General features: G+C 63.4%; 52 protein-coding genes (1 of these 52 running past the window's edge). 18 read left to right on the top strand and 34 right to left on the bottom strand.

Going from position 1 to position 57157, the window contains the following annotated elements:
- The 6 genes in view from METAC_RS23390 to METAC_RS0112060 are tightly spaced (at most 21 nt apart) and all read right to left on the bottom strand, a layout consistent with a single transcriptional unit that may run on beyond the window.
- Positions 1 to 758, bottom strand: partial view of a CheR family methyltransferase gene (locus METAC_RS23390; protein WP_036255501.1) — the 5' portion only. It extends 154 nt beyond the left edge of the window; the window shows 758 of its 912 coding nt (coding positions 1-758); its start codon is at positions 756 to 758; its stop codon lies off the left edge, out of view.
- The gene (locus METAC_RS0112040; protein ID WP_036255504.1) at positions 755 to 1222 is read right to left on the bottom strand and encodes a chemotaxis protein CheW; all 468 of its coding nucleotides are present in this window, start codon (positions 1220 to 1222) and stop codon (positions 755 to 757) included. Before METAC_RS0112040 ends, METAC_RS23390 begins: the two co-directional genes overlap by 4 nt.
- Before the next feature lie 4 nt (positions 1223 to 1226).
- Positions 1227 to 3419: a chemotaxis protein CheA gene (locus METAC_RS0112045; protein WP_026607227.1), complete on the bottom strand. Its 2193-nt coding sequence runs from the start codon at positions 3417 to 3419 to the stop codon at positions 1227 to 1229.
- A gap of 21 nt (positions 3420 to 3440) precedes the next feature.
- Positions 3441 to 3806 carry a response regulator gene (locus METAC_RS0112050; protein WP_026607228.1) on the bottom strand — a complete coding sequence of 122 codons (366 nt, stop codon included), beginning with the start codon at positions 3804 to 3806 and terminating at the stop codon, positions 3441 to 3443.
- A complete protein-coding gene (locus METAC_RS0112055) occupies positions 3803 to 4114 on the bottom strand; it encodes an STAS domain-containing protein (protein ID WP_026607229.1) in 312 nt (103 codons plus the stop codon). Before METAC_RS0112055 ends, METAC_RS0112050 begins: the two co-directional genes overlap by 4 nt.
- A complete protein-coding gene (locus METAC_RS0112060) occupies positions 4115 to 6052 on the bottom strand; it encodes a methyl-accepting chemotaxis protein (RefSeq protein ID WP_026607230.1) in 1938 nt (645 codons plus the stop codon). It lies immediately after the preceding gene.
- A gap of 502 nt (positions 6053 to 6554) precedes the next feature.
- Here METAC_RS0112060 and METAC_RS0112065 point away from each other — a divergent pair.
- Both METAC_RS0112065 and METAC_RS0112070 read left to right on the top strand, forming a co-directional pair.
- The gene (locus tag METAC_RS0112065; protein ID WP_026607231.1) at positions 6555 to 6974 is read left to right on the top strand and encodes a hypothetical protein; all 420 of its coding nucleotides are present in this window, start codon (positions 6555 to 6557) and stop codon (positions 6972 to 6974) included.
- A gap of 38 nt (positions 6975 to 7012) precedes the next feature.
- On the top strand, positions 7013 to 8251 hold the full coding sequence (locus METAC_RS0112070; protein WP_026607232.1) for an extracellular catalytic domain type 1 short-chain-length polyhydroxyalkanoate depolymerase: 1239 nt from the start codon (positions 7013 to 7015) through the stop codon (positions 8249 to 8251).
- 51 nt (positions 8252 to 8302) lie between these two features.
- On the opposite strand, the gene METAC_RS0112075 is transcribed toward METAC_RS0112070, so the two are convergent.
- The 4 genes from METAC_RS0112075 to guaB all read right to left on the bottom strand — a co-directional run bounded on the left by METAC_RS0112075 (position 8303) and on the right by guaB (position 14039).
- Positions 8303 to 10462: a malate synthase G gene (locus METAC_RS0112075; RefSeq protein ID WP_026607233.1), complete on the bottom strand. Its 2160-nt coding sequence runs from the start codon at positions 10460 to 10462 to the stop codon at positions 8303 to 8305.
- A gap of 321 nt (positions 10463 to 10783) precedes the next feature.
- Positions 10784 to 12076, bottom strand: coding sequence for an RsmB/NOP family class I SAM-dependent RNA methyltransferase (locus tag METAC_RS0112080; protein ID WP_026607234.1), 1293 nt, complete (start codon positions 12074 to 12076; stop codon positions 10784 to 10786).
- Positions 12073 to 12510, bottom strand: a complete 438-nt coding sequence (locus METAC_RS0112085) for an MAPEG family protein (RefSeq protein WP_026607235.1) — start codon at positions 12508 to 12510, stop codon at positions 12073 to 12075. The genes METAC_RS0112080 and METAC_RS0112085 overlap by 4 nt, the downstream gene beginning before the upstream one ends.
- A gap of 38 nt (positions 12511 to 12548) precedes the next feature.
- Positions 12549 to 14039: an IMP dehydrogenase gene (guaB, locus tag METAC_RS0112090; protein WP_026607236.1), complete on the bottom strand. Its 1491-nt coding sequence runs from the start codon at positions 14037 to 14039 to the stop codon at positions 12549 to 12551.
- Between the two features lie 289 nt (positions 14040 to 14328).
- On the opposite strand from guaB, the gene METAC_RS0112095 reads away from it, so the two are divergent.
- The 4 genes from METAC_RS0112095 to METAC_RS0112110 all read left to right on the top strand — a co-directional run bounded on the left by METAC_RS0112095 (position 14329) and on the right by METAC_RS0112110 (position 17775).
- Positions 14329 to 14880 (top strand): carboxymuconolactone decarboxylase family protein, encoded by a 552-nt coding sequence (locus tag METAC_RS0112095; RefSeq protein WP_026607237.1) that lies wholly within the window; start codon positions 14329 to 14331, stop codon positions 14878 to 14880.
- Positions 14881 to 14958: 78 nt separating this feature from the next.
- The gene (locus METAC_RS0112100; RefSeq protein ID WP_026607238.1) at positions 14959 to 15588 is read left to right on the top strand and encodes a pyridoxamine 5'-phosphate oxidase family protein; all 630 of its coding nucleotides are present in this window, start codon (positions 14959 to 14961) and stop codon (positions 15586 to 15588) included.
- Between the two features lie 115 nt (positions 15589 to 15703).
- Entirely contained in the window at positions 15704 to 16273 is a 570-nt protein-coding gene (locus METAC_RS0112105; protein WP_051335546.1) for a TetR/AcrR family transcriptional regulator, read from the top strand.
- An 89-nt stretch (positions 16274 to 16362) separates the two neighbouring features.
- The gene (locus METAC_RS0112110) at positions 16363 to 17775 is read left to right on the top strand and encodes an MFS transporter (protein WP_036255506.1); all 1413 of its coding nucleotides are present in this window, start codon (positions 16363 to 16365) and stop codon (positions 17773 to 17775) included.
- Between the two features lie 21 nt (positions 17776 to 17796).
- Here METAC_RS0112110 and METAC_RS0112115 read toward each other — a convergent pair whose 3' ends face one another.
- From METAC_RS0112115 to METAC_RS0112135, 5 genes are all read right to left on the bottom strand, one after another.
- Positions 17797 to 18504: an RlmE family RNA methyltransferase gene (locus tag METAC_RS0112115; RefSeq protein WP_026607241.1), complete on the bottom strand. Its 708-nt coding sequence runs from the start codon at positions 18502 to 18504 to the stop codon at positions 17797 to 17799.
- Between the two features lie 76 nt (positions 18505 to 18580).
- Positions 18581 to 19627 (bottom strand): YeiH family protein, encoded by a 1047-nt coding sequence (locus METAC_RS0112120; protein WP_198017276.1) that lies wholly within the window; start codon positions 19625 to 19627, stop codon positions 18581 to 18583.
- Between the two features lie 300 nt (positions 19628 to 19927).
- A complete protein-coding gene (locus tag METAC_RS0112125) occupies positions 19928 to 20620 on the bottom strand; it encodes a protein-L-isoaspartate O-methyltransferase family protein (RefSeq protein WP_245257473.1) in 693 nt (230 codons plus the stop codon).
- Between the two features lie 31 nt (positions 20621 to 20651).
- Positions 20652 to 21413, bottom strand: coding sequence for a 5'/3'-nucleotidase SurE (gene surE / locus METAC_RS0112130; RefSeq protein ID WP_026607244.1), 762 nt, complete (start codon positions 21411 to 21413; stop codon positions 20652 to 20654).
- Between the two features lie 170 nt (positions 21414 to 21583).
- Positions 21584 to 22378 carry a helix-turn-helix transcriptional regulator gene (locus METAC_RS0112135; protein WP_026607245.1) on the bottom strand — a complete coding sequence of 265 codons (795 nt, stop codon included), beginning with the start codon at positions 22376 to 22378 and terminating at the stop codon, positions 21584 to 21586.
- A 65-nt stretch (positions 22379 to 22443) separates the two neighbouring features.
- Between METAC_RS0112135 and METAC_RS23395 the strand changes: the two genes are divergently transcribed.
- Entirely contained in the window at positions 22444 to 22914 is a 471-nt protein-coding gene (locus tag METAC_RS23395) for a hypothetical protein (RefSeq protein WP_036255509.1), read from the top strand.
- Between the two features lie 53 nt (positions 22915 to 22967).
- Here the strand turns inward: METAC_RS23395 and METAC_RS0112145 are convergent, their stop codons facing one another.
- On the bottom strand, positions 22968 to 23867 hold the full coding sequence (locus METAC_RS0112145) for a cell envelope integrity EipB family protein (RefSeq protein ID WP_026607246.1): 900 nt from the start codon (positions 23865 to 23867) through the stop codon (positions 22968 to 22970).
- Positions 23868 to 24053: 186 nt separating this feature from the next.
- Here METAC_RS0112145 and METAC_RS0112150 point away from each other — a divergent pair, with 186 nt between their 5' ends.
- The 3 genes from METAC_RS0112150 (at position 24054) to METAC_RS0112160 (ending at position 26991) form a co-directional block, all read left to right on the top strand.
- Complete coding sequence (locus METAC_RS0112150) at positions 24054 to 24527, top strand: RidA family protein (protein ID WP_026607247.1); 474 nt, start codon at positions 24054 to 24056, stop codon at positions 24525 to 24527.
- Positions 24524 to 25267, top strand: a complete 744-nt coding sequence (locus METAC_RS0112155) for a glycerophosphodiester phosphodiesterase family protein (protein WP_026607248.1) — start codon at positions 24524 to 24526, stop codon at positions 25265 to 25267. Before METAC_RS0112150 ends, METAC_RS0112155 begins: the two co-directional genes overlap by 4 nt.
- 170 nt (positions 25268 to 25437) lie before the next feature.
- The gene (locus METAC_RS0112160; protein ID WP_245257474.1) at positions 25438 to 26991 is read left to right on the top strand and encodes a peptide ligase PGM1-related protein; all 1554 of its coding nucleotides are present in this window, start codon (positions 25438 to 25440) and stop codon (positions 26989 to 26991) included.
- 186 nt (positions 26992 to 27177) lie between these two features.
- Here the strand turns inward: METAC_RS0112160 and METAC_RS0112165 are convergent, their stop codons facing one another.
- The 10 genes from METAC_RS0112165 to METAC_RS23420 form a co-directional block, all read right to left on the bottom strand.
- Positions 27178 to 27984, bottom strand: a complete 807-nt coding sequence (locus METAC_RS0112165; RefSeq protein ID WP_026607250.1) for a DUF2189 domain-containing protein — start codon at positions 27982 to 27984, stop codon at positions 27178 to 27180.
- 331 nt (positions 27985 to 28315) lie between these two features.
- Positions 28316 to 29701, bottom strand: a complete 1386-nt coding sequence (locus METAC_RS23400) for an aldehyde dehydrogenase family protein (protein ID WP_036255511.1) — start codon at positions 29699 to 29701, stop codon at positions 28316 to 28318.
- 90 nt (positions 29702 to 29791) lie between these two features.
- Positions 29792 to 30694: a tRNA pseudouridine(55) synthase TruB gene (gene truB / locus METAC_RS0112175; RefSeq protein WP_026607251.1), complete on the bottom strand. Its 903-nt coding sequence runs from the start codon at positions 30692 to 30694 to the stop codon at positions 29792 to 29794.
- A complete protein-coding gene (rbfA, locus tag METAC_RS0112180) occupies positions 30691 to 31116 on the bottom strand; it encodes a 30S ribosome-binding factor RbfA (RefSeq protein WP_026607252.1) in 426 nt (141 codons plus the stop codon). The genes truB and rbfA overlap by 4 nt, the downstream gene beginning before the upstream one ends.
- A gap of 157 nt (positions 31117 to 31273) precedes the next feature.
- On the bottom strand, positions 31274 to 33913 hold the full coding sequence (gene infB, locus METAC_RS0112190) for a translation initiation factor IF-2 (protein WP_026607253.1): 2640 nt from the start codon (positions 33911 to 33913) through the stop codon (positions 31274 to 31276).
- A 176-nt stretch (positions 33914 to 34089) separates the two neighbouring features.
- Positions 34090 to 34761: an RNA-binding protein gene (locus METAC_RS23410; RefSeq protein ID WP_036255518.1), complete on the bottom strand. Its 672-nt coding sequence runs from the start codon at positions 34759 to 34761 to the stop codon at positions 34090 to 34092.
- Between the two features lie 9 nt (positions 34762 to 34770).
- Positions 34771 to 36384 carry a transcription termination factor NusA gene (gene nusA, locus METAC_RS0112205; RefSeq protein WP_026607255.1) on the bottom strand — a complete coding sequence of 538 codons (1614 nt, stop codon included), beginning with the start codon at positions 36382 to 36384 and terminating at the stop codon, positions 34771 to 34773.
- Between the two features lie 9 nt (positions 36385 to 36393).
- The gene (gene rimP / locus METAC_RS23415; protein ID WP_084143609.1) at positions 36394 to 37230 is read right to left on the bottom strand and encodes a ribosome maturation factor RimP; all 837 of its coding nucleotides are present in this window, start codon (positions 37228 to 37230) and stop codon (positions 36394 to 36396) included.
- 316 nt (positions 37231 to 37546) lie between these two features.
- Positions 37547 to 38503: an alpha-E domain-containing protein gene (locus tag METAC_RS0112215; protein ID WP_026607256.1), complete on the bottom strand. Its 957-nt coding sequence runs from the start codon at positions 38501 to 38503 to the stop codon at positions 37547 to 37549.
- A 136-nt stretch (positions 38504 to 38639) separates the two neighbouring features.
- The gene (locus tag METAC_RS23420) at positions 38640 to 40085 is read right to left on the bottom strand and encodes a circularly permuted type 2 ATP-grasp protein (RefSeq protein ID WP_051335836.1); all 1446 of its coding nucleotides are present in this window, start codon (positions 40083 to 40085) and stop codon (positions 38640 to 38642) included.
- A 291-nt stretch (positions 40086 to 40376) separates the two neighbouring features.
- Between METAC_RS23420 and METAC_RS0112230 the strand changes: the two genes are divergently transcribed.
- The 4 genes from METAC_RS0112230 to deoA all read left to right on the top strand — a co-directional run bounded on the left by METAC_RS0112230 (position 40377) and on the right by deoA (position 44201).
- A complete protein-coding gene (locus tag METAC_RS0112230) occupies positions 40377 to 40940 on the top strand; it encodes a fasciclin domain-containing protein (RefSeq protein ID WP_026607257.1) in 564 nt (187 codons plus the stop codon).
- 376 nt (positions 40941 to 41316) lie between these two features.
- The gene (locus tag METAC_RS0112240) at positions 41317 to 42393 is read left to right on the top strand and encodes a coiled-coil domain-containing protein (protein WP_026607259.1); all 1077 of its coding nucleotides are present in this window, start codon (positions 41317 to 41319) and stop codon (positions 42391 to 42393) included.
- Positions 42394 to 42412: 19 nt separating this feature from the next.
- The gene (cdd, locus tag METAC_RS0112245; protein ID WP_026607260.1) at positions 42413 to 42823 is read left to right on the top strand and encodes a cytidine deaminase; all 411 of its coding nucleotides are present in this window, start codon (positions 42413 to 42415) and stop codon (positions 42821 to 42823) included.
- A 43-nt stretch (positions 42824 to 42866) separates the two neighbouring features.
- A complete protein-coding gene (gene deoA, locus METAC_RS23425; RefSeq protein WP_036255524.1) occupies positions 42867 to 44201 on the top strand; it encodes a thymidine phosphorylase in 1335 nt (444 codons plus the stop codon).
- Positions 44202 to 44298: 97 nt separating this feature from the next.
- On the opposite strand, the gene METAC_RS0112255 is transcribed toward deoA, so the two are convergent.
- Together METAC_RS0112255 and METAC_RS0112260 are read right to left on the bottom strand one after the other, a co-directional pair.
- Positions 44299 to 44508: a cold-shock protein gene (locus METAC_RS0112255; RefSeq protein WP_026607261.1), complete on the bottom strand. Its 210-nt coding sequence runs from the start codon at positions 44506 to 44508 to the stop codon at positions 44299 to 44301.
- Positions 44509 to 44791: 283 nt separating this feature from the next.
- Complete coding sequence (locus METAC_RS0112260; protein ID WP_026607262.1) at positions 44792 to 45295, bottom strand: NADH-quinone oxidoreductase subunit B family protein; 504 nt, start codon at positions 45293 to 45295, stop codon at positions 44792 to 44794.
- 235 nt (positions 45296 to 45530) lie between these two features.
- Between METAC_RS0112260 and METAC_RS25215 the strand changes: the two genes are divergently transcribed.
- On the top strand, positions 45531 to 46175 hold the full coding sequence (locus tag METAC_RS25215) for an HAD-IA family hydrolase (protein ID WP_051335547.1): 645 nt from the start codon (positions 45531 to 45533) through the stop codon (positions 46173 to 46175).
- Here METAC_RS25215 and METAC_RS0112275 read toward each other — a convergent pair.
- Genes METAC_RS0112275 through hyfB form a run of 5 tightly spaced genes read right to left on the bottom strand, consistent with a single transcriptional unit; the run spans position 46170 to position 52765 of the window.
- Entirely contained in the window at positions 46170 to 47678 is a 1509-nt protein-coding gene (locus METAC_RS0112275) for a hydrogenase large subunit (RefSeq protein ID WP_026607263.1), read from the bottom strand. The genes METAC_RS25215 and METAC_RS0112275 overlap by 6 nt on opposite strands.
- 22 nt (positions 47679 to 47700) lie before the next feature.
- On the bottom strand, positions 47701 to 49149 hold the full coding sequence (locus METAC_RS0112280; RefSeq protein WP_026607264.1) for a hydrogenase 4 subunit F: 1449 nt from the start codon (positions 49147 to 49149) through the stop codon (positions 47701 to 47703).
- On the bottom strand, positions 49146 to 49808 hold the full coding sequence (locus tag METAC_RS0112285; RefSeq protein WP_026607265.1) for a hydrogenase-4 component E: 663 nt from the start codon (positions 49806 to 49808) through the stop codon (positions 49146 to 49148). Before METAC_RS0112285 ends, METAC_RS0112280 begins: the two co-directional genes overlap by 4 nt.
- Complete coding sequence (locus METAC_RS0112290; protein WP_026607266.1) at positions 49809 to 50765, bottom strand: respiratory chain complex I subunit 1 family protein; 957 nt, start codon at positions 50763 to 50765, stop codon at positions 49809 to 49811.
- The gene (gene hyfB / locus METAC_RS0112295) at positions 50756 to 52765 is read right to left on the bottom strand and encodes a hydrogenase 4 subunit B (protein WP_026607267.1); all 2010 of its coding nucleotides are present in this window, start codon (positions 52763 to 52765) and stop codon (positions 50756 to 50758) included. Before hyfB ends, METAC_RS0112290 begins: the two co-directional genes overlap by 10 nt.
- A gap of 559 nt (positions 52766 to 53324) precedes the next feature.
- Between hyfB and amoC the strand changes: the two genes are divergently transcribed.
- From amoC to METAC_RS0112315, 3 genes are all read left to right on the top strand, one after another.
- Positions 53325 to 54122 carry a bacterial ammonia monooxygenase, subunit AmoC gene (gene amoC / locus METAC_RS0112305; protein ID WP_026607268.1) on the top strand — a complete coding sequence of 266 codons (798 nt, stop codon included), beginning with the start codon at positions 53325 to 53327 and terminating at the stop codon, positions 54120 to 54122.
- Between the two features lie 386 nt (positions 54123 to 54508).
- On the top strand, positions 54509 to 55030 hold the full coding sequence (locus tag METAC_RS23435; RefSeq protein WP_156898204.1) for a hypothetical protein: 522 nt from the start codon (positions 54509 to 54511) through the stop codon (positions 55028 to 55030).
- A 111-nt stretch (positions 55031 to 55141) separates the two neighbouring features.
- Positions 55142 to 56005, top strand: a complete 864-nt coding sequence (locus METAC_RS0112315) for a LysR family transcriptional regulator (RefSeq protein WP_026607269.1) — start codon at positions 55142 to 55144, stop codon at positions 56003 to 56005.
- Between the two features lie 138 nt (positions 56006 to 56143).
- On the opposite strand, the gene METAC_RS0112320 is transcribed toward METAC_RS0112315, so the two are convergent.
- Entirely contained in the window at positions 56144 to 56869 is a 726-nt protein-coding gene (locus tag METAC_RS0112320) for a glutathione S-transferase N-terminal domain-containing protein (RefSeq protein ID WP_026607270.1), read from the bottom strand.
- Positions 56870 to 57157 lie beyond the last annotated feature (288 nt).

Genomic DNA, 57157 nt, shown 5'->3' on the forward strand with positions numbered 1-57157 from the left:
GTCGCCTCGTCGAAATAGATTACGACGTTGCGGCAGAAAATCGCTTGAAAGAGACCTTTCATCGGCCAAGGTCCGATCAGATTGAGCTCGCGAAACGCGACAAGCTCCCGCAACGCCTCGCCGACGCTATAGGATTTCGGCGCGCCTCTTCGATGGTCGCCGCGCAGCGACGTGAACCAGCGCGCCCGCAACGCCGCGGGAACCGCGTCGATGACGCTTTCGGAATAGACGCCGCGCTGCGCCTCCGCGAGAATGTTCGGATCGATGTCGGTCGCAAGCACCTTGACGTCGAGCCGGCCGGCGTCCGGCATCAGCGAGAGAATTGTGAGCGCAATCGAATAGGGCTCCTGGCCGCTGGAGCACGCGGCCGACCAGAGCCGCACGCGCTCGCCCGAACGGGCTGCGTCGAGCAGCGGCGGCAGGACCTGCTTCTCGAGAAGCTCGAAATGATGCGGCTCGCGAAAGAAGCGGGTCACGTTCGTCGTCAGGGCGGCGAGCATTTTTTGGCGCTCGTCGAGGCCCTCGTTTCCGGCGACGAGGGCGCAATAGTCGCGAAAGCTCGCAAGACCGAGCGCGCGCAGCCTTTTGGCCAGCCGCGAATAGACGAGGGCTGCCTTGGATTCCGGCAGATGAATGCCGGCGTCGGCGTGCAGCATCGACGCGATTTGCCGAAAATCGGCCCGGGAGAGCGTGAATTCGCCGGGGACGAGTCCGGGCGGGCCCTCCGCCGCTGCATCGAAACAAGGAGCGTTGTTCATGCCGCCTCTCGCTCGACGGCCGGCAGCAGGTGATCGAGCGCGATCAGGCTAATCATGCGCCGGTCGATCGCGAGGACGCCGCGAACAAAGGTCTTCACCATGTCCGAAGCGACGTCCGGCGCCGCCTGGATGAGATCGTCGGTCACTGTCAAAATATCGGAGACCGCGTCGACCAGGAGGCCGACGACTCGGGTCTCGATCTGGGCGACGATGATGACATGGCGCGCGGTCGGCTCCGCCGGCGCGAAGCCGAGCCGAGCTGCGAGATCGACGATCGGCAGCACCGCGCCGCGCAAATTCACGACGCCGCGCACGAAGCCAGGCGATTGCGGGAGGGCCGTCGCCGGAGTCCAACCGCGGATCTCGCGCACCGACATGATGTCGACGCAAAATTCCTGGGCTCCGATGCGGAAGGCGATGAGCTCGCGGGCGCTCGTCAAATCTGTCCTAGTGATCTCGGTCATGGTCTCAGCCTGCTGTTGCGAGAAGCTGTTCGAAGGAGGCGTCCGCGCGCGAGCTTGCGACGACGGCGTCGACGTCGAGGATCAAGGCCACGCGGCCGTCGCCGAGAATGGTCGCGGCCGCGATGCCCTGAACGTGGCGGTAATTGGCCTCGAGGCTCTTGATGACGACCTGGCGCTGGCCCAGGATCGCATCGACGAGGAGCGCGCTGCGAAAGCCGCCCTCGCATTCGACGAGAAGCGCCACGCAGCTCAGCGGATCGGCGTCGCCCTGCCGATAGGCGAGCTCGCGGCCGACGTCGATCAAGGGCGTGAAATGCTCGCGGATGGCGATCACCCGCGCGCCGCCGCCGAAACCATGCACGTCCGCGACTTTCGGCTGCAGCGTCTCGACGATGGCGGTCAGAGGCACGACGAGAGTCTGCTCCGCCACCGTCACGACCATCCCATCGAGCACGGCCAGGGTCAGCGGCAGGCTCATGGTGAAGGTGGAGCCGTGGCCCGGCCGAGACGTGATCGAAATGCGGCCGCCGAGCGCCTGAATCGAGCGCCGCACGACATCCATCCCGACGCCTCGCCCCGAAATGTCGGATATGGTCTGGGCGGTCGAAAATCCCGGTAGAAAGATCAGATTGTCGATCTCGTCGTCGGTCAGGGCTGCGTCGGCGGGGATCAGGCCCTTCCCAATAGCCAGCGCCTTGACCCGCGCGCGATTGATTCCCGCGCCGTCGTCCGACACCTCTATGACGATCCGACCGGACCGATGTGCGGCGGACAGGTGGACGAGGCCTTCCTCCGGCTTGCCGGCGGCCAAGCGCGCCTCCGGCGTCTCGAGCCCATGGTCGATTGCGTTGCGGATCATATGAGTCAAGGGATCGGCGAGACGCTCGATGACGGTCTTGTCGACTTCGGTTTTCTCGCCCTCAGTGACGAGTCGCACCAGCTTGCCGGTCATCGCTCCGACCTCGCGCACCAGGCGCGGCATGCGTTGAAAAACCGATTTCACCGGCTGCGCGCGGATCGCCATCACGCTATCCTGAATCTCCCGGGTCAGTTGCTCAAGCTCGTCGAGGCCCGAGGCCACGCCGGACGCCCGCGCGAGCCCCGCCTCCTGGACCCGTTGCGCCAGCATCGCCTGATTGATGACGAGTTCCCCGACCAGGTTGATCAGCCGGTCGACTCGATCCAGATCGACCCGAATCGTTGTCTGAGCGGCGGCGCCGGCCAAGGCCGGATCGGCCCGCTGCGCTCCCTGATCGCCGGCCGACTGCAGGCTCTTTTTTTCGCGCGCCTTGGCGAAATCGATAACCGCTGGCTCCGCCTCTGAGACCGGGATCGGAGTCGGCCCCAGCGCGGAAAGCTCGGCTTCGACGGCAGCCTGCATTTTCTCGATCAGGGCGGCGACGTCGGGCTCGCCCGGCGCCTCGCCGATCTGGCGCTCGATCTCGAGATCGCAATCCCATTCGACGAATTCAAAGATTTCACGGACGGCCGCTTCGTCCTGCTCGGTCTTGAGCTCGATGCTCCAAGAGAGATAGCCGCCTTCCGGATCGAGTTCCGACAAGAGCGGCAAGGCGGAGGAATCGCACGCGACGGTCATTTCGCCGAGCCCGGCAAGTTCGCGCAAAAGCACAGCCGCCTCATTCGCCTTGGCGTAGAGAACGGGCTTCGGCTTGAAGCGGATCAAAAACAGGCTTTGGCTCGGGACAGAGCCCGTGGCGAGATCGTCGTCGAAGATCGATTGGTCGAGGGGAACCGGCTGGAAATCGATGATTTCTCCATCGTCGCCGTCGGCTTCCTCATCGGCCTGCGCGGCGTCCGGATCAAGCGCGCGAAGCGCGTCGGCGAGCGCGTCGCAGCGGCCGGCGTCGACGCTGCCGTCGTCCCGTGCGGCGCGCACGAGATCCGCGAGCGCGTCAGCCGCGCGCAGCATCGTGCCGAGCACCTCATGCGACGGCGCGAGCCGGCCAGAGCGGACATGATCCAAAGCGGTCTCGAAGACATGCGCGAAATGGACAAGGTCGTCGAGGCTGAACGCGCCGGCGCCGCCCTTGATGGAATGGACGGCGCGAAAGACGGCATTCACCGTCTCGCCGTCATAGCCGCCGTCTTGAATGGCGAGCAGCCCCGCCTCAAGCTCCGCGAGCTGCTCCTCGCATTCCTGAAAGAAAGTCTGCTTGATCGCCGCCATAGGATCCATGGACGCTCATCCTTCAATGTTTCAGGCGGCGACGCGGCGAATGGCGGCGACGAGCTTCACGGGGTCGAAGGGCTTCACGATCCAGCCGGTCGCGCCAGCGCGTCGGGCCCGATCCTTTTTCTCGGCGTCGCTTTCCGTTGTGAGCACGAGGATCGGAATGGCACGATGGCGTTCGTCGCCGCGCACGCCTTCGATAAAGCCGAAGCCGTCCATCCGAGGCATGTTGATGTCGGTGACGATGACGTCGGGCGTCTCGCCCTGTAGCACCTCCAGGCCGTGCAGCCCGTCCTCGGCCTGCACCACACGATAGCCGGCGTCGGAGAGAGCCAGCATCAACATGTCGCGCATGGTGCGCGAGTCGTCGACTGTGAGCACTGTCTTGTTCATTGCGGCTGTTCCTGATCGATGAAATCCGCTCGCGCGATTCCAAGTCGCGCAAGGCCTTCGACGAAGTCGGGGGACGGGTTGACGAAGGCGAGCAGGACCTCGTCGGCTCTCCACGTCATGGCGGCGGAGAGAAGCACCTGCAGGCACTGGCCGCCGAGGCGCCGCACGCGAGAGGCGTCGACCGTCAGCTCCTCGCCCCTATGGCCGAGGAATTCGGCGGCGAGCGCCGCCGCCGCCTTCAAATCGAGAATTTCCGGAAGCTCGATCACGGGGGCGGCGCAGGCGCCGCTGGAGGTCGCGACGGACATTTAAAACTCCTCCCAGCTTTCCTCGGCCGGCGCCGCTTCCAGCTTGCGAAGAGCGCCGCCCCGCGCGGGCGCCTTGAGCGTCCTGTGAACCGGCTTGGCGGCCAGCGCGGGGCGCGGCTTGATGCGGATCGGCTCGACCGCGACCGCCGGCTCCTGGCCAACCTGGAAGCGCCCGAGCAGACGCGCGAGCTCCTCGCTCTCCTGGCTCAGGGAATGCGCAGCCGCCGTCGTCTCCTCCACCATCGCCGCGTTCTGCTGGGTCACCTGATCCATCTGGTTCACAGCCGAATTGACCTGGTGTAGAGCCGTCGCCTGCTCCTGCGCGCTCGCCGCAATGGTCGCGACGACGGAATTGATCTCGGCGACCTGAGCGACGATGCGGCCCAGGGCCTTGCCGGTCTCGCCGACGAGATCCACCCCCTGCCCCACCTGGGTCGTCGAGGCGGAGATCAGACTCTTGATCTCTTTCGCCGCCTCGGCGGAGCGCTGCGCCAGCGCGCGCACCTCCGAGGCCACCACGGCGAAGCCCCGCCCGGCGTCTCCCGCCCGCGCCGCCTCGACGCCGGCGTTCAATGCAAGGAGGTTGGTCTGGAAGGCGATCTCGTCGATGACGCCGATGATCTGGCCGATCTGCTGCGACGATTTCTCGATGCCGCCCATCGCCGCGATCGCCTGCCGCACGATCTCGCCGCTCTGATCGGCGTCCGATTTGGCGCTGGACACGAGTTCCTGCGCATGAAGGGCGCCTTCCGCCGTGTTCTTGACAGTCGCCGTGATCTCATCGAGCGTCGCCGCCGTCTCCTCGAGGCTCGCAGCCTGCTGCTCCGTGCGCCGCGACAGGTCGTCAGCGGCCGAAGAAATTTCGCCGCTCCCAGAATGGATGCCGTGGGTGTTGACGTGGATCGCCTGCATCGCGCGCTGCAGCTTCTCGACCGCACTGTTGAAATCGGTGCGCAACATTTCGGTCTTCGGCGCAAAGACGGTTTCGATCCGATAAACGAGATCGCCTTCGGCGAGCCGACGCAGCCCCGCGCCAATACCAGTGATCGCGATCTGGTCCTGCCGCGCCTCTTCGGCCTCACGGGCGGCGCGCTCCTCGTCCTCTTTTTGCCAAGCCTTGACGGCTTCGGCCTCCTCGGCCTGTTTTCTCGTCTTGGCGATCGCCGCGTCCTTGAAGGTCTGGACTGCGGCGGCCATGCGGCCGAGCTCGTCCTTGCGACCGACGAAGGGGACGACGACCGACGCGTCGCCGCCTGCCAGCGCGTTCATCGTCTCGGTCATTTTCGTCACTGGAAGAGCGATGGCGCGCGACATCCACCAGCTGACTAAGATCGCGAAGCCCACTGTCGTGAGGCCGCCGACGACCAAGGAGAGACGGGCGAGGCCCATGAACCAGTCCTGGTCCCTTTGCGTCGCTGCTGACCAAGCGTCGATTTGCGTCCGCGCGTTTTTCGCAGCCGACTGGACGGCGGCGAGGGATTCGGCGTTTCTCGCGGATTTAATGAGGTCGGCGCCCTGGTCCGACGTCGCGTTTTCGCGCGTCAAACGGATCACGGCGTCGGCATATTCCGTCCGCCAAGCGACGGCCGCCGCGTCGACCTTGTCGAGGAGGGCGAGGACTTCGGGATAACCGGCCGCGTCCCGTCGCGCCTTTGCGATCGAGGCGGCGAAGTCTTGGACCGCATCATTATATCCATCGACGTGATGCTGGTCGCGGGTGATCAGATAGCCCCGCGCGATCCGCCCCTGCTCCGAGACGGCGGTGATTGCGCGCGCGAGATCGTCGACGACCGCGTAGGATTTCTCGTTGAGAGCGGCGGCGGAATCGAGAGTCCTCATGACCGCGAAAAGCGTCGCGCTCATGACGGCGACGGCGACGAGAACGCAAGCGAAGCCGACCCCGAGCTTGCGAATGATGGAGAGATTTGAAAGCGACATGCTGCCTCGCGAAAACTAGTTGGCTCGACGCGTTGCGTGACGATTGCGGAACTGAAGCAGAGACCCTCGCTCCGGCTTCGGTCCGATCCTTGGAAGGATGCGGCGCCAGTCATTGGCCGCTCGCTCCCACACAGCCGTCCGACGCTCGAAGCAAAATAGAATCACACGATCTCGCATGAGAACGAGTTTATGCGCCGCAACACTGAATAAATTCTCAACGTCAAATATAATATACATACAATTTTATAGAATTTTTGCCTATAATTTGCATTAATACTAATATAACATATGTATATATTACATATTAACGATACTTATTGCGCATTTTAGATCGGCGCGGCACGCCGGAATCGGATCCGCCTGTCCGATATTTCCCCGTTGCCGAACACGCTGCTTCCGAAACTTGCGCGCGAAAATTGTCCCAATGTGAGCCGCATCCGCTTGCGTTTCGGGGTTAGGCCATCCATATACCATCCAAATAGATGGCTGATGGAGTCGATCGGTGACCGCGGATATTCATCGCTTACGCGAAGGCCCAGGCGAGAGCGAAAAGATCACGATCAATTTGGGCTATGTCGACTTGGGATCGATCGATTTGCTCGTGCGGGAGGGCTTTTACTCCAATCGCACCGACCTGATCCGAACCGCGATCCGCAATCAGCTTTCCGCTCACGCCGACGTCGTCAAGCAATCCATGGCGCGGCAGACTCTCGAAGTCGGGCTGCGGCGTTATCGGCGCGACCAATTGGAGGCGGCGCGCGACGCCGGAGAAAAACTGCGCATTCAAGTCGTCGGGCTCGCGACGATCGCGGACGACGTCACGCCCGAGCTCGCGCTCGCGACGATCGAATCCATCACCGTTCTCGGGGCCCTTCAGGCCAGCAAGGCGGTCAAAACCGCGCTCTCCGATCGAATTCGGTGACCGCCGAGGCCTATGCCTTTCCAATGCAAGGACAGATCATGAAGACCCTTTTGGGCGCCGCCATGCGCAAGGCCGCCGAGCTGACACGCCGCCAAAATGTCGTCGAGGCGACGCAGACGATCGCACGCGCCCTTTCGGCGGAAGACCTCGGCAATCAGCAGAAAGGGAGCCGCGAGGACAACGCTTGGCTCGGCGCGGCCGCCAAAGCCTTCTCCGGATCCGGGAAGCGCAGCCGCAGGGTCGATTCGGCGAGCCTTGTCCCGCCGCCCAGCACGGTCGCAATTCTCGATCCGGCCGCCTTTATGCGGGACTCGATCGCCGCGGTCTGGTACCCAGCGCCACAACCCGACCCCGCCTTGCTCGATGCGCCGTCGAGCCCACCGGATCAGCCGCGCAAAGCGCCGGCCGCGCCCGTCGGCGACGCATTTCTAACCCGCGCCTTCGCCGCGGATGCGGGGGAGAGAGATTACAAGCTCTATGTTCCAAGCAACGTCGACGGCAAGCTTCCCTTGCTCGTCATGCTGCACGGCTGCACGCAGGACCCCGATGATTTCGCGCGGGGCACGGGGATGAATGCGCTCGCGCAGGATCGTGGCTTTATCGTCGCCTATCCGAAGCAATCGAAGCGCGCGAATCAAACAGGCTGCTGGAACTGGTTCAACGCCGGCGACCAGATTCGCGACTCTGGCGAGCCGAGCATCATCGCTGGAATGACCCGCGCCATCATCGAGGAATTCGACATCGATCCCAGGCGGGTCTATGTCGCGGGCCTTTCCGCGGGAGGCGCGATGGCGGCGATCATGAGCGCCACCTATCCCGAGCTCTACGGCGGAGTCGGCATTCACTCCGGCTTGCCTTATGGCTCGGCGAGCGACGCATCATCCGCTTTCGCGGCCATGCGCGGCCTCGCTGGCAAAGCGACCCATCGCGCCGGCAAGGGACGCGTCAGGACCATCGTCTTTCACGGCGAATCCGACTCGACCGTGCATCCGTCCAACGCCGAAACGATCATTGCGACGGCGCGGGCCGGGCTCGAGGGCACGACGGAACAGACGCATAAGGGGCTCTCGGAGGGAGGCCGACCCTATGCCCGCACCGTCATCGCCGACGCGAGCGGTGCGCCACATGTAGAATATTGGGCGATCGAAGGTCTGGGGCACGCCTGGTCCGGGGGTAGGCCAGAAGGCTCCTACACGGACCCGAAAGGACCAGACGCCTCGCGCGAGATGTTGCGCTTTTTCCTGGACGGCCCAGACAAGCACAAGTCGAAGACTTGAGGCGGACGCCCGGCGCGCCAACGCTGGGCGATTTGAGCCCCGCTCGCCGCTCTAACCGATCGCCTTCGCCTCGCGCCTTTTGGCGTGAAGGATCCATTCGGTATAGCCATTCTTCTGATCGCGCCCGTTGAAGATCAATTCCGACGCCGCGCGGAAGGCCGCGCCGTCGAATCCCGGCGCCATAGGGCGATAATGCGGATCGCCGGCGTTCTGACGATCGACAACCGCCGCCATGCGCTCCAGAGTCGCCTGGACTTGCTCGCGCGTCACGACGCCATGATGCAGCCAATTGGCGATATGTTGGCTCGAGATGCGGAGAGTCGCGCGGTCCTCCATCAGCCCAACGTCATGGACGTCAGGCACTTTCGAGCACCCAATTCCCTGATCGACCCAGCGCACAACATAGCCGAGAATGCCTTGGCAATTATTGTCGAGCTCCTCCTGAACGTCGGCAGGCGCAAAATTTATCTTGGCGACCGGAATCGTCAACATGTCGGCGAGCCGCGCCGGCGGGCGCTTGCGCAGCTCTTTCTGCCGGCTTGCGACGTCGACCCTGTGATAATGCAGCGCATGGAGCGTCGCGGCGGTCGGCGAAGGCACCCAGGCAGTGTTCGCGCCCGCCATCGGATGAGCGATCTTCTGCTTCAGCATGTCGGCCATCAGGTCCGGCGCAGCCCACATGCCTTTGCCGATTTGCGCGCGGCCCGGCAGGCCGCAGGCGAGGCCAATGTCGACATTCGAATCCTCATAGGCCGCGATCCAGGCGGTTGATTTCATCTCGTTCTTGCGGATCATCGGGCCCGCTTCCATCGAGGTGTGAATCTCGTCGCCGGTCCGGTCGAGGAAGCCGGTGTTGATGAAAAACACGCGATCCGCCGCAGCCGCGATACAGGCCTTCAGGTTGAGGCTCGTGCGCCGCTCCTCGTCCATGATCCCCATTTTGAGCGTGTGCGACGGCAACTTCAAAATATCCTCGACGCGGCCGAAAAGCGCGTCAGCGAGCGCGACTTCCGCGGGCCCGTGCATTTTCGGCTTCACGATATAGACCGAACCGCTGCGGCTGTTGTGGGGGCCTTCCGCGCGCTTTAGATCGTGGAGCGCAATGAGCGCGGTGACGGCGGCGTCGACGATGGTCTCGGGGACCGGCCGCCCATCCGGGTCCAATACCGCATCCGTCTCGATGTGATGGCCGACATTTCGGACGAGCAGAAGGCTGCGCCCGTGCAAGGTCATCGGCGCGCCCTCGCGATCGACATAGGTGCGGTCTTCGGCGAGCCGACGCTCAACGAGCAGCCCCCTTTTTTCGAGCGACGCGGTCAAGTCGCCCTTCATCAGGCCGAGCCAATTTCGATAGACAGCGACCTTGTCGTCGGCATCCGCCGCCGCGACGCTGTCCTCGAGGTCGATGATCGTGCTGAGCGCCGCCTCGAGAACCACATCGGCGACGCCGGCCTTGCTCTCGGCGCCGACGAGGCTGCCGTGATCGATATGGAGCTCGATGTGCAAGCCATGATGGCGCAAGAGAACGACGAAGGAATCGGACGAGATTTTCTTGTGTCCGGCGTACCTGCCGGGGTGGCGCAGCCTCGTTTCGAGACCATTGTCGAGCACGGCGACAAGCTCGCCGCCTATGACCCTGTAATCGACCACCGCTTTGTGAGGGCCGCCCGCGAGCGGGACCACCTCGTCGAGAAAATTGCGAACCCACTCGATCACGCGCGCGCCGCGCACCTTGTTGTAGCCTTTGCCACGCGCGGCGCCGTCGGTTTCGGGTATCACATCCGTGCCGTAGAGCGCATCGTAAAGGCTGCCCCAACGCGCATTCGCGGCGTTGAGCGCGTAGCGCGAGTTAGACGCCGGCACAACGAGTTGCGGTCCCGAGACGCGGGCGACCTCCAGGACATTCTCGGTGCGAATCGCGAAATCGCCCGGCGCCCGCTCAAGATAGCCGATCTCATGCAGAAAGGCCTGGTAACCTGCTGCATCATGCGGCTCCCGCGCATGCGCGCGGTGATAATCGTCGATCTTTTGCTGTAGCTCGTCGCGAAAGCGCAATTGGGCGCGTATGCGGGGACCGAACTCCGAGATCAGCGCCGAGACGCCGGTCCAGAATCGATCGGCTTCGACGCCGGTCCCCGGCAGGACTTCGTCTCGAATGAAATCATGCAAGACCGCCGCAACGCTGATTTTATCGATTTGCACATATGCCATTTGCGTCTCGTTCACTCGAGGATCATCGGGGCGTCGCAGCGAGAATCGGCGCTGAAAGACCCGACGCCGTTCTTGCGCCGCGACCTCAGAGATCAGCGCGCCCTCCTCGATGCGCAGCGACTTTCGCCGTAACGAAATCGCAACGCCCACGGCCTCCCGAGCCTCCCTTCATCCGTCCGAGCTTCGCCCCGAAAGGGGCCTGGTCCGCGCGGCGAAGCCCGTGGCTATTTTTTGGCTTCATATAGCTCGCAAGCGCGAGAAGGCCAGGGTCGCCGCCGAGAGAAAAGACCCCCGATCTGCACAGATGCGCACCAATTGAAATCAGCGCCGCGCCAGCATGGCGACGAAGAAGCCGTCTGTTGCGCTCGCATAGGGCGTCAGGCGCAAGCCATATCCAAACCGCGACGCGAAGACGGCGAGTTCCGACAAATCGGCGGCCTCGGCCATTTCACGCGCCGGCACGCTCGTGAAATCGTCATGACCCGCGAGGAAAGCCGCGAGCCGGTCCTCGTTCTCCTCGCGCAGAATCGAACAGGTGACATAAAGCATCCGTCCGCGAGGCTTCACGAAACGCGCAGCATCCGCGAGGGCGCGATCCTGATCCCCGATCCTCTGCTCGAGCGCGCCGGGCCTCACCCGCCATTTGGCGTCGGGGTTGCGCCGCCACGTTCCCGTCCCGGTGCAAGGCGCATCGACGACGACGAGATCGCAGCGGCCCTCGAGATCGGCGAGGAGATCCGCCCCGGCGCGCTGCGGGCGCACCTGAACATTGCGCACCCCGGCGCGCTCGAGCCGCGCATGGATCGGCGCCAGCCTGCGTCCGTCGGCGTCGCTCGCATAGACTTGGCCTTTGTTCCCCATCGCCGCCGCAAGCGCCAGGGTCTTGCCGCCCGCGCCTGCGCACAGATCGAGCGCCTGCTCGCCGGGCTTGGCCGCGGCGAGAAGCGCCGCAAGCTGCGAGGCTTCGTCCTGGATTTCGACGAGGCCTTTGACATAGGCCGGCTCGGCGGCGAGCGCTGCGCCGCGTCCGTCCGCGGTCAAGGGCAAGCGCAGGCCGACGGGGGAGAAGGGCGTCGGCTCCGGCCGCAAGTGGGCGAGGCTCGCAAGCGCCTTCTCGTGCGTGGCCTTCAGCGTATTGACGCGCAGGTCGAGCGGGGCGCGGGCCGCGAGCGCGCGGGCCTCCTCGACCGCCGCCTCGCCGAAAACCGCGACGAAGGACGGCTCGAGCCATTCCGGAAAATCGCCCGCCACGTGGAGAGGAGCGCCCGCGAGATCCAGAGCGGCGAGCCGACCGGCCTCGGATTCGAGCAAGGGCGAAAGCGCATGCCCCTGGCCCGAGCAAAGTGCGCTGATCTCCTCGAGGCTCACGCCTCGGGCAAGACGCAAGGCGCCCAGCATGATCGCGCGGCTCGTCTCCTCGGCCATGACATAGGCCGAGGAGGCGCGCCGGCGCAGCGCGTCGAAGACGAGCGTGGCGATCGCCGCGCGATCTTTGGAGCCCGCGAACCGATGCCCAAGGCCCCAATCCTTCAGGGCGTCGCCGGCTGGCCGTCGCCGCGCCTCGATGTCGTCAAGAACCTCGACCGCCGCCGCGATCCGCGCGCCGGGCGTCATAGGCCTCCGAAGGAAGGCGCGAGAAGGATGCGGATCGCGAAGATCGCCCACATCAGGACCAGGATGACGACTCCCACGACGAAGATCTTGCCGCGCGTCGGGACGTGATTGGAGGTCGTATGGACATAGGCATGGGCAAGGCGGCTCGAGACGAAGAGCCACTCCATGACCACGAAGGCCAGATCCGCCTTTTTGGTCGCGAGCGCCAGGAGGACCAGGACGTAGTACAAGACTGGGATCTCGAACTGATTGGCGAAGGATTGGCTCACTTGCAGCGCACGCCCGGGCCAGGGCGTTTGCTTCAGCGCGATGTCGCGCCACGTCAATTCTCCGCGCAGGAGGACGTTGCGACGCTCTATCGCGGCCCATAAGACCAGCGAAAATGTGAGGCCGATCTGGACGAAGAGCGGCAGAAGAATGGATTGGATGGTCATGGCGCTTCTGACTGGAGGAATTGGCCTAAGGCGACGCGTCACGCCCCTGTGGGGTAGTTCGGGCTCTCCCGCGTGATCGCGACGTCATGCACATGGCTTTCGCGAAGGCTCGCGGCCGAGATGCGCACGAAAGTGGCGCGCGCCTGGAACTCCTCGATCGTCGGCGCCCCGACATAGCCCATGGCGGCGCGCAAGCCGCCGGCCAGTTGATGGACGATCGCACCGATCGGCCCGCGATAGGGAACCTGACCTTCGACGCCTTCCGGCACCAGCTTCAGATGATCCTTGATGTCTTGCTGGAAATAGCGGTCGGCGGAGCCGCGCGCCATCGCCCCGACCGAGCCCATGCCGCGATAGGCTTTGAACGAGCGGCCCTGATAGAGATAGACCTCGCCGGGACTTTCATCGGTGCCGGCGAATAGCGAGCCGATCATGGCGCAATCGGCGCCGCCGGCGATCGCCTTGGCGAGATCGCCGGAATATTTGATGCCGCCATCGGCGATGACCGGAATATTGGCGGCGCGCGCCGCCTCCGCGCAATCCATGATCGCGGTGAGTTGGGGCACGCCGACGCCGGCGACGATGCGCGTCGTGCAGATCGAGCCCGGGCCGATGCCGACCTTGATGGCGTCCGCGCCGGCGTCGATCAGCGCCTTGGTCCCGTCGGCCGTCGCGACATTGCCGGCCACGAGGGAGACCTTGTTCGACGCCCGCTTCAGCCGAGTGACCTGATCCAGCACCGATTGCGAATGGCCATGGGCCGTATCGACGACGAGGCAATCGACGCCGGCGTCGATCAGCATGAGTGCGCGCTCGAAACCGTGGTCGCCGACCGTCGAGGCCGCCGCGACCCTGAGCCGTCCCTCGGCGTCCTTGCAGGCGTCGGGATGCAGCGTCGCCTTCTCCATGTCCTTGACGGTGACGAGGCCGACGCAGCGGAACTCATCGTCCACGACGATGAGCTTCTCGAGCCGGTGCTGGTGCAGGAGTCGACGCGCCTCGTCCTGGCTCACCCCTTCGCGCACCGTGATGAGCGCTTTGGTCATCAGCTCCGAAACCGGCTGCAGCGGATTATCGGCGAATCGAACGTCGCGATTGGTCAGAATGCCGCAAAGCTTCGCCGGCTTGCCGCCGAGTCCTCGCTCGACGACCGGAATGCCCGAAATGCCATGCTGGCGCATGAGCGCCAAAGCATCGGCGAGAGTTTCATCCGGAAAAATGGTGATCGGATTGACCACCATGCCGCTCTCGAAGCGCTTGACCTTGCGGACCTCCTCGGCCTGCTCGGAAGGATCGAGATTGCGATGAATGACCCCGATGCCGCCGGCCTGAGCCATCGCGATGGCGAGCCGCGCCTCGGTCACCGTATCCATGGCGGAGGAAACGAGAGGGATGTTCAAGCTGATCGACGAGGTGAGCCTCGTCTTGAGCGCTACGGCGCCCGGCAGGACCTGAGAATGGCCGGGCTGAAGCAGCACATCGTCGAAAGTGAGCGCTTCCGCAAGCGCGGGCCGTTTAATGAGAGCCAAATGCAAACTCCGTGATGAACCTCGGGCGACGATGCCGCCAGAGCGCGTGCGGGAAACGATTCCAGCGGATTCGCTTCGACCGAGAGTTGCCGGGGGCTCTTAGCATGCCTGTGACAAAGCGCAAAGGAAGGACCTGCGCATGACGCCGCCACAGCGTCCGCGGACGAATAGGCTTGCCTTTGTACCGAATGTTCGGTATAAACAACGCGTCGTGAGGGAGGCGACCAAGCCATACTCGAAAGCCCTCTCTCGAACCCGACAGTCCTTTCGCAAACCAAGGAGATTGATCATGGCGCGCATTGCAATTCCCGATTCCGTCGACGCAGCCCCGATCGCGGCCAGGCCATTGCTCAACGCGGTGAAAAGCCAGCTCGGCCTCGTCCCCAATATGTTCCGGCTCATTGCGACGAGCCCCGAATCGCTCCAAGGCTATCTCGGCCTCAATGGCGCGCTCGCCAAGGGGAAGCTCGATGCGGCGACACGGGAAAGAATCGCGCTCGCCGTGGCCAATGTGAACGGATGCGCCTATTGCAATTCCGCCCACGGCTATCTCGCAGCCCATTTGGCGAAGCTCGACGCCGCCGAGATCGCGGCCAATCGTGACGGACGATCGAATGACCCGAAGGCCGACGCCGCGGTCCGCTTCGCCAGCAAGGTCACGACTGAGCGCGGCGCGGTCGCCGAGGCCGATCTTCAAGCCGTTCGCTCCGCCGGTTATTCCGACGCCGAGATCATTGAAATCGTCGTCCACGTCGCGCTCAACGGGCTGACCAATTACGTGAACAACGTTTTCGCGACCGACGTCGACTTTCCAATGGTTGAGGCGCGCCGGGCGGCCTGAGCTGCGCAAAAGCGCCAAATCCACAAATGGAAGCTCGGCGGCGTCCACAGCCGGGCTCGAAGCTGACGAGGACAGACCATGTCAACGCCGTCGAGCGACATAGCCTTCAGCCCGAGCGTGAAAGCGATCCAAGAACGCCGCGGGTCGCGCGCCGCCTATGCGAAACAGGAGGCGCGCGGCGGGTTCGAGGTCGCGATCACGCCCGATCTCGAGCGTTTTCTCGGCGAAATCGATACGGCCTATTTCGCCACGGCCAATGCGGCGGGGCAGCCCTATGCGCAGCATCGCGGCGGGCCCAAGGGTTTCATCAAGGCGCTCGATTCGCGCACGCTCGGCTTCGCCGATTTCGCTGGCAATCGCCAATATGTCACCCTCGGCAATCTCGCCGAGAATGATCGGGCCTTTCTGTTTCTGATGGATTACGAGAATCGGCGCAGAGTAAAAATCTGGGGCCGCGCGAGAACCGTCGAAGACGACGCCGACTTGATCGCGCGGTTGACGCCCAAAGGATATAAGGCCCGCGCCGAACAGGCGATCCTGCTGACGGTCGAGGCCTGGGACGCGAATTGCCCTCAGCACATTCCGCGCAAAATCGACGCCGAAACGGCCGCGGCGGCGATCCATCGGCTCGAAACGCTAATCGCCGCGCTCACAGTTGAAAACGCCGCCTTGCGCGATGCTCTTTTGGATCAGCAAAAGATCCGTTAAGCACGTTTGCGACGCTTGGGCGGGCGCATTGGCGGTCAGCTAGGCCCTTGTCGCGCGCTTCGCCTGTTCGCTTTGCCATGCCCCCGCGGCCAAGATTCGAGAATTTGATGGGCTGATGACCAAGGACATCCCGCCGTCGCCGAGCTCGCGCGACGAGATTATTCTTCGCTTATTCGAGCTTTTCCGCCGCGCCGGCTATGAAGGCGTCTCGATCGGCGAGATTTCGCGGGCGACGGGGCTTGGCAAATCGAGCCTCTATTATCATTTCCCAGGTGGCAAGGCGGACATGGCGGCGGCCGTTGTCGCCTTCGCCAAACAGTGGATGGACGCGCATGTGTTCGCGACTCTGCGCGGGCCGGGTCCGCTCAAGGATCGGGTGGCCGCCATGCTGACTGCGATCGGCGCGCTTTATGACGGCGGCGCGGCGCCCTGCCTCGTCGCCAGCATGATGCTCAGCCGCGGGACCAGTCCGAGCGAAGCTGATGTCGGCGCCCTCATCCGCGACTGGATCGACGCCGTCGCGACGGCGTTGCGGGAGAGCGGGATAAGCGCGAACGAGGCGGGCGAGCGCGCCGCTGCGGCGATCATCACGATCGAAGGCGCCTTGATCGTCGCGCGCGCGACGGAACGGCTCGATATTTTCCGTGACGCCATCGAGCGCGTGCGCAAGATCCTTATGGCCTGATGCGCGGCAGTCGGCGACGGCATCGGCGCGAAAGCACGCATGGGCGCCGGAACGCCCTGCTCCGCCGACGATCAAGGAGCCCCCGGGTCTTGCCTCGCTATCTCGTCACCGCGCTGATCGTCGCCTGCGCTCTGTTCATGGAAAATCTCGACGCCACGGTGATTTCGACTTCGCTGCCGGCCATCGCCCTCGATCTCCACGACGATCCGATCTCCTTGAAGCTCGCGATGACCTCCTATCTGGTCTCGCTCGCGGTCTTCATTCCGGCGAGTGGCTGGATCGCCGACCGATTTGGCGCCAGGAACATCTTCCGGCTGGCGATCGTCGTCTTCACCCTCGGATCGATCTTTTGCGGCTTCGCGCGCGATCTCTCGGAGCTGGTCGCCGCCCGTGTGCTTCAGGGCCTCGGCGGCGCGATGATGACGCCGGTGGGGCGGCTCCTCCTGCTGCGTTCGGTCGATCGCGCCGATCTCGTTCGCGCGCTCTCCTATCTGACCGTCCCCGCCCTCCTCGGCCCGCTCGCCGGGCCTCTGCTCGGCGGCTTCATCACGACCTATTTTCATTGGCGTTGGATTTTCTGGATCAATGTGCCGATCGGCGTCGTCGGCATCGTCCTGGCGTCGATTTATATCGAGGACGTCCGGGAGGAGGCCCCCTGGCCGCTCGACATCAAGGGCTTCGTCTATTCCGGCCTCGGCCTTTCCTTGTTGATTTTCGGCCTCGCCCTGGCGGGACGCGGTCTGACGCGGTTCGAAACGACGCTTCCGCTCATCGGCCTAGGCGCCTTGTCCCTGACCGCCTATTTCTTCCACGCGCGCCGCGCCGACTTTCCCCTGCTCGACCTCAGGCTTCTCGCCGTCCCGACCTTTCGCGCCGGCCTCACCGGCGGATCGCTCTTTCGCATCGGCGTCGGCTCGATCCCCTTTCTGCTGCCGCTCATGCTGCAAATGAGCTTTGGCATGACCCCGTTTCAATCCGGCTCAATCACCTTCATCGGCTCGGCCGGCGCGATGCTGATGAAGACGACCGCCGCCCCGATCCTGCGCTTGGTCGGCTTTCGCCGCACGCTTGTGGGCGCCGCGACCTTGAGCGCCCTCTTTCTCGGCGCCTATGGATTCTTCACCCCGGCGACGCCCCTTGTGATCATGATGAGCGCGCTCTTCATTTCCGGCTTCGTCAAATCGCTCGAGTTCACGAGCCTCAACGCCATCGCCTATGCCGAGATTACGCCGGCCGAAATGAGCAGGGCGGTCAGCTTCGCCTCGGTCGCGCAGCAATTGTCGCTGAGCCTTGGCATCGCCGCCGGCGCCGCAGCGCTGCAGACGGCGGCGCGGCTCAATGGCGACGCGGATGTCTTCGACGCCGAGAATTTTCGTTGGGCCTTTCTGGCGATGGGCCTGGTTTCCCTGAGCTCAGTTCCGACGTTCTTGAGCCTGCCGCGCGATGCCGGGTCCGAACTCGCGCCGCGCCGCGCCAAGGAGGCGTCTCAGCTCGAGCGGTAAAATTCGCTCGGCCGCAAAAGCTCAGCCTTTGCCGGCGCCGCGAAACCCGGTCGCGAGAACATAAAGCTCGGCCGAATCGGCGCGGCTCGCCTGCGGCTTGACGTGGCGGACCGTGGCGAATTCTCGCTTGAGCCTCGTGAGCAGCTCATTCTCCGTACCGCCTTGAATCACCTTGGCGAGGAAGGCGCCGCCTTCGGCCAGAACTTCGCAAGCGAAATCGGCGGCGAGCTCGACCAGCCCGATGATGCGCAACTGATCGGTCTTCTTATGCCCAGTCGCGTTGGCGGCCATATCGGACAAGACGACGTCGGCCTTGCCGTCGAGCCATTCGAGAAGGCGCGGCGGCGCGTCCTCGCTTAGGAAATCCATGACCTTGAACTCGACGCCTGGCACCGGCTCCATCTCGAGAAGGTCGATGCCGATGACCCTCCCCCGGCCCTGTTCCGCGCCGACCTTCTGCGCCGCCACCTGCGACCAGCCGCCCGGCGCGGCCCCGAGGTCCACGATCCTTTGACCGCCTTTAAGAAAACGATAGCGCTCGTCGATCTCAAGAAGCTTATAGGCCGCGCGGGAGCGAAACCCCTCGCGCTTGGCCCGCGCCACATAGGGATCGTTGAGTTGGCGCTCGAGCCAGAGGGTCGAGGAAAGCGAGCGCTTTCGCGCGGTCTTGACCCGCGTCTTGAGTGAGCGCCCGCCTTCGCGGCCGGAAGAATTGTTCGATCCCGTCAAGAAAATATCCAGGCTGAAGCGGCGATTGCCGCCTCACTATGGGCCAGGTGCGCCTTGCGCGCAAAGCACGCGTCCGTCAGTGGAAGATTTGAACGGCGGCCATGACGATGGCGCCGATCGCAAAGGTCTCGATCAGCATCACCGCGATCGGGCGCCAGCCGACGGCGATCAGCTCCTTGAAGGAGGTTTTCATGCCGAGCGCGGCGATCGCCGTGACGAGGGACCAGCGCGACAGATCATTGGCGGCGTCGGTGACCGGCTTGGGGAGGAGGCCGAGACTATTGACGGCGACGAGGGCAGCAAAGCCGAGAAGGAACAACGGGACCGGCGGCTTCGGTCCGGCTTGCGCTGCGCCGCGCTTCGAGATGACGAAGGCGATGATGAACACCACCGGCAGCAGCATCGCCACGCGCAGCAGCTTCACATAAGTCGCGATATCCCCTGTCTCCGGCGAAATCGTATAGCCGGCGCCGACCACCTGAGCCACATCATGGATGGTGCCTCCGAGGAAGATGCCGGCGCGCACATGATCAAGGCCGACTCCGGTGGCGATCAGCGGATAGAGGATCATGGCGAGGGTGGAGAGCGCGGTCACGGTGACGACGGTGAGAATTGTGTCGCGCTCCGTCTTGGCGTCCCGCGGCAACACCGAGGCGATGGCGAGCGCGGCCGATGCGCCGCAAATGCCGACGGAGCCGCCGGACAAAATGCCGAACGAGCGGCTCTGCCCCAGGGCCCGCGCGGCCAAATATCCGATGGCGATGGTCGCGGCCACGGCGACGACGACGGTCGCGATCGGCATGGCGCCGAGGCTCATAATTTGCGCGGCGGTGATGCGCGCGCCGAGCAAAGCGACGCCCAGCCGCAACACCGCCTTCGAGGAAAACTCGATGCCGCTGACGCAGCGCCCCTCCTCATGCAGGAATTGAAAGGCCATGCCAAAAAGAAGGGCGAAAAGCATGACCGGCGCGCCATAATGCTGCGAGAGCCAGGTCGAGGCCAGCGCCACGGTCGCCGCGACGAGAAAGCCGGGGTAGACGGCGCGCAACATCGCCAGGCGAGGCGCCGCACGCGCGGCTGCTGCCCGGGGCGGAGCGACGGCGGGGCTCGACAGCCCCTCCATTCCGCCGAGGGACTGGAAGATTGCCTGCACCGCCTCGGCGTCGGTTTCGAGATCGTTGGCCATCGGTCGCCTAATTCATGAGCTGGTTTGAATCAGCGCCTTGCGCACCGGGCGCAACGAACGTCGATCCGTCTAAGGCGTAGCCTTCGAGCTGCGCCCTTGGCGCTCCCTTTAGCAGAAGCAAGACGCCATTTGGAAAACCCTCCCCTCACATTTTTAGGAGCCGCCTCCACATCAAATGGCGTCTCGAAAAACGGGGCAAGCGTCGAAGCTGACGCCCTCAGGCTTCGAACAGTCCCCTTAGAGCGCCCTCGCCTCGCCGGGTAGGATCGCCTGAAGGCGACAAGGACAAATGACCGTCTCGTCGAGATCGCCGGCTTCGTTGCGCGTCATCCGCACGACCTGTCGACGGGCTTCCGCCGCCGGGTCGGGACGCGCCGTCACCAAGACGCCATCCGGAGCGAGCGCGGCGGCGAGGCTAGCCGGGATTTCGGCGAGCGCGCCCTGCACGATGATTCGATCGAAGGGTCCAGCGGCCGGACCTATCGTCAACCCGTCGCCCCATGTGACGCCGGCATTGTCGATCGCCAGCCGGGCCAGCCTAGCGCCGGCCTCGATCGCGAGACTTTGGAACCGTTCGACCGAGATCACTTCTCGCGCGAGCCTTGCGAGAAGCGCGGTCGCATATCCTGACCCCGTCCCGATCTCGAGCACCCGGCAGTTCGGGGACGGCGCGAGCGCCTCGATCATGCGGGCGGCGAGCCAGGGCTCCGGCAAGGTCTGGCCGCAACGGAGCGGCAGCGCGAGCTGGCGGCGGGCGAGGTCGGCATAGCGATGCGGCACGAAAATCTCGCGAGGGACCAACTCGAGCGCGCGCAGGACGCCGAGATCCTGGATCCCGCGCGCGCGCATCGTCAGGAGGAACGCGGCCTTGGCCTGCGCCGAGGCTAAAGCCTCGTCCTTTCGCGCGGGCTCTTGCCACATCGGCTCCATGGCGCCGTCCTCCCTCAGAATCCGCCTTCCTTCAGGACAAGGCCCGCGCATAGCGGGCGAGCGAAGCTTCATGGGTCAAATCGAGCCGCAGCGGCGTCACGGAGACCATTTTGCGCGCCAAGGCCTCGAGATCGGTTCCTTCGCCGGGAACAAGATGATCCTTGTCGAACCCGATCCAATAATAGGGATTGCCGCGCCCGTCGGCGCGCGCGTCGACCTTCACCAAATAGCCGCGGCGACCCTGAGCCGTCACCGCGACGCCCTGAACCTCATCAGGCGCGCAAGCCGGAAAATTGACGTTCATCACGATATTTTGCGGCACGCCCTCGGCTAGAATCTTGCCGATCAGGGCAGGCGCGAGCGCTTCGGCGCAATTCCAATGGACGCCTTCGCGGCCGGTCGCCGGACTATAGGCCTGCGACAGGGCGATGGACGGCACGCCAAGGACCGCACCCTCCATGGCACCGGCGATCGTGCCGGAATAGATGACGTCCTCAGCGACATTCTGCCCGCAATTCACACCAGACAAGACGAGATCCGGCTTTGCTCCATTGAGAATTCGGCGCGCGCCCATAATGACGCAATCCGTGGGCGTGCCTTTGACCGCGTAATGGCGCTCGGAAATCTTGCGCATGCGCAGGGGATCGTTGAGCGATAGGGAATGGGCGACGCCGGACTGATCGGTCTCTGGGGCGACGACCAGGACGTCGTCGGTCAGGGTCCGGGCGATCCGTTCGAGCACGGCCAGGCCCGGAGCATGGACTCCGTCGTCATTGGTGACCAAGATTCGCATTGGGCGGCTCCCGAGCGTCGATTCGTAGGCCGTCGGTTCGGCGGCCGCGCTCCTCCCGTGGAAATGCGCCAATATTCTCTACTCGCGCAATAACTTTTCGAACCTCCCCTACCCGCCGGTTATTGCAAACCCATGCGGCTTGGGAAAAAGGCCGGCGACGACTGCAGCGCTTAGCGAATCGCGCCGAGATGCGTCGCCTGTTTTCCTTGGGCTGACGGCGTCGAGCCGAACGTTTTGCGGAACTCGTGGGCGAGATGCGCCGAATCGAAAAACCCCGCCTCCAGCGCCGCCATCGTGACCGACTGGCCCCTCGCCAACGCGCGGCAAGCCGAGCGCAATCTGTTCCAGGCGCGATAGCGTCGGAAGGGCGCGCCGATTTGCGCCGTGAAGAGATGCTGGAAGCGCGATCCCGACAGGCCGACCCGCCCCGCGAGATCGGCGACCGGCGTGAGATCCTCGCAGTGCGCCTGAAGGAAATCGACGACGGCGCGCAAACGCGGATCGATCGGCGCGGCATCGGCGATTTTGTTTGAGAAGGCCAACAGATCATCGAGTTGGAGGCCGGCCGCGCGTTCGCCGTCTGGGCGCTCATAGAGAGAGCGCATCAGATCGACTTCGTCGGGCGCGCCGAACGCCACGCCGTCGGCCGCGTCCTTCTCTCTGAGGAAAGGAAAAAGACTTTCAGCGCCGCCGACATTCGGCTCCAAATAGAGGGCTGCGAAAGGCTCGCCAAAAAAGTCCAGTTCGTGCCAGAGCCCAGGCGGAATGACGGCAGCGCGGCAAAGCCGCCAGTCCCCGCCCCTCATCCGCAGACGAAACTTTCCATAAAGTCCGACAAGGTAAACGGGCGCGCCGCCATTGTGGCTCGCAAGATAGCCCCTTGCGCCGAGCCAAAGCGCGCGGCCTTCATCCATGTGGACGAGCGAGACGGGCGCAGAAGGCGCCGCCGCAGCACGTTCATACAAGCGCGCCCCCGCTTTTCCTGCTTTGGTCGCCGTCCACAGGTTCAACCCTCTTTGGACAAACCGACATGCGCAACCTGCTTCTGCTCGCCATCGCCATCCTATGCCTTGCGATCGCTCTCGTCCTCGCTTGGGTACTAGGCGTCACCTTGTTTTTTCCGAACGGAAAACTCGCGGGACTCATCGTCGAGCGCAAAGACCTTATCAGAGCGCATATCGACTACCTGATGATGGCGCAGTTCCTATTTATATTTTTTGGTCTTTTTAAACTATTTTCAATCGATCCGCCCTACTGGGTGGTGGGCGCGGCAAGCTACGGCGCGATCATGAATCCGTTGGGGTTCTTGAAGCGCGCCTTGACGCCAAAAATCGTAGCTGCGGCGCCGGTCGAGCCCTATTTTCCGGTGCAGGCCGGCGTGAGCTTCACCTTGGCGACAGTCGGGCTTCTGGCTGCCGCGGCGCTGATTTTCAGAGCAGCCTGGGCGGCCCGGGACGCATCCGCGAGTAAGAAATCGAAATCCGATTTCCAGGCTGGATGAAAATCGGACCAGCGCCTTGCCGTGGGCTGCGGGCTCGCCGCGGCGTCGCGCGCCTATTTGGGGCAGCTCGGCTCGTTCAGAAGCTCGAGGCTCGACATTTCGCCGGCGAGAACGAAATCGCCATAGTCGAGCTTAAGAGCGCGGGATATGCCGTTTTCATAGAGATCGAAGGACAGGGTGTAGGCGGGTCCGTCATCCTTCTTGCCGGCCTCGAAATAGCTAATCGAGACGGGCCAGCGCCTCAGCTTTTCGAGCTGCGGAATATGTGCCGCTTTTTCCGTCGCGGGCGCAGCGATGGGATGGCCGATGAAAGTCGTCGTCTCGTAAACTTTTTCGCCGGTCTCGGAGCCGTCATAGACTTTGACCTCGATGAGATTCTGGCCGGCCTGAGCGGCGGCGAGGATTCTCTTCAAATGCTCGGTCGGAAAGACCACGTCGGGGGCCAGATCGAATTTGCTGCGCTTCGGCTTGGCGAGATTGACCGACAAGGGCCCGTTGGCGGCTTTCGACGCCTTGCCGTCGACCGTTTCCGCAGCTCCATTGTCGACGCTGGTCCGCATCTTGAAGTCGAAACTCTTCCCGTCAAAATCCTCGAAGGTCGCCGAATGCATGTCCGAGATCCGGGTTGGCCCTTCGGCCGGCTGCAGCTCGGTCAATTGGCGGAAATTCTGGACATAGCCCTCGCAGGGGGAGCCGGCAAAATCGAATGCGATTCGTCCATGCGCCGCGGTCGGGCTTTTGGTCCCGACCGATTTCGCCAAGGTCAGCTCATAGACCGCGCGATGCGAGGCGAGCGAAACTCCGTCCGCTATTGCAGTCTTGGCCTTGTTCTCGGGCGCGACTCGGTTCGGCGCGGTGTTTGCGGCCATGGCCGTCAGCGCAAGAGGCCCGAGGGACGTCAGGGCCAGGGCCCACGCGCCGGAAATTAGGAAGCGGGCGTGCGAAGCAAGCATATCGTTGTTCCTCGAACGAAGATTCAGCGACGCAAGGATAGGGAACCCTAGCTGCCGAAGGTAAAATTTTAGAGACCGAGCGCCCGGGTTGCAACCGGAACCGGCCCATCTTTACAACGGCCGGGGATTTCGCCGCCCGACTCGGCAATATATATTATGTCAATATTCAACGGGGGAATTTCATAGATGAGCAAGGTTGAAGACAGATTGGCCGCCATGGGCGTGGCGCTGCCCGTTCCAGCTGCGCCGGTCGCCAATTATGTCCCGTTCGTCGTCTCGGGGGCCCTCCTCGTCATTTCCGGCCAACTCGCGCTCGGCGCGGACGGAAAGCTTGATCCGGCCCATGTCGGCAAAGTGGGCGCGAATGTATCGAACGAGGCCGGCCAGGCGGCGGCGCGGCTTTGCGCCGTCAACCTCCTGGCTCAGGCGAAGGCGGCGCTCGGCGATCTCGACCGGATTTCCCGCTGCGTCCGATTGGGCGGTTTCATCAACGCCGCGCCCGGCTTCTCGTCGATCGCCCCGATCATGAACGGCGCCTCCGATCTCATCGTCGCGGCGCTCGGCGACATCGGCCGCCACGCGCGCTCGACCGTCGGGGTGGCCGAACTGCCGCTCGACAGCGCCGTCGAGGTCGAAGCCCTGTTCGAGATCGCCAGTTGATCGAGCGCTTGCTCAAACGACCGATCGCTCATCGCGGCCTGCATTCCAAGGCGGAGAAGCGAGTCGAGAACACGCTCGCCGCCGCCGCCGCCGCGATCGCCAAGGGCTATGCGATCGAATGCGACATTCAGCGCTCCAAGGACGGCGAGGCGATGGTCTTCCATGATTTTCGCCTCGACCGCCTGCTCCAGGCCGACGGCCGCCTCGACGCCTTCACCGCCCGCGAGCTCGGCGCGATCCCCTTCAGGGAAGGCGACGAACGAATAGCTACGCTTCCCCAGCTGCTGATCGAGGTGCGCGGCCAGGCTCCACTCGTCGTCGAGATCAAAAGCCGTTTCGACGGGGACTTGCGCCTGGCGGATCGCGCAATCGAACTTGCCGCCAGCTATGGCGGCGCGCTCTATTTGAAGAGCTTCGATCCCGAGGTCCTCGCCCATATCCGCGCAGCCGGCGTCGCCTGCCCGCTCGGCCTCATCGCCCAGGCGCATTATGGCGACGAGGAAGATTGGGCGCATCTGACCCCCGAGCGCCGCTCCCTTTTGACGACTCTCTGCGATTATGCGCGCGTCGCGCCTAATTTCCTCTCCTGGCGCGTCGGCGATTTGCCCCATGCCATTCCGCAACTGTTTCGCGCCGGAATCGGACTTCCAGTCGTCACATGGACCGTGCGTTCGCACGAGGCTCGGACGGCCGCGGCGCCCTGGGCGGACCAGATCATTTTCGAAGGCTTCGAGGCGTGATCGCGGCGGCGTTCTAAGCGCCCATGCTCCGCTCTTCGTCGTGCGCCGCCCATCGAAAATGCGCATCTGCGCGATATGTCTCCATGCATCCGGTTACGCCGCGTCCTTGTCTCGTCCGCCAGCACGGACCAGGACGAGGCGCGGCCGCTGCGTCCATGAGGAAACGCGCTTTGAGCAACACCGAGATGGAGCAGTCCGTCGAGAAGCCGCAGGCCGGTTCCTCGGTCGAACTCGCCATTTTCCAAGCCCTGCAGGCTCGCTTGCCTGCGCTTTTCCGCGACATATTTCCCGACCCGAGCGCGTCCCGCACCGTCGTCATCATCCCGAGCCTGAGCCTTGACCAGGACGTGCTCGCGCGGCTGACGGGCGCCCATCATTACGAAGAGCGCCTGCTGTGCATGCTCATGCTTTTGAAGCTGCCGCGCACACGGATCATCTATGTGACCAGCCAGCCGCTGCCCGAAGAGATCATTGATTATTATCTCCATTTGCTGCCGGGCATACCGGCGGCCCATGCGCGCCGGCGCTTGACGCTTCTGTCTTGTTTCGACGCGAGCGCGCAGCCGCTCGCCGCCAAAATCCTGGCGCGCCCAAGATTAATCGCGCGGCTGCGCGATGCGATCGCCGATTCGGCGACGGCGCATATGTCATGCTTCAATGTTTCGCCGCTCGAACGCGCATTGGCGGTAAAATTGGGCGTGCCGATTTACGGCTGCGACCCTTCCCTTCTTCCTCTCGGATCGAAAAGCGGCGGCCGCACGATCCTTCGCGAGGCGGGCGTTCCGATCCCGGAGGGCGTCGAGGGCGTCGCCGACGCGCATGATCTCGTCGCGGCGCTCGGCGGGCTGAAGCGCCGCAATCCCGCCCTGCGCCGCGCAGTGGTGAAGCTCAATGAAGGCTTCTCGGGGGAAGGCAATGCGATTTTCAGCTTCGAAGGCGCCCCTGAGCGAAGCGGCCTTGAGGCTTGGATCAAATCGAGGCTGCCTGCGCTCTCCTTTGAGGCGCGCGGCATGTCTTGGGAAGCCTTTAGCGCGAAGATCGAGGAGATGGGCGCGATCGCGGAGGAATTCATCGAGGGCGCCATAAGACGCTCGCCCTCGGCGCAATATCGGATCGATCCGCTCGGTCAAATCGACGCGATCTCGACGCATGATCAAGTGCTCGGCGGCCGATCCGACCAGATCTTTCTCGGCTGTCGCTTTCCGGCCGACGAGTCCTATCGGCTCGAGATTCAGAACGAAGGATTAAAGGCGGCCCATATTTTACGCGACCGAGGCGTGCTCGGACGGTTCGGCATCGACTTTCTTTCCGTGTGGGACGGATCCGCTTGGCGCCATCACGCGATTGAAATCAATCTGCGCAAAGGCGGAACGACTCATCCGTTCATGATGCTTCAATTCCTCACCGACGGAAGATATGATTCCCTGCGCGGAGAGTTCACCCTGCCGTCAGGCGCTTCCCGTTGCTATTATGCGTCGGACAATCTCGAGGCGCCCATCTATCGCGGCCTTACGCCGGCGGATCTTCTCGACATCGCGGCGTTGAACGGGCTGCATTTCAATCGCGCCACGCAACAAGGCGTCGTCTTCCATTTGATCGGCGCGCTCTCCGAATTCGGCAAAGTCGGGATCGTTTGCGTCGCGCCCTCCCGCGACGAGGCCGATCGGCTCTATCGCGACGTCATCGCCGTGCTCGATCGCGAGCAAGCGGCGGCGCACGCGTGACGCCTCGCGCTCTCGCTAAAGCCGCAACCTGCACGGACCGCGCTCGCGCATGCGACGCCCGCACGATCGGCTCTCTTCGACGACGAAGCTTTAGGCGTGGCCTCGCGCCTTTCGGTCGGGGCCGCTCCATTCTCGCGACGATGATTTTGGATCGCTCGATCCAAAATCATCGTGACCTACACGGGTCTAGGAATGAACCACATTCTGTACGGTCCGGCGGTAAAGGTGCCAACTCGCGTGAGCGAGGACGGGCATGACGACCGCGAGGCCGACAAAGAGAAGAGAAAAGCCGATCGCCACAGATATGATGATGATCAGGCCCCAAAGCGCCATAGGCCCGGGGTTCTTGCGCACCGCTGCGATCGACGTATAGACGGCCGCGGTCACGCCGACGTCCCGATCGAGCAACAATGGAAATGAAACGACGCTGATGCTCAAGGAGACGGCGGCGTAGATCAAGCCCAAAGCATTGCCTAGGATGATGAGCGCCCAGCCTTTCGGGGTGACGAAGACCTCATGAAGAAAATTCACATAGGAGTGTGGCGCGGCTGGGCCGAAAAGCGCCTGATAAAGCAATCGGGCGGTCGTGAGCCAGATGAGGAAAATCACCATCAGCGCAAGGCCAAGCATCAGGATCGAAGGCACAGAGGGAGAATGGCGCACCTCGAATGCGTGCGACCAAGAAATGTCGAGGCCGAGTTCCCGTCGGCGGCTCATCTCGTAAAGCCCAATCGCCGCGAAAGGCCCGATCATGGCGAAGCCGAACATGAGCGGATAGAGCATGGGCAGAGCGTTTTGGTCCGAGGTCGCCCGCGCGATCGCGACGCCGACGATCGGATAGATTAGGCCCAAGAAAACCAGATGCGAGGGCATCGCCATAAAATCGGCTATGCCTTTGGCGAGAGCGTCCCTGAGGTCGGCCACGCCAATCTTTCGGACCATCGGATAGGCGGGACTTGCGTCCGGGCCGACGAACACATGAAAATGCGCCATACGTGCTCCTCCTGAACCGAGTCTTACTCGGCCGCGGACCACGGTGACGCCGACGCTAAGCGGTTGGTCACGCGGAGCCGCGACCTACACATTGAGAAAAATTATACGCCTCTCTTTTAGGCTTGTCGCGCGCGATCGCATGTCGCCAGGCGGCAATCCTAGGCTCACGCCTTGGATAGACTACGCGCCGCGACGCCAATTGTTCCAAGCGGAGCTGTTGGCTTTCTTAAGCAACAGGCGTCGCTCAGCCTATGTTGCAGCGCCGCATGTGGTGGCAAAACGCTGCACCACGCCCTTGCTCATGGCTGTGGTTAGGCTTGCAACAAACTTCCTACATGCCGAAACGCATCACGAGACGACGCAACCGTTGCCGCAAGCTATAAGGGGGATAGCGCACGTCCGGGTCGAACCATGTGCTGCGATAGAGAACGCCGCGCGCATTGACATAGGCGTGGAAGCCCCACTCGCCGTGATATTTGCCCATGCCGGAATTTCCGACGCCGCCAAAGGGCAAGTTGCGGACAAGAGGCTGGACAGTGCAATCATTGACCGCTGCGTCGCCCGACGCCGTCGCCGCAAGAATCCGCTCCACGATTTTTGCGTCATCGGCGAACACATAGAGGCCGAGCGGGCTCGGCCGGGCGTTGATGGAAGCGATCGCCGCCTCGACGCTGTCGATCTCTATCACCGGGAGAAGCGGGCCGAAGATCTCCTCTTCCATGATCGGAGAATGGCTTGCCGCATTCACGAGAATCGTCGGCGCGATGAACAGCTCTTCTCGATCGTGCTGGCCGCCATGATGGATCTCGCCGCTTCCGAGAAGATTGAGGAGTCGGTCGAAATGATGCGCGTTGACGATCCGCCCATAGTCCGGGCTTCGCTGTGGATCGTCGCCATAAAAGGCGATCGCCGCCTCCTTTAGATGGCGGAGAAATTCCTGCGCGACATCCTTGAAGACCAGCACATGATCGGGCGCGGTGCAGGTCTGCCCGGCGTTTGTCCAGCGGCCTTGCGCGATGCGGCGCGCGGCGACGCGCAAATCAGCCGACGAATGAACGATCGTCGGGTTCTTGCCGCCGAGTTCCAGCACGACGGGAATCAGGCGCTTGGCGGCGGCGGCCATGACAACCTTGCCGATCGGAGGTCCGCCTGTGAAAAATATATGGTCGAAGCCCTGCTCCAAAAGCGCCGTCGTCTCGGGAACGCCGCCGGTCACGACCGAAATGGCGTCGGGATCGAGATACAGCGGCGCGAGGCGCGCGATCGCTTCGGCGCAGGCCGGAGCCGCCTCAGACGGTTTGATCACCGCCGCATTTCCACCCGCGATCGCTGCGACCAGCGGCGACAGGCAGAGCATGATCGGATAGTTCCAAGCGCCAATGATCAACCCAACCCCGAGCGGGTCGTAGCGCACATCGACATGGCCGGGCTTCAGGAAAGGAGGAGCGCTCACGCGCTTCGGCCGCATCCAGCTTCGCAGACGCCGCAGCGCATAGGCCGCCTCATCGGCGATGAATTTGACGTCGGTGAAATCCGCGTCAACACGATTGCGGCGCAAATCGCTCCACAAGGCGTCGTAGAAATCCTGCGCCCGCTCGCTCATGAGTGCGTGCAGGGCTCTGAGCTGGGCCTCGCGCCATTCCACCGAACGCGTCTTGCCGGTTAGGAAGGTCTTGCGGCGCTCGGCGACCAATTCCGCGAAATCCGCTGACGCCATGTCCTCGTCCCTTTCAGCAAGCGGGATGAGGACGAAAGGATAGCGCTTTTGATCGATCCGGCCTAGTCGCTCTGCGCCGCCGCCAGGCCGCTAAAAGGGCAGATTGAAGACGCGGCCAGGGACAAGCTCGCCGTTTTCGACCATGCCGACGGCGATCACGGCGCCGCCGCACACAGCATAGGCCGCGCCGTCCATCGGCGCGTCGGCGCCACGCAGCAATGCCGGCTGTCCGCGACGAAGTTTCGCCGCAGCATCACGATCGACCATGATTCGCGGCATTTCCATGAGGCCGGCTTCGACCCGGCGCATGGCCCCGGCGCCGATCGGGCCATCCGTCAGATCGGCGAGCGTGACCGCGTCGGCTTCACGAAACGGACCGACGCGGGTTCGGCGCAGGGCGGACACATGGCCGAGGCAACCGAGCGCGCGGCCGAGGTCGCGCGCAATGGCGCGCACATAGGTGCCCTTGCCGCAACGCGCCTCGAACACCGCTTCCTCAGGACCTGCGCTCGTCAGTTCGAGCGAATGGATCGTCACCGGCCGGAGGGCGAGATCCGGCGCCTCGCCGTCGCGGGCGAGGTCATAGGCGCGCTCGCCATTGACCTTGATCGCGGAAAAGGCCGGCGGCTTTTGCTCGATCGTTCCGACGAAGCGCGGCAAGAGCCCCAGAATTTCGGCCTCCTGCGGGCGACTCTCCGATCGCGCCGTGACGACGCCGTCCGCGTCATCGGTGTTGGTCTCCGCGCCCCAGCGGACCGTGAAGCGATAGGCCTTCTCGCCGTCCTGCACGAAAGGCACGGTTTTCGTCGCCTCTCCGAACGCGACCGGCAAGATCCCCGAGGCCAGCGGATCGAGCGTGCCGGCGTGCCCGGCTTTCTTGGCGTTGAAGATGCGCTTCAGCCTAGAGACTGCATGGGTGGAGGTCATCCCGACAGGCTTGTCGAGCACGACCCAGCCATTGACCTCGATGCGCGAGGATCTCGGCGCGTTCATTTGGCCTCATCCGATATCTCGACGGACTCGCTCTTCGCCAAATCCTGCTTGACCTTCGGCGAGTCAAGCAGAGCGTCGATCTTCGCGCCATAGTCGAAGCTCGGATCAGCCTTGAAGCGAATGTCGGGCGCGAATTTGAGATTGACTCGGCGCGCGATCTCGCCGCGCAAGAGCTTCTTATGGCGGTCGAGCGCGGCGAGAACGTCGCTGATATTCTTGCCGCCGAGCGGCATGACATAGATGGTCGCGAGCTTCAGATCCGGACTCATCCGAACATCTGGAACCGTCACGACCAGATTTTCCAACACGGCGTCATTGATCGTCGACCGGGTCAGAAGCTCGGACATCGTGTGACGCACAAGCTCGCCGACGCGCAACATTCTTTGCGACGGCTCGCCGCCTTGCTGATGGCCTCTCGACATGGAAAACTCCGGCGCCTTTCAGCGCTGATCTTCAGGCGTCTCATCGCCTTGAAAAGCGATCAATCGCTCGAACACGCGGACCGCGGCTTTTTCCGCGCGCGTCTCCATCTGATCGCGTAGGGAATATGGAAACCGGCTCAAACGACCGGCGCTCGCCTCACAGCGAGCGCTTGATCTCATGGACATTGTAGCATTCGATGACGTCGCCTTGGCGCATGTCCTGGTAGTTCTCGAACGCCATGCCGCATTCCTGGCCCGCAACAACTTCCTTGACCTCGTCCTTGAAGCGCTTGAGCGTCGAAAGCTTGCCTTCATGGACGACGACATTGTCGCGGATGAGGCGGACATGCGCGCCGCGCTGAACCGTTCCATCCGTGACCCTGCAGCCCGCGACCTTGCCGACCTTGGAGATGTTGAAGACCTCCAGCACCTCGGCATTGCCGAGCATCTCCTCGCGCAGGGTTGGCGCGAGCAAGCCGGACATGGCCGCCTTCACGTCATCGACGAGATTGTAGATGATGTTGTAATAGCGGATTTCAATCCCGGACTGCTCGGCGAGTGCGCGCGCCTCCTTATGAGCGCGCACGTTGAACCCGATGACCGCTGCATGCGACGCCTCGGCCAAGGTGATGTCGGATTCGGTGACGCCGCCGACGCCTGCGTGAATGACGCGCGCCGCAACCTCGTCGGTGTTGAGCTTCTCCAGCGTCGAGATGATCGCCTCGACCGAGCCCTGAACGTCGCCCTTGATGACGAGCGGGAACTCCTTGCGGCCGGCGGTCTTCAGCTGGCTCATCATATCGGCGAGAGAGCCGCGCGCCAGCGTGCCGCGGACGGCGGCTTTCTCGCGCTTCTGCCGCTCGCGATATTCGGTGATCTCGCGGGCCCGCGCTTCGCTCTCGACGACGGCGACGCGATCGCCGGCCTCCGGCGACCCGGAAAAGCCCAGAACCTCGACCGGCGTGGACGGACCCGCCTCCAGCACCGTCTCGCCCTTGTCGTCGAGAAGGGCGCGCACCCTGCCCCATTGCGAGCCGCCGACGATCACGTCGCCGACCTTCAGCGTGCCGCGCTGCACGAGCACTGTGGCCACCGGACCGCGCCCCTTATCGAGGCGCGCCTCAATGACCGTGCCTTCGGCCGGACGCAAGGGGTTCGCCTTGAGATCGAGCAGCTCGGCCTGTAGCGCGATGAGATCCAGCAACTTGTCCAGGTTGATGTTTTTCGTGGCCGAGACCTCGACCTCGAGCGTCTCGCCGCCGAGAGATTCGACCTGAACCTCATGTTGCAGCAATTCGCTGCGCACGCGTTCCGGCTTGGCGTCCGGCTTGTCGATCTTGTTGATCGCCACGATGATCGGGACATTGGCGGCGCGCGCATGAGCGATCGCCTCCGCCGTTTGCGGCATGACGCCGTCATCGGCGGCGACGACCAGCACGACGACGTCCGTCACCTTGGCGCCGCGCGCGCGCATCGCGGTGAAAGCCGCATGGCCCGGGGTGTCGATGAAAGTGACCAAGGCGCCGTTCGGCGCCGTGATCTGATAGGCGCCGATGTGCTGGGTGATGCCGCCGGCCTCGCCCGACACGACATTGGCGTGGCGGATCGCGTCAAGCAGAGAAGTCTTGCCGTGGTCGACATGGCCCATGATCGTGACGACCGCGGGGCGCGGCAAAAGCTGCTCGTCCGTATCCGGGGCGTCGAAGAGTCCTTCCTCGACATCCGATTCCGCGACGCGCTTCACCGTATGGCCGAGTTCCTCCGCGATGAGCTGCGCCGTGTCGGCGTCGATCACGTCGGTGATCTTCGCCATCTGGCCTTGCTTCATCAGGAGCTTGATCACGTCGACGCCGCGCTCCGACATACGATTGGCGAGCTCCTGGATCGTGATCGTCTCCGGCAGGATGACCTCGCGCGTAATCTTTTCCTTTGTCTCGGCCGCATGGCCCTTCAAACGCTGGACGCGGCGGCGGAACGCGGCGACCGAACGGGTCCGCTCTTCCTCCTCGCCGGTCACATTCGCGACCGTCAGGCGACCGCGGCTCTTTTGCTCCGCGCCCTTGACCGGACGCGGAACGATGACCTTCGTCGGCAGGCCGGGACGACGAATGATGCGCTTCGCCTCCTCCTCCTCGGCGGTGGCGGGGCGCGCCGTCGCCGTTGCGCCGGGCGCAGCAGCGACCGCCGCAGGCGCGGCTTGCGGCGCTTTGCGCGCTGTGGTCGCCGCCGGGGCGGGAGCCGGCTCTCCGCCGGCCAAGCGGCGCTTGGCCTCTTGCTCAGAACGACGCTTGGATTCGGCTTCCTGGGTGCGGCGCGCGTCCTCCTCGCGCTTGCGCGCTTCCGCCGCGGCGCGCTCCTCGCGCTCCCGCGCCTCCCTTTCTTCACGCGCCTTGGCTTCGGCCTCAGCGCGCTTGCGCTCCTCGACCTCGCGCTCATGCGCGCCAGACAGTGCCCGCGAACGCGCCTCGCGCTCTTCCTCGGTCAAGGAGCGAAGAATGACGCCGGAAGGCGCACGCGGTCCGCCCGATTGTGGACGCGGCGATTTGGCCTGAGGGCGCGGCGGCGCGGCGACAGGCGCCGGAGGCGGTGGTTCGGGCGCCGCCGCCGGTTCGCGCGGCGGATGGGCCTCGCCGACCGTGACCGCGCGTCGCTTCACCTTCTCGACAACCACCGCCTTCGTGCGGCCATGCGAAAAGCTCTGGCGCACGATGCCCGCCTCGACCGGACGCTTCAAAGACAAGGTCTTGGTAGGCGCGACGCTCAAGGTATGATCGGCGGGGTTCTTGGTCTCACTCATAAGTCTTGCATTCCCCGGGGCTCGCGCCCATTCGAATTCGGTTGCGCCGGACGACAATCGCCGGCCTGAGAGCATTTCCGGGCGATGCATCAATTGCTCCGCCGCGCGAAAACGCGTTTAATTCAATATATTCGAGCACTTTCGCGCTTTATGAAAACACGAAAAGCGCCCTCCTTTCAATTCAGGTCCTCTTCTGAACCGGGAGGGCAGTCCGGCGTCGGCGCTTGCGCCGGCGCCGATCTATACAGACTCAATCTGCGGCACCGCACGAGGAAGGCTTCGCTCGCCGACCCCGCGATCAGGGCTGCATGTATCACATTTGTGCGTCCCAATGCCAAATCCAATTGGTGCGAAGGAAAGAGTTCGATGCGCGGCCGCGCCGTCTCCGAGCCGAACCGCCGCCGCAAGCATTGCCCCACCTTGCGAGCGCCGTCGGCGCCGCATTCAGCGGCCTGAATCAAGCCGGCGATCGCGCCCTTGTCGATCGCCTCCTCGACCTTGCCGAAACCAGCGACGACCTGGCCGGCCTTGTTGGCGATCGACAAGGATTGAAGGCAATCCTGCGTCAAAAGCTCCTCGATCTCGCCGGCCAGAAATTCCGAGGCGGCGACTTTCGCCTTGAAGCCCCGCGCGAACGCCCGCCGTTTGACCGCTTCGGCGACCCTGTCCGCCCGCGCTGTCACCCAGACGCCGCGCCCCGGCAATTTACGCCTGATGTCGGGCACGACCACGCCGCCCGGCCCGACGACGAAACGAATCATGTCGTCGGGAGAGGCTTTCGTCCGCGTGACGATGCAGGTCCGCTCCGGCCCGGCTTCCACGGCGACGGGGTCCGCCTTGGCCAACATCCGCGCCTCCTACTCCCCCGTCTCGTGCTCGGCGAGCTCGCCCTCGGCCTCAGCCTCGGCCTCGGCCGGCTCCGGCGCCGCGTCGATCCAGCCCGCCTTGACGCGCGCCGTCATGATGAGGGATTCGGCCTCCTCCCGCGAAATCTCAAACCCGTCGAGAACGCCGGAATGACGCACCGTCTCGCCGTCCTTGCGCTCGCTCCAACCGATCAGGTCGTCGGTGACGCAGCCGGCGAGATCCTCGACGGTCTTGATGTCGTTCTCGCCGAATTTGACGAGCATGGCCGTCGTCACGCCCGAGACCTCCTTCAGTTCGTCCGACACGCCGAGCTCGAGGCGACGCGCGTCCTGCTCGGCCTCGAGCTTGGCGAGATAGTCCTGCGCCCGCGCTTGAATCTCGCCCGCCGTGTCTTCGTCGAACCCCTCGATCGTCGCGAGCTCGGCCGGATCGACGAAAGCCAATTCCTCGACCGAACGGAAGCCTTCCGAGGCGAGCAACTGGCCGACGACCTCGTCGACGTCGAGCGCGGTCATGAAAATATTCGTGCGCTCGATGAATTCCTTCTGGCGGCGCTCCGATTCCTCGGCCTCGGTCAGGATGTCGATATCCCAGCCTGTCAGCTGCGAGGCGAGCCGGACGTTCTGTCCGCGCCGCCCGATCGCCAAGGACAATTGATCATCCGGCACGACCACTTCGATGCGGGCGGAGTCCTCGTCGAGCACGACCTTGACCACCTCGGCGGGCTGCAAGGCGTTGACGATGAAGGTCGCCGCGTCGGGCGACCAGGGGATGATGTCGATCTTCTCCCCCTGCAACTCGTTGACGACCGCCTGAACGCGCGATCCGCGCATACCGACGCAGGCGCCGACAGGGTCGATCGAAGTGTCGCGCGACACTACGGCGATCTTCGCGCGAGATCCTGGGTCGCGAGCCACCGACTTGACCTCGATGACGCCGTCATAAATCTCCGGCACTTCCTGGCGGAACAGCTTGGCCATGAATTGCGGATGCGTGCGCGACAAGAAGATTTGCGGTCCCCGTTGCTCGCGACGCACGTCATAGACATAGGCGCGGACCCGATCGCCCGGCCGGAACACTTCGCGCGGGATCATCTCGTCGCGCCGAATCGTCGCCTCGCCGCGGCCGAGATCGATGATGACATTGCCATATTCGACTCGCTTAACGACGCCGTTGACGATGTCGCCGATCCGGTCCTTGTACTCCTGATATTGGCGATCGCGCTCGGCCTCGCGAACCTTCTGGACGATCACCTGCTTGGCGGATTGAGCCGCGATGCGGCCGAAATCGAAAGGCGGCAGGCTTTCGGCGATCCAATCGCCGACCTGAGCCGCCGGATTTTTCTTGCGGGCTTCGGCGACCGTGATCTGGGTGGCGTCGTTTTCGATCTGGTCGACGACCAGCAGCAGACGCGAAAAGCGAATCTCGCCGGTCTTGGGATTGATCTCGGCGCGAACCTCGGTCTCCTGACCGTAGCGCGAGCGCGCCGCTTTCTGAATGGCGTCCTCCATAGACGCGAGGACGATCTGTCGGTCGATCGACTTCTCCCGCGCGACGGCGTCGGCGATCTGCAGAAGTTCGAGCCGATTGGCGCTGACTGCCATTTTTTTCCCCTATTTCGCTGACGGACGCCGCGGACCGCGCGGCGCAGCCGCCGCTTCGTCGCGTTTAGCGTTGGTGAGCTTGGCTCGGCTGAATTGAGACTTCACGCCGGCCGGCAGAAGCGGCTTGGCCTTGGTCTCCTTGAGCGCGGCGAAACGGCCGGGTCCGCGCGCCGGCCTCGGCGGTTCCGCCCTCTCGGCGTCCGAGGCGCGGCCGTCCGCCTCGGCTTCCATTTCTGCGTCCGCGTCCGCGTCCTCGGCCTCCTTGGCCGCGCGCAGAGACTGTCGAATCAAAGCTTCGGTCAGGACGAGCTTCGCCTCGGCGAGGTCGTCGAGCGGAAGCAGAACGTCCGCGGCCTCACCGGGCTTGGCGTCGGTGCGCTCCAAATGCAGAACCGCCGCCGCGCCGTCGCCTTCGAGCGCTCCGATGAAACCACGAAAGCGCTTGCGGCCATCGACGCCGCGCGAAAGCTCGATGCGCGCGTCCTGACCCAGGGCGCGGCGGAAATCCGACGCCCGAACCAGCGGCCGATCGATTCCCGGAGAGGACACCTCCAGCCGATAGGCCTGCTTGACTGGATCCTCGACGTCCAACGCCGGCGAAACAGCCGCGCTCACGACTTCGCAATCCTTGACATTCATCGCGCCGTCCGGCCGCTCGGCCATGATCTGCACCGTCATTCCGGCCTGCGCCGAAAGCTTGACCCTGACCAGCCGATAGCCGAGATCGGCAAGAATCGGCTGCACGATCCGCGCGATCCGAAGAGCCGTGCCGGTCTCCTCGACGAAACGCGGCTCGTCGAGCAAATTCTGCGTAGTTACGGTCGTGTCCCCGCGGTCCTGATCCAAGCCTGGTCGATCCCAGCCCGCCGTCCGCCGGCGTTTTGCTGCGGTCGCGAGACGAAACTGGTCCCGCGCCCTGCTTCAACGGCAACAAAAAAGAGCGGGTCCGGCAGGACCCACTCTCCATAATCCGATCGTCTCAGTGAGACAAACGTCATGAGAAGGATGAATGACGCCTATATAGGGCCTTGGGCTCGCGCGTGCAAGCATCGCTGCGGGGCGCGCCGCTTTTTCGCTCGCCATCGCATCTGGCCGAAGAGCAAAGGCGCGTATGAATTAGGAGTGGACGAGTTGTCGTCCACAGGCGCGCGATCGCCGCCGATCACAAAAGATATTGCCCGTTGATCGTCTGTCCCAGGCGATCATTGGCCTCGACAAATTCCGTGATGAATTCATGCAGGCCCTTGGCAAAAATATCTTTCGTCGAGACGCTCTCGAGGCGCGTCATCACCTCATGAGCCTGGGCCTGGGCCGGACCGGAGATCCCATAGGCGCCTGCGATCGCGTCCAGGAAGCGCACGATATTGCCGTAGCAGGCGATCAATGAACGCGGCATCTCGGGCTTGAGGATCAGGAGATCGGCGATGAGCCAAGGCTTCACGCTTTCCCTATAGACCCAATGATAGGCCGTGAGCGCCGACACGGCGCGCAAGATCGCCGTCCACTGGAAATAGTCCAGCGATCCCCCGACGGCCTCATCCTCCGGCAACAGAACATGATATTTGACGTCGAGAATGCGGGCGGTATTGTCGGCGCGCTCGACAAAGAGGCCGAGGCGCGAGAACCAGTAGGCGTCGTTGCGCAGCATGGTTCGATAGACTGAGCCGTCATAGTCGAGCGAAGTCTTCTTCACGAATTCGAGGAAGCGCGACATGTCCTCGCGGTCGTAGCGGCCGCGTCCGACATGGGCCTTTTCGAAGCGCTTCAGCTCGATCCAGGCCCCGTTGATCGCCTCCCAGACCTCGCCCGTCAGCGCCGTGCGCACGGCCCGCGCGTCGGCGCGGGCGAATTCGATGCAATTGCGGATCGACGACGGATTGTCTTGGGCGAAAGTCAGATATTCGACGACCCCCGCCTCCTCGACGACGCCGCGCGTCGCGCGATAGCCATCCGCGGCGCCCGACGATTCCAGCGCGCTCTCCCATTCGGTGCCGGTTCCGGCATAGCTCGTCGGCAGCGCGGCGAGGCGCTGCGTCGCCTCGACGATTCGGGCAAGAAAATCGGCGCGCTCGACATAGCGCGCGAGCCAGAACAGATTATCGGCGGTGCGAGAGAGCATTGCCTAAAAATTCTTCATTTTCATAAAACCGGGCTCCGATACGCACAAAGTTTTTGCGAGGCCGCCACATTCACTGATTCTTCGTGGTCAGACCTTGATCAATGGGTCTCGCTGATTGGATTTGCGCGCGCCGCGATCATGCGGCCCCGGTTCCGCTTTGCAAAGGCGCCAGCTCATCGAAAGTTCGATCCTCCACGATCCAGGTGTCCTTGGTGCCTCCGCCCTGGCTCGAGTTGACGACGAGCGAATTTTCGATCAGCGCCACCCGCGTCAGCCCGCCGGGCACGACCCGCACGACGCCATTCGCGCCGGTGAGCACGAAGGGCCGCAAATCGACATGGCGCGGCGCGACTCCGGCGTCGAAAAAAGTAGGGCAGGTCGAAAGTGCGAGCGTCGGCTGGGCGATGAAATGCGCCGGATCCCGCGCGAGCTTGGCCGCGAAGTCCTGGCGTTCGGCCTTGGTCGCATGCGGCCCGACGAGCATGCCATAGCCGCCCGACCCCCCGACCTCCTTCACGACGAGATCGGCGAGATGGTCGAGAACATAGCGCAAGGCCTCGGGCTCGCGGCATCGCCAGGTCGGCACATTCTTCAGGAGCGCCTTTTCGCCGAGATAGAACTCGATGATTTCCGGCATATAGGTGTAGATCGCCTTGTCGTCGGCGACGCCGGTGCCGACGGCATTCGCGAGGGTGACGTTGCCGGCTTGATAGGCCCGCATCAGGCCCTTCGCGCCAATCACCGAATCGGGCCGGAACGCCGCAGGATCGAGGAAGTCGTCGTCGATTCGACGATAGATCACGTCCACCCGTTTCGGCCCTTGGGTCGTGCGCATGTAGACGACGTCGTCTTCGACGACGAGATCGCGGCCCTCGACAAGCTCGACGCCCAGCTTGTCGGCGAGGAAGGAGTGCTCATAATAAGCCGAATTGTATCGGCCGGGCGTGAGGACCGCGATGGTCGGCTCCCCACGCGCGGCAGGCGCGACCGAGCGCAGGGAAGCGAGCAGAGCGTCGGGATAATTCTCGACCGGGGCGACGCGATGCTCGGCGAAAAGGTCCGGCGCGAGGCGCATCATGACCTCACGATTCTCCAGCATGTAGGAGACGCCGGACGGCGTGCGGACATTGTCCTCCAGCACATAGAAATCGTCCTCGCCGGTGCGCACGACATCGATCCCGGCGATATGGACGAAAATATCATGTGGGACCTTCACGCCCACCATTTCGGGGCGGAATTGCGGATTGCCCAAAACGAGCTCCGCCGGAATCCGGCCCGCCTTGATGATCTCCTGGCCGGAATACACATCGGCCAGGAACAGATTGAGCGCCTTCACCCTTTGCAACAGGCCGGCCTCCAGAGAGGCCCATTCCGAGCGCAGCATAATGCGCGGAATGATGTCGAAGGGAATAAGACGTTCGCTGGCGTCTTTCACGCCATAGACCGAAAAGGTGATTCCGATGCGGCGAAACAAGAGTTCCGCCTGTGACCGGCGAGACGCCAGAAGCTCGGCCGGCGTGCCCGCCAGCCAGCGGGCGATCTTGCCATAGACGGCGCGAATCGATCCGTCCGCCAAGGTCATTTCGTCAAAGCACCGCCCCTCTTGCACGCGCTCGCGCTCCTCGAAACGACTGGATTGGGCTTCGCCTACGGCGCTGATCAAATTCTGCATTTACTGTACCATATCCAAGACCCAATTTGCGCGAACCATGCGGGCGTGAGCCGCCGCGGCGGCTGAAGCGCGATCGCTCCAGCTCGCCCGTTCAAAGCGACGCGCGGGAAAATTTATCGGCTCGAAACACATTCGGATCAAAAATGCGGGTCGCCGCCTTCAAGATCTTGGCGCGGCCGCCGCCCAATCGGAGAGACGTCGATGAATTCCATTCGCAGGGCCGCCCTCGCCGTCGCATTGGGCGCCGCCGCATTGAGCCCCGCCGCCGCGCACGCCGAGATGACGGTCGAGGTCGGCGGCGCGCCAATGTACCCCTCGCGGACGATCGTCGAGAACGCGGCCGCCTCCAAAGACCTTAGCGCGCTTTTCACAGGGTTGAAAGCCGCCGATCTCGTCGCGGCCCTGGAAGGCGATGGTCCCTTCACCGTCCTGGCGCCGGTCAACAAAGCCTTCGAGAAAATGCCGAAGGGCGCCCTCGACGATCTCATGAAGCCGGACAACAAGCCAGCGTTGACCGCAATTCTCGCCTATCACGTCATCCCCGGCAAATATTCCGCGGCGGACCTCGTCGCCGCGATCAAGAAAGGCGGCGGCCGGGCGACGCTCAAAACGCTTGAGGGGGAAGATCTCGCCGTCGAACATGACGGCCGCAAGCTGATCATCGTCGACGCCAAGGGCGCCAAGGCGATCGTGACTATTCCGGACGTCAACCAAAAGAATGGCGTCATTCATGTGATCGATGCGGTTCTCTCTCCGAAGGGCTGATCCCGAAGCGGCTTCCATCCGACGCGCCGGCTTCTTCGGACCTATTTTCACCTGAACTATATTTGCCCGTAGGCCGCAGATTTTGATTCTCGCCCTCAGGAATGCCATAAAAGCGGTCGTTGGCGCGTCGAGGCGTCGACCGTGTGGGCTGCGTCGAAAGGAAGGGCTGGAAATCGGAATTCCGCCGACGTCCGGCTCGGAACGATTTTGGGATATCGCCGTGCTGATCTTCGGTCGGCTCGGCTCGAGGTCAAAAGGCGATCTTCAGGAATTCGCGTGATCCAGCGGACTACGCATCCGAGATGCGCGAGGCGTCTGGTTTTCGCGTGGTCTTAATGCGCTGCGGGTCCGCCAATTAAAGGTTCAGTGTGGCGACGTGATCGAACAAGCGATGGTGTTCGCGCTCGGGTTCCTGATCGCAGGGTTGATCGCCCTTGCGATCGCGCCCGCATTCTGGAGCCGCGCGATCCGGCTGTCGCGGCGCCGAATCGAAATGCAGATCCCGCTCTCGGCCAAGGAAATCCTCGCCGAGCGAGATTTGCTTCGGGCGGATTTCGCCGTCGACCGCCGCCGGCTCGAGCAGAAATTGGAGAGCTTGAACCAAAGCCGCGCGGGCGATCTCGGCGAGCTCGGACGGCGCGCGGCGGTGATCGCCGCTCAACAAGAAGACATTGCGGCGCTCGGCCGAAAATTCGCCGAGCAGGCCGCCGAGTTCACGGCGGCCCGACGCGCATTGGGCGAAACAAAGGCCGAATTTGCGGCGACGGAATCCGCTCTTTATAGCGCCACAGGCCTTTTCGAACGCCGAGACTCCGAATTGCGCGACGTCCAGGCGCAGCTTGCGGCCTCACGGGCCCAGACCGAGGCGCAGCGCCGGGCCGCGGCGGCGCTCGAGAACGAGGTCGCGGCGCAGAAAAAGCTCCTTGCCGAAAAATTCGCGGACATCGCGCAGCTCCAGCAAGACATTCTCTCGATCCGTCTCGAGCGCGACGCCGATCTCGCCAAGCTGAAAGCGACCACAGCCAAGCTCGCCGACCGCGAGGAAGCGCTGACCGCCTCGGAAAATCTCGTCTCGGACCTTCAGCGGCGAAGCAAGCAGCATATCGAAACCGCACGCGCCGTCGAACGCCGGCATATCGAGAAGATCGATCGATTGCGGGCGGCGGAAGCCGAGGCGCGCGACGCGCTCGCCGCCGCGCGCTCTCAATGCGACAGCCTGACGTTGGAATTGGCGGGGCTGCGGGACGCCGCCTCGGCGTCTCCCGAACAGGACGAAAATGCGGTCTTGCGCCAGAAAATCCATGAAATCGGCGCCGCCGTCATTCGAACGGCGAATCGCAAGGCCGACCGCACCCTAGAAAGCGCCGCGGCGGACGATGAACGCAACGAGCCGCCGGCAGGCTCTACGGGACGCTCTCTGGCGAAGGCGGGCGGAGCCGCCTCGTCCACTTAGCCGTTCAGGCGGAGGCTCCATGAAATCATTAGAGGCGCTTTTCGCGGCCGCCGCCGCCGTGCGCTCCAACGCCTACGCCCCCTATTCCGGCTTCGCCGTCGGGGCGGCGATTCGGACGCCATCAGGCGCGATTTTCTCCGGCGTGAATGTGGAGAACGCGTCCTATCCGGTCGGGACCTGCGCGGAGGCCGGCGCAATCGCCGCCATGGTCGCAGCCGGCGAAAATCGGATCGCGGAAATTCTCGTTCTCGGCGACGGGGAGGCTCTGGTCACGCCCTGCGGCGCCTGCCGTCAGCGCATTCGCGAATTTGCGCGCGACGAGGTCAATATCCATATCGCCGGCCCGAACGGGCTTCGCGCCAGCTTCACGGTCGGCGAGCTTCTGCCGCAGGCTTTCGGCCCCTCTCTCGCCGAGTCGCACGCGCCTTGACCTTGCCGCGTCGGTTCGAATCCTCGGCGTTGGAGCCACACGTTTGACCTTGCCGCAGGAAATCATCCGCAAAAAGCGCGACGGCGGCCGCCTCGAACGCGCGGAGATCGACTTCTTCGTGGCCGGATTGACGCGGGGGACCGTGAGCGACGCGCAAGCCGCGGCCATGGCCATGGCGATCCTCCTTCGCGGGATGGAAAGCGGTGAATGCGCAAGCTTCACCCAGGCCCTCGCGCGATCCGGCGCAATGCTCGATTGGCGCGCCGCCGATCTGCCCGGACCCGCCGTCGACAAGCATTCCACCGGCGGGATCGGCGATCTGGTGAGCTTGGTCCTCGCGCCCGCCGCAGCGGCTTGCGGACTTTATGTTCCGATGATCGCGGGGCGCGGCCTCGGCCATACCGGAGGCACGATCGACAAGCTCGAAGCGATCCCAGGCTATGAGGTCGAGCCGGGCGCGGACAGGTTCATCGAAATCGTCAAAAGCTGCGGCTGCGCCATTATCGGCCAAACCCGCGATCTGGCGCCCGCCGACAAGAAGCTGTACGCGATCCGCGACGTGACCGCGACAGTCGAGTCGATCCCGCTGATCACGGCGTCAATTCTCTCGAAAAAGCTCGCGGCCGGGCTCGATGCGCTCGTCATGGACGTGAAGATGGGCTCAGGCGCTTTCCTGCCCTCATTGGCGGAGGCTCAGGCGCTGGCGGCCTCGATCCTCTCAGTCGGCGTGGAGGCTGGCCTCGCCATGCGGGCCTTGATCACCGACATGAATGAACCGCTCGCGTCGGCCGCCGGCAATGCGCTCGAAGTCGCCGTCGCGATCGATTGCCTGACGGGGAGACAAGCCGATCCGCGTCTTTTGGACGTTGTGTTTCGTCTCGGCGTGGAAATGCTTCTGCTCGCCGGAGTAGCGGTCAGCGCTCACGAGGCTGAGCGACGCCTGCGCGAGGCGATCTCGAGCGGGGCGGCGGCGGAACGCTTCGCCCGCATGGTCGCGGCCCTCGGCGGGCCCGCCGATTTCCTCGAGCGGCCGCAAAACCATCTGGCCCAGGCTCCGATCGTCAGGGCGGTTCATTCGCTTCGACCCGGTTTCGTCGGCAAGATCGACGCGAGGGCGCTCGGGCTTTGCGTAGTGGGCCTCGGCGGCGGACGACGGGCGGTCAATGAACCGATCGACCCCAGCGTCGGGCTCGACGCGATAGCCGGAATCGGCGCCGTCGTGGACCGGGAACGGCCCATTTGCAGAGTTCATGCGCGCAGCGAGAACGACGCAGCGGCGGCGGCCGAGGCGATCGTCGCCGCCTATCGGATCGAAGACGCGCCGCCGCGCCATCCTCGCCCCGCCGTCATCGCTTGTCTCGGAGCGGCCGCGCCCTAAAGCAATTCAAGACGCCGCGACGCCCAAACCGTCGGCCCCTCGCCCAAAAAAAAAGCCCCGGCTCATAGCCAGGGCTCATGGGATATAATGTTGCGCTTCAGGCCGCGCGCAAATTGCCTGCAGAAGATTTGCCGGTTCGCTTGTCGGCGATCACTTCAAAGTTGATTTTTTGACCTTCCTGCAAGTGGCGCAAGCCCGATTGCTCGACGGCGCTGATATGGACGAACACGTCCTTACCGCCGTCATCTGGCTGAATGAAGCCATATCCTTTGTCCGGGTTAAACCACTTCACAGTTCCCGTAGTCATATAGGCTTTCCTTAGGGTCGTAATAGAGCTGGCGCCGCGGATTGCGAGCGCCATTGCATATTGTCGTTTTCAAGAGGGGTCGTCAGCAGACGCAAAGATGCGGGCCAAGTCATCGGCAAAAACACGACAGTGGATAACATAAGTCACGATCGAGACCAAAACAAGGGGCGCGGCGCCGCATGTCCGATCTTGAAAGAATTTTCTACAAAAAGCCCCACTCCGCGATTGTTTAGAATAACTCCAACAGCCTGATTGTACGCCGCTCGATTGATATTCTGGCGATTTAGATCAGGGCGATCAGCCCCTTGAGCAAGGAAAGCGGCGTCGGCGGGCAGCCGGGAATGTAAAGATCGACCGGGACCACGGCCGATACTCCGCCGATACAGGCGTAGCTCCCGGCGAACACGCCCCCGTCAAAGGCGCAATCGCCCGCCGCCACCACCCATTTGGGCGCCGGCGTCGCCTGATAGGTTCGCGCCAGGGCTTCTTCCATGTTTTTCGTCGCGGGCCCGGTCACGAGAAGAACGTCGGCGTGTCGAGGCGAGGCGACGAAGCGCAGGCCGAAACGCTCGAGGTCATAGAACGCATTTCCGAGCGCATTGATCTCGAGTTCGCAGCCGTTGCAGGAGCCGGCGTCGATCTCCCGGATCGCAAGGCTTCGCCCGAGCCGCGCGCGCGCCTTACGGTCGACCTCGGCGGCGAAAGCCGCAAGCTCGGCGTCATCGGCGCCGGGAGCAGCCTCCGTGAGCGGGCCTTCTATCAGGCTTTTGAGCAAGGTCTTCCGCATTGAGATAAACCACGGTTCTGAGGTCCAAAGCGGACTAGCGGCGCTCGCCCAAGGATTCAATTTCCCGACATATCATTCGCATAGTTTTCGGCTGCTAAGGCTTTAATAGAGTGAATCGCCGCGTCGCGCCCCGCGCCATCATTGCAATGGAGCCGCCGGGGAGGAAAGCCTGCATCCCGAGGCGCAAGGCAAACTTAGAGTTCCAGCTCATTTTGATCGGACGGCTCATCGACCCATGACCCCTCATGTTTCCGCCTTCATCTTCGACCTCGGCAATGTGCTCGTCCGCCATGACGACGAGCTTCTCTACGATCGCTTGGCCGCGTGCTGCGCCGATCCGGCCGCGGCGAGGCCGCAGCTTCCGTCCTGCTTGGGCGACGAAGACATCGGCCTCGGGCGCCTCGCCGTCGAGGCGCTTCACGCTCGCCTCGCGGCGAGGCACGGCTTTGCCGAAACCTATCCGCGCTTTCTGGAGCTGTGGAGCAGCCATTTCAGTCCCGAGCCCGGCATGGATCACGTTCTTCGCGCACTGGCGCAGAACCATCGAGTCATCTTGCTCTCCAACACCAATGCGGCGCATATCGCCCATATCAAGGAAAATTATCCCGTCTTCGGTCGCCTCCACGCCGCCTATCTCTCCTATGAGCTGGGCCTCATGAAGCCCAATCCGGCCACTTATTTGAAAGTGCTTGAGCTCGAGGGCCTGCGCCCGGAGAATTGCATTTTCATCGACGACCGCGCCGAGAACGCGGCCGCCGCTGAAGCTCTCGGCATGAATGCGATCACATTCACGGGCCGCGACGATCTGCTGGCGCGTCTGGATGGATTTGGAATTTTGGTCCCACTTAAAACATTGGAAGCGGAAGACGGCGTTCTATAGGTCGTGGCCGGAATAAGAGCAGTTGAACGACTTATTGCAGAGCGGAAAGTCGGCGACGATATTGCCCCCGATAGCGGCCTCGAGCACGGGCCATTGGAACCAAGACGGATCGCGCAAATGGCAACGCTCGATGCGCGCGTCCGCGTCGAGCCGGAGATATGCGAGAATATCGCCGCGGAAGCCTTCCACCACAGCCATCCCCTCGCCTCTGCCCGCCGCCACGGGCGCACGCACAGGTCCGTCTGGCAAGCCGTCGAGGATTTGCTCGACCAGCGCCAGGCTCTGCTCGACCTCGCGGATACGGATCCAAACCCTGGCGTTGACGTCGCCTTCTTCCAAAGTCGGGATCTCGAAGCGAAGCCCGTCGTAAGGCGGATAGGCAAGATCGCGCCGCGCGTCGAAGCGGCGCCCCGAGGCGCGCCCGACATAGCCGCCGCAGCCGAATCTCCGCACCAGCGCAGGTTCTGCGAGTCCCGCGCCGACTGTCCGATCCTGCAGCGAGGCCGTGTTATCGTAAAGCTCGACGAGCGGCGGAAAGGCTCGCCGCGCCGTCCCGACGAGGTCCCGGATGCGCTTGACCCCTTCCGGCGCGAGATCGACGGAAACGCCGCCAGGCGCGACGCGATCCATCATCAAACGATGGCCAAAACAGGAAGCCGCCACGCGCAGAACGCGCTCGCGCAAGGCGCCGCAATGCGCGTGCATGAGCGCGAAAGCGACGTCGTTGCAGATTGCGCCTATGTCGCCGAAATGATTGGCGAGCCGTTCGAGCTCGGCCATCAGCGCGCGCAGCCAGATCGCGCGGGGCGGAACCTCGACGGCGAGCGCCGCCTCGACCGCGCGGGAGAAAACCAATGCATAGGCGACGGTGCTATCCCCAGAAACTCGCCCGGCGAGCCTGGCCGCTCGTTCGAGATCCGCGCCCATCATCAAGCGCTCGACCCCTTTATGCGCATATCCTAGGCGCTCCTCGAGCCGCACCACCGCCTCGCCATTGACGCTGAAGCGGAAATGGCCGGGCTCGATCACGCCCGCATGCACAGGTCCCACCGGAATCTGATGCACGCCCTCGCCTTCCGCCGGGAGAAAGGCATATTCGAGCGCCGCAGACGCAAGTTCAGGTCTGGCGCCGAGGGGCGCGCGCAGGCCCCAACGGCCATGATCGAGCCAAGGGCGCAAATCCGGCGAGCCGATGGGTTCAAGCCCGAACAGATCCTTGATCGACCGCTCAAAGCGGATCGCGGGGGGATGCAGCCGACCCACCGATGGGAAGACCCCGCTCGCGCATCTATGGGTCACGACGGCGACCTCGCGAGGCGCCTCGTCCAGAAGCGCCAAATGGACGGCGTCCTGATCGCCCCATAGTCCAAGCAGCGTCCAGCGCCCGGCGGCCAGCTCTTCGACGAGCGCGCGCCAGTGATCGAAATCGACGGCGCGGCGCGGCCACGGGTTTTCGTCTCCAATGGCCAGGCCGGCTGCGATGGCGTCGGCGAGAGTCGGCATGGCTTGCTTCTCCTAGCGCGGCCTATCCGAGCAGCGCAGCGACATGCTGGAACCAGGCGACGAGCGGCGGCGGCAAATAGATCCCCGCCATCAAAACGAGGAGCAAATGGCTCGTCATCGGGGCGTAGGATGCATGAGACGGCTTGCCGACGACGGCGGGCGCGCCGAAGGCCATGCCCTGGAGGCGCAAAAACAAAGCGCCAAAGGCGATGAGAAGCCCCGCGACGAAGGGCAGCGCGAGCAACGGCGCGCGGGCGAAGGTCGAGCTCACCACGAGGAATTCGCTCATGAAAATGCCGAAAGGCGGGAGCCCGACGATCGCGACGACGCCGAGGACGAGGCTCCAGCCGAGCGCAGGATGACTCGCGGTGAGGCCGCGAATATCGGCTATGTTTTGCGTGCCGGCGACTTGAGTCACATGGCCGACGGTGAAGAAGATCGCGGATTTCGTCAGGCTGTGCATCGTCATATGCAGAAGGCCGGCGAAATTGGCGAGTGGCCCGCCCATGCCGAAGGCGAAGACGATGATGCCCATATGCTCGATCGAGGAATAGGCGAACATGCGCTTGATGTCGCGGCGGCGATACAACATGAAGCCGGCGAACAAAAGAGTGACAAGCCCCATCGACGCCATCAGTGGCCCCGGCGCGATCGCTCCAGCATTGGCGGCGAGCAGCAGCTTGAAGCGCAAGACGGCGTAAAGCGCGACATTGAGCAACAGGCCGGAAAGCACCGCCGAAATCGGCGTCGGACCTTCGGCATGGGCGTCGGGCAGCCAGGCGTGCAGCGGAACCAGGCCGACCTTGGTGCCATAGCCGAGCAGGAGAAAGACGAAGGCCACATTGAGCAGCGCCGGATCGAAGGCGGAGACGTGGTCGATCAAAATCGTCCAGACCATGCCGTCGAGACCTTCGCCGACGGTCGGGCGGGCGGCCATATAGACGAGGATCGTGCCAAACAGCGCGAGCGCGATGCCGACGCTGCCCAGAATGAAATATTTCCAGGCCGCCTCAATGGCCGCGCGGGTGCGGTAGAGTCCGACCATGAGCACCGTGGTCAGGGTGGCGATCTCAATCGCCACCCACATGAGCCCAATATTATTGGCCGCCAGCGCGAGATTCATCGCGAAGAGCAGCACCTGATACATGGCGTGGTAAAAACGCAGATGCGCTGGGGCGAGCCGGCCGCTCTCGAGCTCATGGCCGATGTAGCTCGCGCTGAAGACGCTGGTCGTGAAGCCGACGAATGTGTTGAGGACGATGAAGACGATGTTGAGATCGTCAACGAGAATATAGGGTCCCGGCGCGGGCTTCGCGACGAAGAGGGAGAGCGCCGCGAGAAATGTCGCGAGCGACGCCAGCATGTTGATTCGGGCTGAAAGGCGGTAGCCTGGAAGCAGGCCGAGCAGCACGGCGGCTGCGGCGGGGATCGCCAGGATCAGGGTGACGCCATTGATGGAGATCGCGCTCATCGCCGGCCGCCGCGGAATCGGTCGAGCGCCTCGGCGTCGATCGTGTCGAACCGCTCACGGATGCGAAACAGAAGCGTGCCGATCACGATGAAGGCGATGAGGACGGAAAAGGCCACGCTGATCTCGACGACGAGCGGCATGCCCTTGGCGCCCGTGGCGGCGAGGATCAGGCCGTTCTCCAAAGACATGAAGCCGACGATCTGGCTCACCGCATTGTTGCGCGTCACCATCATCAAGAGACCGAGCAGGACGACGGAAAGGGCGAAGGCCAGATCCTCGCGGGCGAGCGGGACCGCCGCGGACGTGACTCTGAGCATGACCACCATGGAGAGGGCGACGAGCCCCATGCCGGCCAGCATGGTCGGCCCCGTGCTGACGACATTCTCGACCTCGCGATGGACGCCGAGCCGCGCGATGATCCGGTGCAGCGCCATGGGAACGATGATCGCCTTGAAGAAAAGCGCGATCGCGGCCGTGACGTAAAGATGCGGCGCGCCCTGAACATAGGCCTGCCAGGAGACCGAGAGCGCCAGGACGACGGCCTGCAGCGCGAAGACGTTGAGAAGAGCATAGAGGCGGTCCTGATAGAGGAGCATGAAGCTCACGAGCACCAGCCCGCCGGCGAAGAGATGAGCGACGTCGAACTCGAGATGGCCCATCTACAGACTCCGGGAGACGAAGAGAAGCAGCGTCCCGAGCAGGCCCAGCATCAAAGCCGCGCCGAGAAAGTCGGAGACCCGGAAGACGCGCATCTTGGCGATCGACGTCTCGAACCAGGCGAGGAAAAGGCCGCCGACCGCGAGCTTGCCGATATAGGCGCCTACGCCCGCAAGCTGCGCGGCAGGTCCCGCTCCGGGCTGAGCCTGTCCCCAGGGCAGGAACACGCAAGCGATGAGCGAGAGGTAAAGCAAGAGCTTCAATGAGGCCGCAAGCTCGATGACCGCAAGATGGCGGCCGGAATATTCGAGCAGCATCGCCTCATGGACCATGGTGAGTTCGAGATGGGTCGCCGGATTATCGATGGGGATGCGGCCGTTCTCGGCGATCGCGACCATCACCAGCGCCACCAGCGCCAAGCCGAGCGAGACCCTGAGGCCAACGGCCGGCGACAACATGAAGGCCGCGACCTGCGAGAGTTGGGTCGAGCCGGCGAGAAGCGCAAGGGTGAAGACGATCATGATGGTCGCGGGCTCGGCGAGCGTGGCGATCATCATCTCGCGGCTCGATCCTAGGCCGCCGAAGCTCGTGCCGACGTCCATCCCGGCGAGAGCCAGAAAGAAGCGCGCGCTGCCGAGCAAAGCGATGATTGCAATGAGATCGGCCGACCAATTGAACATGAGGCCCGCGGCGAAGGTCGGGACGAGCGAGGCCGCGACCCAGGTCGCGGCGAAGATCAGATAGGGAATAACGCGAAAGAGCCAGGACGACTCTTCGGCGAGGACCGTCTCCTTGCGCGAGAGGCGGAGAAGGTCGCGATAAGGCTGCAGCAGCGACGGGCCGCGCCGCCGCTGAAGGCGGGCCTTCGCCTTGCGCACGAAGCCGGTGAGGAGCGGGGCGAGCAAAAGCACCAGCAGCATTTGCGCGTTCTGGACGACGAGGTCGAGGATCACGGCCATACCGCCAGCGCCAGAAGGAGGAACACGAGAGAGAAGAAGACCAAGCTCAGATAGATCCGGATGGTCAGATACTGAATCCGGTTGAGCCGCTCCGCCACAAAGGACACGGCTAGCGCGATCGGCGCATAGATGAGCTCCCAGGCGAGATCATGCAGCGTCACGTCGATGCGCGCCGGGCGTGTCTCTCCGGGCGCCGGCATGTCGATGCGCTCAGACGCCCGGAAAACGAATGTTCCGAAGACGCGGCGAATGGGCTGGGCGAAGCCCTCCGCCGAATATTGCGTCAGCGGGCTCGCGTCGGGATACCCGCAGTCCCAGGCCGGCGCGCGCCGCAAGGCGCGGGAGGCGAAGCGATGAATGACATAGGCGGCGAGCGACGCCGACATGGCGATGAAAGCAAAAACCAAAAGCCCGTTATAGGAGCTGCGGCTCTCCGCGATCGGCGCGATCGAGAGCCAGGGAAGGCTCGCCTGGGCCGGCATGCGCGCGCCGACAAGCGCCTGCGCGACCGGCGCCAGCCCGTCGATGACGAGCCCGGGCAAAACCCCTGCGATCACACAGAGGGCGGCGAGAGACGCCATTGCGGCGAGAGACCATTGGTCGACCTCTTCGGCGCCTTTCGCCGCGGCGAAGCGCGGCCTGCCGAGGAAGACGATCCCATAGACGCGGACGAAACAAGCTGCCGCCAGAGCCGCCGACAGAGCGAGCAAGGCGCCGACCGCCGGCACGAGGAGCTTTAATCCCCATTGCGGAAGTTGCGGGCTGAGCAAGATAGCCTGGAAGGCAAGCCATTCCGAGGCGAAGCCGTTCAGCGGCGGCAAAGCCGAAATCGCCATGCAGCCGATCAAGAAGACGAAGCTCGTGACCGGCATGCGGCGAATGAGGCCGCCAAGGCGATCCATTTCGCGCTCCCCCGTCGCGACGAGCACGGCGCCCGCGCCGAAGAACAACAGACTTTTGAAAAAGGCGTGGTTGAGGACATGGAAAAGCGCCGCGGTCAGCGCCAGCGCGGCGGCCGTGCGAAATCCATTGGCCTCGAAGGCCAGCGCCAGGCCGAGCCCGACGAAGATCAGCCCGATATTCTCGATCGTGCTATAGGCCAGAACGCGCTTGAGGTCGGTTTGCATCATCGCATAGAGCACGCCGAGAACGGCGGAGCCGCCGCCAATGGCGAGGATCGGGAGGCCCTGCCACCATTGCGGCGGCCCGAGCAGGTCGAACACGATGCGAATGAAGCCGTACACGGCCACTTTGGTCATGACGCCGCTCATCAACGCTGAGACATGGCTGGGCGCCGCCGGATGGGCGAGCGGTAGCCAGACATGCAAGGGAACGAGGCCGGCCTTCGACCCTGCGCCGGCCAAAGCGAGAGCGAGGATGAATCCGGCGCGTAAAGGAGACGCCTGATGCGCGCGGATCGCCGCAAAGGCATAGTCGCCTTGCGGGCCGGCGAGCAGGCCGAAGGCGAGGAGCAAGGCCAGCGTGCCGAAACTCGCCATCACGATATAGACATAGCCCGCCCGCGCGACGCCTTCCTCGCGATGATGCGCCATGACCAGCGCCCAGGACGACAAGGACATGAATTCCCAGGCGAACAGAAAGCTGAAAGCGTCGCCCGCCAGCACGACGAGATTCATGCCGGCGAGAAAGGCCGGAACGAAAGGCGTCGAGCGCTGAGGCTCGGCCTCGTGGCGCGCATAGCCGATCGCGTAGAGGCAGGCGGCGGCGCCACCGAGGTTGACGACGGCTAGGAAGAATGCCGTGAGCGCGTCGACGCGGAAATGCGCGCCGATCCAGGGAAGGCCCAGAGGCAAGACGATCTCCGATTCCGGCGCGCCGGAGATCAGGTGGATGAGCGCGGCGAGAAGCCCAACGAAGGAAATCAGGAAGCAGGCGCCATAAACGGCAGCTGACGAGTTCTGCGCCCGTCCATTCAGAAGAGCGAAGACCGCGACAGCCATCAGGACGCAGACCCAGGCTAGGCCGAACCAGGCCGACATTCAGTCACCTTTCCGCAGCGCGTCGATCCGCGATTCGCCGCGCCTTGTGCGAAGCTCTCTCCCCGTCGGCTGCGTCGATGGAAGTCGTCTGCGCACAATGTCGCGATTCGGTCTCTCTTGGTTTGAGCGATTTTGAATCATGGAGCCTGCGGGCGCTTTTGTCCAGATTTCGCGTCGCCTACAGGCAAAGCTTCGACTCTAGCCGCCGCCTCGCAATCGCACGAGCCGCGCCGGCGACATTGTCCGTCAAGTCATTCGCGACATAGGCCAGCGCTCGGTTCCCTCGCGACGCGCAAATGTGCAGCTCCGATCGCGGGCGTTTCAATCTCGAGCAGGCAGCAGGTCAGAGACATGAGACCGCTCCACGTCAAGAGAATGCGCTCGAACGGCATTTTCATCGCCGATGTATATGGCATAAACGTCCTCTATGTGACGATAAAAACATACAATTTTATTCGCCTTTTTGACTCATGTAAATTCTGTAGACGCCAACGGAGCGTGAGACGGTGTGTCGCGCCCGACGTCGGCGAGCGGTCATAGAGCAAAAGAGGCATATGACATGAGCTTGATAACTGAAACAACACCCGGCCGCGCAGATGCCGCAGCGGTCTCCGCTGCAGCCCCGGTTTGGGACCCAAAGCCTTTTATCCTCGGCACTGCCGTGATAGTCGCTTTCTACATCGGCGTTCGCATTTATGAGCAAGTCTTCGGCTGGTACGCCGGTCTCGACTCGTTCTCGCCGGAATTCCAGAAATACTGGATGACCATCCTGTACATCGAAGAGCCGACCGAGCTCATCGCCTTCCTTGGGCTCATCGGCTATCTTTGGAAGACGCGTCCGAATGACCTCGACACGGTCGCCCCGCGCGAAGAGCTCCGCCGCATCTTCTATCTGTTTAACTGGATCTTCGTGTATGGCGTCGCCATTTACTGGGGCGCCAGCTACTTCACCGAGCAGGACGGCACCTGGCACCAGACGGTTATTCGCGACACCGACTTCACGCCGAGCCACATAATCGAATTCTACATGAGCTATCCGATCTACATCATCATGGGCGTAGGCGGATTCGTGTACGCTCGGACGAGGCTCCCGACCTTCGGCTCGAAGGGCTACTCTGTCGCCTATCTGCTTCTGTTCGTCGGCCCGTTCATGATCTTCCCGAACGTTGCGCTCAATGAGTGGGGCCACACGTTCTGGTTCATGGAAGAGCTGTTCGTCGCTCCGCTGCACTGGATGTTCGTGTTCTTCGGCTGGTTCATGCTTTCTGTGTTCGGCGTTTCACTGCAGATCCTCGGCCGGATCAAGGAACTCTGCACGGGCTACGAAGACGTCGTCGGCCTGGAGCCGGCGAAATAACGTTTCTTGGCGCGTAGGGATCTAATTCGTTCCGTCTATGCCGGATCGCGATCACGGTCGTTCGTAGAGTCCGTTTGCTTTGGCGAACAACCGCTCCGGTCCAAGCCGTCTAAATTCTGGGGACTTAAGATCAACTGAAATGCGCTCCGTTAGTCCGGCGCCGGCGGTCCGGAACATATGTCCGGTGGAGCTAAGTCGAGACAGCAGTCACTTCAGCGATTAAAAGCGCGATGTCCCTCGCCGGAGCCTTGGGCGCCGGCGAGGGATTGAACTAAGAGAGGGGTTGACCAATGTTCATTCGAATCGCAGCAGCCGGTCTCATCTCAACGGGCCTGACGGTCTCGGTTGCGCACGCCCACAGGGCGAGCGTGAACAGGGACATATGCATGCTGGGAATCGGCCAGGATGCGATGCAGGTCACCGCCTATCAGCCGCAAGATGGCGACGCAAAACTTTGCAGGGACGTTCCTGAGGTTGGGCCAGCGATCATCGTCCTCGATTATGTCGATTCCGAGCTGCGCGGCATGACGACGGATATCCGCATTGTCCGGGTGTCCGACGACTTAGGCGGCGCATCGGAGCTCACTCAAATGCTGAACGATGCGAAAGTTGCGCCTGAAGCGCTTGATCCCGTCACAGAGAAACATATACAGGCGCAGCGCTACCCGAGCGGGACGATTAATTTCGAGCATGTCTTCACCAGCCCGGGCAAATATCACGGGATCGTGACCGTCAAAAACACGCATGGTCAAACTTACGTTTCGGATTTCCCATTGTCGGTTGGGCGGGCGCGGGAAGGAGCGTTATGGGGTTACGGCTCCGCCGTGACCGCCGTTGTCGCAGGCGTCTTCATCTATTGCATGCACGCGCGCGGACGCCGAACTGGCCCGTCGGGCAAGCCGACATGAGCTCAACACTGTTCGGCCACGAACGGTCAATGTTGGAGAAGCTTTGAGCCAAGCCGGTCAAATTGTAGAAAAGGCCATTGCTCCAATCGCATAAATCAATATCATTTATTAATGGAACTCTACCAGATCAGGCACTTCGTCGCTGTCGTCGAGACTGGCAGTTTCACGAAAGGCGCTCAGCGCGAAGCGGTCTCGCAACCTGCGATCTCTGTCAGCATCGCAAAACTCGAAGCCGAACTCGAGGTGAAGCTGCTCGAAAGGCGGCGTTCTTCTGTCGTCGCAACTCCGGCCGGCATGCGGCTGTTCGATGCCGGCAAGGCAATGCTCCGACTGGGCAATGCAGTCAAAGCCGAATTGAAGGCGCTGGACAAACCGAATCTTCTGAAAATTGGCGTTTTGCGCTCATTTTCGAGCCAGCGGGTCTCCAGGCTGCTGACTTCCTTCAAGCGGACCAGTGCTCCTATGGCGATCGAGGTCTTCGATAGCTCGAACGAGCATTTGATAGAATTACTCGCTGAAAAGAAGCTCGATGCGATTTTCACAATTCTGGATGGGCGCATCGAGAGTTTCGCCAGTCGCGTTCTCTTCAGCGAGCCGTATTTCTTGGCGGTTCCGGACGAGCATCGCCTCGCGCAACAGCAAGTCATCCGGGTCTCCGATCTCGACAATGAGCCTTTCATCACGCGGACCGGCTTCGATACGTTCCAAGATGGAATCACTGCGCTCGCTGCGCGCGGCGTTCGCATACGCGTGGTGTATCAGACCGATGAATTTGACAGGACCCTGGCTCTCGTCGCCGCTCGAATTGGCCTCGCGCTGGTCCCAGGAAACTTCGAAATGCCGGCCGTAAAGTTCCTGCCGGTATCGGATTTGGACATGGTCAGAAAATACGGTCTTCTCTGGCGGCCCGAACACAAGGGCCGCGACGTCGAGAAATTCTTCGAATTCGCAAAGGCCCACGCCTGGTCGAAATAGTTTGCGTCTCACGCATCATCGCATCACGGCTATTCTTGCGAGATCTAAGGCTTCAAACGGTTTCGAGCCCCCCCAGCCCGCATGTGACGCTGACGGGGGGCTGTTGTATGCGATCCTGGCGCGGCGTCATTCCGCGGCCTAAGCCGCCGGCGCCGGCCGCGCCCGCTGATTGAAGAGGATCTTGGCGCGACGCTCCTGCTCCTCGGGCGGCAAATTGGCGTTCGCCCCGTCGAGTTCTGCGCCGACGGCGAGGCCGCGCTGAACGCCGGGCCGCGCCCCCACGGTCTCGAACCAGCGCTTGAAATATTTGAACTCGTTGATGTCCTGCCCTTGCGCCTCCCATCCGAGCGTCCAGGGATAGGAAATGATGTCGGCGATCGTGAATTCATCGCCGGCGATAAAAGGACGGTCGTAAAGCCTGTTGTTCAAAACGCCATAGAGCCTATGCGCCTCATCGGTGTAGCGGCGAATGGCGTAGGACTGGTCGCCTTGCTTGTCGCCGAGGCGGCGGAAATGGCCGTTCTCGCCGAGCTTCGGCCCCTGATTGGCCGCCTGCCAAATCACCCATTGCGCGACTTCGTATTTTTGGCTTAGCGCCTGCGGCCAGAATTTTCCGCTTTTCTCGGCGAGGTAAAACAATATCGCGGCGGATTCGAATATGCTGAGAGGCGCGCCGCCGTCGGGCGGATCATTGTCCACGATCGCCGGCATGCGATGATTAGGATTGAGGCGGAGATAACTCTCCGAGAACTGATCGCCGCGCCCGATGTTCAGTGGGATGACAGTGTACGGCAGACCAGCCTCCTCCAAGAAAATCGTGACTTTCTTGCCGTTGGGAGTCGGCCAGTAATAGACGTCGATCATCGAAGAGCTCCAGGTTTGACGCGTGGGCGGCTACATTGCGCTGGCACAACGCCCGAGACGCGGGACGAGATCGAGGACCGGTCGGGGTCGCGCAAGCGGTCAGATTTCCATAACCATATTCCCGAGGGCGCGTTCCCTTAGCCAATAATCGCGATAGAACTACTATCGTAATGAATTTTCCGCGATCATGAACAATTCCTGGAGCCCGGTTGGCTCGGCGCGGCCGCGGGAACTTCGTCGCGAGCTGGGACGTTGACGGAAGCTGCCCCGGGCTTTTGAGGACCGCCA

The sequence above is a fragment of the Methylocapsa acidiphila B2 genome, from assembly GCF_000427445.1.
In the GTDB taxonomy this organism is placed as follows: Bacteria; Pseudomonadota; Alphaproteobacteria; order Rhizobiales; family Beijerinckiaceae; genus Methylocapsa; species Methylocapsa acidiphila.

Excerpts from the sequence above, each read along its gene's own strand:
- METAC_RS0112070 (WP_026607232.1), top strand. The coding sequence starts at position 7,013 with ATGAAGACCCTTTTGGGCGCCGCCATGCGCAAGGCCGCCGAGCTGACA.
- METAC_RS0112040 (WP_036255504.1), bottom strand. The coding sequence starts at position 1,222 with ATGACCGAGATCACTAGGACAGATTTGACGAGCGCCCGCGAGCTCATC.
- infB (WP_026607253.1), bottom strand. The coding sequence starts at position 33,913 with ATGAGTGAGACCAAGAACCCCGCCGATCATACCTTGAGCGTCGCGCCT.
- METAC_RS0112050 (WP_026607228.1), bottom strand. The coding sequence starts at position 3,806 with ATGAACAAGACAGTGCTCACAGTCGACGACTCGCGCACCATGCGCGAC.
- METAC_RS23395 (WP_036255509.1), top strand. The coding sequence starts at position 22,444 with ATGCGCAACCTGCTTCTGCTCGCCATCGCCATCCTATGCCTTGCGATC.
- METAC_RS0112165 (WP_026607250.1), bottom strand. The coding sequence starts at position 27,984 with ATGGCGCATTTTCATGTGTTCGTCGGCCCGGACGCAAGTCCCGCCTAT.
- METAC_RS0112125 (WP_245257473.1), bottom strand. The coding sequence starts at position 20,620 with ATGGAGCCGATGTGGCAAGAGCCCGCGCGAAAGGACGAGGCTTTAGCC.
- METAC_RS0112315 (WP_026607269.1), top strand. The coding sequence starts at position 55,142 with ATGGAACTCTACCAGATCAGGCACTTCGTCGCTGTCGTCGAGACTGGC.
- METAC_RS23420 (WP_051335836.1), bottom strand. The coding sequence starts at position 40,085 with ATGACCTTGGCGGACGGATCGATTCGCGCCGTCTATGGCAAGATCGCC.
- METAC_RS0112255 (WP_026607261.1), bottom strand. The coding sequence starts at position 44,508 with ATGACTACGGGAACTGTGAAGTGGTTTAACCCGGACAAAGGATATGGC.
- METAC_RS0112290 (WP_026607266.1), bottom strand. The coding sequence starts at position 50,765 with ATGGCCGTGATCCTCGACCTCGTCGTCCAGAACGCGCAAATGCTGCTG.
- METAC_RS0112080 (WP_026607234.1), bottom strand. The coding sequence starts at position 12,076 with ATGACGCCCGGCGCGCGGATCGCGGCGGCGGTCGAGGTTCTTGACGAC.
- METAC_RS0112230 (WP_026607257.1), top strand. The coding sequence starts at position 40,377 with ATGAATTCCATTCGCAGGGCCGCCCTCGCCGTCGCATTGGGCGCCGCC.
- METAC_RS0112105 (WP_051335546.1), top strand. The coding sequence starts at position 15,704 with ATGACCAAGGACATCCCGCCGTCGCCGAGCTCGCGCGACGAGATTATT.
- METAC_RS0112095 (WP_026607237.1), top strand. The coding sequence starts at position 14,329 with ATGGCGCGCATTGCAATTCCCGATTCCGTCGACGCAGCCCCGATCGCG.
- amoC (WP_026607268.1), top strand. The coding sequence starts at position 53,325 with ATGAGCTTGATAACTGAAACAACACCCGGCCGCGCAGATGCCGCAGCG.
- METAC_RS0112275 (WP_026607263.1), bottom strand. The coding sequence starts at position 47,678 with ATGCCGACTCTCGCCGACGCCATCGCAGCCGGCCTGGCCATTGGAGAC.
- METAC_RS0112060 (WP_026607230.1), bottom strand. The coding sequence starts at position 6,052 with ATGTCGCTTTCAAATCTCTCCATCATTCGCAAGCTCGGGGTCGGCTTC.
- METAC_RS0112280 (WP_026607264.1), bottom strand. The coding sequence starts at position 49,149 with ATGAGCGCGATCTCCATCAATGGCGTCACCCTGATCCTGGCGATCCCC.
- METAC_RS0112320 (WP_026607270.1), bottom strand. The coding sequence starts at position 56,869 with ATGATCGACGTCTATTACTGGCCGACTCCCAACGGCAAGAAAGTCACG.
- METAC_RS25215 (WP_051335547.1), top strand. The coding sequence starts at position 45,531 with ATGACCCCTCATGTTTCCGCCTTCATCTTCGACCTCGGCAATGTGCTC.
- METAC_RS0112215 (WP_026607256.1), bottom strand. The coding sequence starts at position 38,503 with ATGCTCTCTCGCACCGCCGATAATCTGTTCTGGCTCGCGCGCTATGTC.
- METAC_RS23435 (WP_156898204.1), top strand. The coding sequence starts at position 54,509 with ATGCTGGGAATCGGCCAGGATGCGATGCAGGTCACCGCCTATCAGCCG.
- nusA (WP_026607255.1), bottom strand. The coding sequence starts at position 36,384 with ATGGCAGTCAGCGCCAATCGGCTCGAACTTCTGCAGATCGCCGACGCC.
- METAC_RS0112055 (WP_026607229.1), bottom strand. The coding sequence starts at position 4,114 with ATGTCCGTCGCGACCTCCAGCGGCGCCTGCGCCGCCCCCGTGATCGAG.
- METAC_RS0112075 (WP_026607233.1), bottom strand. The coding sequence starts at position 10,462 with ATGGCATATGTGCAAATCGATAAAATCAGCGTTGCGGCGGTCTTGCAT.
- METAC_RS0112150 (WP_026607247.1), top strand. The coding sequence starts at position 24,054 with ATGAGCAAGGTTGAAGACAGATTGGCCGCCATGGGCGTGGCGCTGCCC.
- METAC_RS0112120 (WP_198017276.1), bottom strand. The coding sequence starts at position 19,627 with ATGGAGGGGCTGTCGAGCCCCGCCGTCGCTCCGCCCCGGGCAGCAGCC.
- METAC_RS0112285 (WP_026607265.1), bottom strand. The coding sequence starts at position 49,808 with ATGGGCCATCTCGAGTTCGACGTCGCTCATCTCTTCGCCGGCGGGCTG.
- METAC_RS23410 (WP_036255518.1), bottom strand. The coding sequence starts at position 34,761 with ATGTTGGCCAAGGCGGACCCCGTCGCCGTGGAAGCCGGGCCGGAGCGG.
- cdd (WP_026607260.1), top strand. The coding sequence starts at position 42,413 with ATGAAATCATTAGAGGCGCTTTTCGCGGCCGCCGCCGCCGTGCGCTCC.
- hyfB (WP_026607267.1), bottom strand. The coding sequence starts at position 52,765 with ATGTCGGCCTGGTTCGGCCTAGCCTGGGTCTGCGTCCTGATGGCTGTC.
- rbfA (WP_026607252.1), bottom strand. The coding sequence starts at position 31,116 with ATGTCGAGAGGCCATCAGCAAGGCGGCGAGCCGTCGCAAAGAATGTTG.
- METAC_RS0112045 (WP_026607227.1), bottom strand. The coding sequence starts at position 3,419 with ATGGATCCTATGGCGGCGATCAAGCAGACTTTCTTTCAGGAATGCGAG.
- METAC_RS23400 (WP_036255511.1), bottom strand. The coding sequence starts at position 29,701 with ATGGCGTCAGCGGATTTCGCGGAATTGGTCGCCGAGCGCCGCAAGACC.
- METAC_RS0112260 (WP_026607262.1), bottom strand. The coding sequence starts at position 45,295 with ATGCGGAAGACCTTGCTCAAAAGCCTGATAGAAGGCCCGCTCACGGAG.
- METAC_RS0112085 (WP_026607235.1), bottom strand. The coding sequence starts at position 12,510 with ATGACCATCCAATCCATTCTTCTGCCGCTCTTCGTCCAGATCGGCCTC.
- truB (WP_026607251.1), bottom strand. The coding sequence starts at position 30,694 with ATGAACGCGCCGAGATCCTCGCGCATCGAGGTCAATGGCTGGGTCGTG.
- METAC_RS0112100 (WP_026607238.1), top strand. The coding sequence starts at position 14,959 with ATGTCAACGCCGTCGAGCGACATAGCCTTCAGCCCGAGCGTGAAAGCG.
- METAC_RS0112145 (WP_026607246.1), bottom strand. The coding sequence starts at position 23,867 with ATGCTTGCTTCGCACGCCCGCTTCCTAATTTCCGGCGCGTGGGCCCTG.
- surE (WP_026607244.1), bottom strand. The coding sequence starts at position 21,413 with ATGCGAATCTTGGTCACCAATGACGACGGAGTCCATGCTCCGGGCCTG.